Annotated in this window: 48 protein-coding genes (2 of these 48 only partly in view); 28 read left to right on the top strand and 20 right to left on the bottom strand. The window is 61.4% G+C overall.

Going from position 1 to position 57671, the window contains the following annotated elements; all coding sequences use genetic code 11:
* Together CAF87_RS03535 and CAF87_RS03530 are read left to right on the top strand one after the other, a co-directional pair.
* A protein-coding gene (locus tag CAF87_RS03535; RefSeq protein WP_085730660.1) for an SDR family oxidoreductase crosses the window boundary here: on the top strand, positions 1 to 324 show its final stretch. 405 nt of this gene lie to the left of the window's left edge; only the last 324 of its 729 coding nucleotides appear in the window; the start codon falls outside the window, past its left edge; its stop codon occupies positions 322 to 324.
* 33 nt (positions 325 to 357) lie between these two features.
* The gene (locus CAF87_RS03530) at positions 358 to 948 is read left to right on the top strand and encodes a 2-hydroxychromene-2-carboxylate isomerase (protein ID WP_085730659.1); all 591 of its coding nucleotides are present in this window, start codon (positions 358 to 360) and stop codon (positions 946 to 948) included.
* Here the strand turns inward: CAF87_RS03530 and CAF87_RS03525 are convergent.
* Positions 945 to 1943: a zinc-dependent alcohol dehydrogenase family protein gene (locus CAF87_RS03525; RefSeq protein WP_085730658.1), complete on the bottom strand. Its 999-nt coding sequence runs from the start codon at positions 1941 to 1943 to the stop codon at positions 945 to 947. The two genes, CAF87_RS03530 and CAF87_RS03525, sit on opposite strands and share 4 nt — an antisense overlap.
* Before the next feature lie 112 nt (positions 1944 to 2055).
* Between CAF87_RS03525 and CAF87_RS03520 the strand changes: the two genes are divergently transcribed.
* Positions 2056 to 2964 carry a LysR family transcriptional regulator gene (locus tag CAF87_RS03520; protein WP_085730657.1) on the top strand — a complete coding sequence of 303 codons (909 nt, stop codon included), beginning with the start codon at positions 2056 to 2058 and terminating at the stop codon, positions 2962 to 2964.
* On the opposite strand, the gene CAF87_RS03515 is transcribed toward CAF87_RS03520, so the two are convergent.
* From CAF87_RS03515 to CAF87_RS03500, 4 genes are all read right to left on the bottom strand, one after another.
* Positions 2957 to 4765 carry an aminopeptidase P family protein gene (locus tag CAF87_RS03515; RefSeq protein ID WP_085730656.1) on the bottom strand — a complete coding sequence of 603 codons (1809 nt, stop codon included), beginning with the start codon at positions 4763 to 4765 and terminating at the stop codon, positions 2957 to 2959. The two genes, CAF87_RS03520 and CAF87_RS03515, sit on opposite strands and share 8 nt — an antisense overlap.
* A 57-nt stretch (positions 4766 to 4822) precedes the next feature.
* Positions 4823 to 5989, bottom strand: coding sequence for an aminotransferase class V-fold PLP-dependent enzyme (locus tag CAF87_RS03510; RefSeq protein ID WP_085730655.1), 1167 nt, complete (start codon positions 5987 to 5989; stop codon positions 4823 to 4825).
* Positions 5990 to 6195: 206 nt separating this feature from the next.
* Complete coding sequence (locus tag CAF87_RS03505; RefSeq protein ID WP_085710685.1) at positions 6196 to 6810, bottom strand: LysE family translocator; 615 nt, start codon at positions 6808 to 6810, stop codon at positions 6196 to 6198.
* Between the two features lie 101 nt (positions 6811 to 6911).
* On the bottom strand, positions 6912 to 7181 hold the full coding sequence (locus tag CAF87_RS03500) for a hypothetical protein (RefSeq protein WP_085710686.1): 270 nt from the start codon (positions 7179 to 7181) through the stop codon (positions 6912 to 6914).
* Between the two features lie 390 nt (positions 7182 to 7571).
* On the opposite strand from CAF87_RS03500, the gene msuE reads away from it, so the two are divergent.
* The 4 genes from msuE to CAF87_RS03480 are packed head-to-tail and all read left to right on the top strand — an operon-like array spanning position 7572 to position 11616.
* On the top strand, positions 7572 to 8135 hold the full coding sequence (gene msuE / locus CAF87_RS03495; RefSeq protein ID WP_085730679.1) for an FMN reductase: 564 nt from the start codon (positions 7572 to 7574) through the stop codon (positions 8133 to 8135).
* 10 nt (positions 8136 to 8145) lie between these two features.
* Complete coding sequence (gene ssuD / locus CAF87_RS03490; RefSeq protein ID WP_085730654.1) at positions 8146 to 9291, top strand: FMNH2-dependent alkanesulfonate monooxygenase; 1146 nt, start codon at positions 8146 to 8148, stop codon at positions 9289 to 9291.
* Between the two features lie 10 nt (positions 9292 to 9301).
* A complete protein-coding gene (locus CAF87_RS03485) occupies positions 9302 to 10489 on the top strand; it encodes an acyl-CoA dehydrogenase family protein (RefSeq protein ID WP_085730653.1) in 1188 nt (395 codons plus the stop codon).
* Positions 10490 to 10512: 23 nt separating this feature from the next.
* Positions 10513 to 11616, top strand: a complete 1104-nt coding sequence (locus CAF87_RS03480; RefSeq protein WP_085710689.1) for a sigma-54-dependent Fis family transcriptional regulator — start codon at positions 10513 to 10515, stop codon at positions 11614 to 11616.
* Here CAF87_RS03480 and CAF87_RS03475 read toward each other — a convergent pair.
* Positions 11613 to 11978, bottom strand: coding sequence for an antibiotic biosynthesis monooxygenase (locus tag CAF87_RS03475; protein WP_085730652.1), 366 nt, complete (start codon positions 11976 to 11978; stop codon positions 11613 to 11615). The genes CAF87_RS03480 and CAF87_RS03475 overlap by 4 nt on opposite strands.
* A 90-nt stretch (positions 11979 to 12068) precedes the next feature.
* Between CAF87_RS03475 and soxR the strand changes: the two genes are divergently transcribed.
* Positions 12069 to 12527 carry a redox-sensitive transcriptional activator SoxR gene (gene soxR / locus CAF87_RS03470; RefSeq protein ID WP_085730651.1) on the top strand — a complete coding sequence of 153 codons (459 nt, stop codon included), beginning with the start codon at positions 12069 to 12071 and terminating at the stop codon, positions 12525 to 12527.
* A gap of 36 nt (positions 12528 to 12563) precedes the next feature.
* On the opposite strand, the gene CAF87_RS03465 is transcribed toward soxR, so the two are convergent.
* The 3 genes from CAF87_RS03465 to CAF87_RS03455 all read right to left on the bottom strand — a co-directional run bounded on the left by CAF87_RS03465 (position 12564) and on the right by CAF87_RS03455 (position 15290).
* Positions 12564 to 13334 (bottom strand): MetQ/NlpA family ABC transporter substrate-binding protein, encoded by a 771-nt coding sequence (locus CAF87_RS03465; RefSeq protein ID WP_085710692.1) that lies wholly within the window; start codon positions 13332 to 13334, stop codon positions 12564 to 12566.
* 73 nt (positions 13335 to 13407) lie between these two features.
* Positions 13408 to 14073: a methionine ABC transporter permease gene (locus CAF87_RS03460; RefSeq protein ID WP_085730650.1), complete on the bottom strand. Its 666-nt coding sequence runs from the start codon at positions 14071 to 14073 to the stop codon at positions 13408 to 13410.
* 2 nt (positions 14074 to 14075) lie between these two features.
* Positions 14076 to 15290: an SfnB family sulfur acquisition oxidoreductase gene (locus CAF87_RS03455; RefSeq protein ID WP_085730649.1), complete on the bottom strand. Its 1215-nt coding sequence runs from the start codon at positions 15288 to 15290 to the stop codon at positions 14076 to 14078.
* Between the two features lie 259 nt (positions 15291 to 15549).
* Between CAF87_RS03455 and CAF87_RS03450 the strand changes: the two genes are divergently transcribed.
* The 10 genes from CAF87_RS03450 (at position 15550) to CAF87_RS03405 (ending at position 23389) form a co-directional block, all read left to right on the top strand.
* On the top strand, positions 15550 to 16011 hold the full coding sequence (locus CAF87_RS03450) for a VOC family protein (RefSeq protein ID WP_085730648.1): 462 nt from the start codon (positions 15550 to 15552) through the stop codon (positions 16009 to 16011).
* 139 nt (positions 16012 to 16150) lie between these two features.
* The gene (locus CAF87_RS03445; RefSeq protein ID WP_085730647.1) at positions 16151 to 17026 is read left to right on the top strand and encodes an alpha/beta fold hydrolase; all 876 of its coding nucleotides are present in this window, start codon (positions 16151 to 16153) and stop codon (positions 17024 to 17026) included.
* A 222-nt stretch (positions 17027 to 17248) separates the two neighbouring features.
* A complete protein-coding gene (locus CAF87_RS03440; RefSeq protein WP_085730646.1) occupies positions 17249 to 18448 on the top strand; it encodes a PepSY domain-containing protein in 1200 nt (399 codons plus the stop codon).
* A gap of 14 nt (positions 18449 to 18462) precedes the next feature.
* Positions 18463 to 18987 carry a thiamine pyrophosphate-binding protein gene (locus CAF87_RS03435; protein ID WP_371850974.1) on the top strand — a complete coding sequence of 175 codons (525 nt, stop codon included), beginning with the start codon at positions 18463 to 18465 and terminating at the stop codon, positions 18985 to 18987.
* Positions 18984 to 19316 carry a hypothetical protein gene (locus tag CAF87_RS03430; protein WP_085730644.1) on the top strand — a complete coding sequence of 111 codons (333 nt, stop codon included), beginning with the start codon at positions 18984 to 18986 and terminating at the stop codon, positions 19314 to 19316. Before CAF87_RS03435 ends, CAF87_RS03430 begins: the two co-directional genes overlap by 4 nt.
* The gene (locus CAF87_RS03425; protein WP_085730643.1) at positions 19313 to 19879 is read left to right on the top strand and encodes a DUF6162 family protein; all 567 of its coding nucleotides are present in this window, start codon (positions 19313 to 19315) and stop codon (positions 19877 to 19879) included. The genes CAF87_RS03430 and CAF87_RS03425 overlap by 4 nt, the downstream gene beginning before the upstream one ends.
* Before the next feature lie 35 nt (positions 19880 to 19914).
* Positions 19915 to 20844, top strand: a complete 930-nt coding sequence (locus CAF87_RS03420; RefSeq protein WP_085730642.1) for a metal ABC transporter substrate-binding protein — start codon at positions 19915 to 19917, stop codon at positions 20842 to 20844.
* Positions 20841 to 21584 (top strand): metal ABC transporter ATP-binding protein, encoded by a 744-nt coding sequence (locus CAF87_RS03415; RefSeq protein WP_085730641.1) that lies wholly within the window; start codon positions 20841 to 20843, stop codon positions 21582 to 21584. The genes CAF87_RS03420 and CAF87_RS03415 overlap by 4 nt, the downstream gene beginning before the upstream one ends.
* Positions 21584 to 22483, top strand: a complete 900-nt coding sequence (locus tag CAF87_RS03410; RefSeq protein ID WP_085730640.1) for a metal ABC transporter permease — start codon at positions 21584 to 21586, stop codon at positions 22481 to 22483. Before CAF87_RS03415 ends, CAF87_RS03410 begins: the two co-directional genes overlap by 1 nt.
* Positions 22484 to 23389 carry a metal ABC transporter solute-binding protein, Zn/Mn family gene (locus CAF87_RS03405; protein ID WP_085730639.1) on the top strand — a complete coding sequence of 302 codons (906 nt, stop codon included), beginning with the start codon at positions 22484 to 22486 and terminating at the stop codon, positions 23387 to 23389.
* Between the two features lie 113 nt (positions 23390 to 23502).
* Here the strand turns inward: CAF87_RS03405 and CAF87_RS03400 are convergent, their stop codons facing one another.
* From CAF87_RS03400 to CAF87_RS03380, 5 genes are all read right to left on the bottom strand, one after another.
* Positions 23503 to 23727 (bottom strand): MbtH family protein, encoded by a 225-nt coding sequence (locus CAF87_RS03400; RefSeq protein WP_085730638.1) that lies wholly within the window; start codon positions 23725 to 23727, stop codon positions 23503 to 23505.
* 83 nt (positions 23728 to 23810) lie between these two features.
* Positions 23811 to 25223 carry an aspartate aminotransferase family protein gene (locus tag CAF87_RS03395; RefSeq protein ID WP_085730637.1) on the bottom strand — a complete coding sequence of 471 codons (1413 nt, stop codon included), beginning with the start codon at positions 25221 to 25223 and terminating at the stop codon, positions 23811 to 23813.
* Between the two features lie 143 nt (positions 25224 to 25366).
* Positions 25367 to 25852 carry a GNAT family N-acetyltransferase gene (locus CAF87_RS03390; protein ID WP_085730636.1) on the bottom strand — a complete coding sequence of 162 codons (486 nt, stop codon included), beginning with the start codon at positions 25850 to 25852 and terminating at the stop codon, positions 25367 to 25369.
* Between the two features lie 102 nt (positions 25853 to 25954).
* Entirely contained in the window at positions 25955 to 27277 is a 1323-nt protein-coding gene (locus CAF87_RS03385) for an ATP-binding protein (RefSeq protein ID WP_085730635.1), read from the bottom strand.
* Positions 27277 to 27957 carry a response regulator gene (locus CAF87_RS03380; RefSeq protein ID WP_085730634.1) on the bottom strand — a complete coding sequence of 227 codons (681 nt, stop codon included), beginning with the start codon at positions 27955 to 27957 and terminating at the stop codon, positions 27277 to 27279. Before CAF87_RS03380 ends, CAF87_RS03385 begins: the two co-directional genes overlap by 1 nt.
* Positions 27958 to 28278: 321 nt before the next feature.
* On the opposite strand from CAF87_RS03380, the gene CAF87_RS03375 reads away from it, so the two are divergent.
* The 4 genes from CAF87_RS03375 (at position 28279) to dsbG (ending at position 32595) form a co-directional block, all read left to right on the top strand.
* Positions 28279 to 28962: a hypothetical protein gene (locus CAF87_RS03375; protein ID WP_085730633.1), complete on the top strand. Its 684-nt coding sequence runs from the start codon at positions 28279 to 28281 to the stop codon at positions 28960 to 28962.
* 278 nt (positions 28963 to 29240) lie between these two features.
* Positions 29241 to 30974 (top strand): protein-disulfide reductase DsbD, encoded by a 1734-nt coding sequence (dsbD, locus tag CAF87_RS03370; RefSeq protein WP_085730632.1) that lies wholly within the window; start codon positions 29241 to 29243, stop codon positions 30972 to 30974.
* The gene (locus CAF87_RS03365) at positions 30974 to 31849 is read left to right on the top strand and encodes a TlpA disulfide reductase family protein (protein WP_085730631.1); all 876 of its coding nucleotides are present in this window, start codon (positions 30974 to 30976) and stop codon (positions 31847 to 31849) included. The genes dsbD and CAF87_RS03365 overlap by 1 nt, the downstream gene beginning before the upstream one ends.
* Positions 31825 to 32595 (top strand): thiol:disulfide interchange protein DsbG, encoded by a 771-nt coding sequence (gene dsbG / locus CAF87_RS03360; RefSeq protein WP_085730630.1) that lies wholly within the window; start codon positions 31825 to 31827, stop codon positions 32593 to 32595. The genes CAF87_RS03365 and dsbG overlap by 25 nt, the downstream gene beginning before the upstream one ends.
* 82 nt (positions 32596 to 32677) lie before the next feature.
* On the opposite strand, the gene CAF87_RS03355 is transcribed toward dsbG, so the two are convergent.
* Positions 32678 to 33490, bottom strand: coding sequence for an alpha/beta fold hydrolase (locus CAF87_RS03355; protein WP_085730629.1), 813 nt, complete (start codon positions 33488 to 33490; stop codon positions 32678 to 32680).
* Positions 33491 to 33612: 122 nt separating this feature from the next.
* Entirely contained in the window at positions 33613 to 46614 is a 13002-nt protein-coding gene (locus CAF87_RS03350; protein WP_085730628.1) for a non-ribosomal peptide synthetase, read from the bottom strand.
* A gap of 380 nt (positions 46615 to 46994) precedes the next feature.
* Here CAF87_RS03350 and CAF87_RS03345 point away from each other — a divergent pair, with 380 nt between their 5' ends.
* Positions 46995 to 47549, top strand: coding sequence for an RNA polymerase factor sigma-70 (locus CAF87_RS03345; RefSeq protein ID WP_007955779.1), 555 nt, complete (start codon positions 46995 to 46997; stop codon positions 47547 to 47549).
* A gap of 83 nt (positions 47550 to 47632) precedes the next feature.
* Here CAF87_RS03345 and CAF87_RS03340 read toward each other — a convergent pair whose 3' ends face one another.
* The 4 genes from CAF87_RS03340 to CAF87_RS03325 form a co-directional block, all read right to left on the bottom strand.
* The gene (locus tag CAF87_RS03340; protein WP_085730627.1) at positions 47633 to 48646 is read right to left on the bottom strand and encodes a GNAT family N-acetyltransferase; all 1014 of its coding nucleotides are present in this window, start codon (positions 48644 to 48646) and stop codon (positions 47633 to 47635) included.
* Positions 48647 to 48763: 117 nt separating this feature from the next.
* Complete coding sequence (locus CAF87_RS03335) at positions 48764 to 49942, bottom strand: hypothetical protein (protein WP_085730626.1); 1179 nt, start codon at positions 49940 to 49942, stop codon at positions 48764 to 48766.
* A 147-nt stretch (positions 49943 to 50089) separates the two neighbouring features.
* Positions 50090 to 50887 carry an ABC transporter substrate-binding protein gene (locus CAF87_RS03330; RefSeq protein WP_085730625.1) on the bottom strand — a complete coding sequence of 266 codons (798 nt, stop codon included), beginning with the start codon at positions 50885 to 50887 and terminating at the stop codon, positions 50090 to 50092.
* 91 nt (positions 50888 to 50978) lie between these two features.
* Positions 50979 to 51602 (bottom strand): TetR/AcrR family transcriptional regulator, encoded by a 624-nt coding sequence (locus CAF87_RS03325; protein ID WP_085730624.1) that lies wholly within the window; start codon positions 51600 to 51602, stop codon positions 50979 to 50981.
* A 194-nt stretch (positions 51603 to 51796) separates the two neighbouring features.
* On the opposite strand from CAF87_RS03325, the gene CAF87_RS03320 reads away from it, so the two are divergent.
* The 5 genes in view from CAF87_RS03320 to CAF87_RS03300 are tightly spaced (at most 29 nt apart) and all read left to right on the top strand, a layout consistent with a single transcriptional unit that may run on beyond the window.
* Positions 51797 to 53587: an acyclic terpene utilization AtuA family protein gene (locus CAF87_RS03320; protein ID WP_085730623.1), complete on the top strand. Its 1791-nt coding sequence runs from the start codon at positions 51797 to 51799 to the stop codon at positions 53585 to 53587.
* A gap of 12 nt (positions 53588 to 53599) precedes the next feature.
* The gene (locus CAF87_RS03315) at positions 53600 to 54469 is read left to right on the top strand and encodes an SDR family oxidoreductase (protein WP_085730622.1); all 870 of its coding nucleotides are present in this window, start codon (positions 53600 to 53602) and stop codon (positions 54467 to 54469) included.
* A gap of 3 nt (positions 54470 to 54472) precedes the next feature.
* Positions 54473 to 56089, top strand: a complete 1617-nt coding sequence (atuC, locus tag CAF87_RS03310) for a geranyl-CoA carboxylase subunit beta (RefSeq protein ID WP_085730621.1) — start codon at positions 54473 to 54475, stop codon at positions 56087 to 56089.
* A gap of 29 nt (positions 56090 to 56118) precedes the next feature.
* On the top strand, positions 56119 to 57276 hold the full coding sequence (gene atuD, locus CAF87_RS03305) for a citronellyl-CoA dehydrogenase (RefSeq protein WP_085730620.1): 1158 nt from the start codon (positions 56119 to 56121) through the stop codon (positions 57274 to 57276).
* Positions 57273 to 57671 carry the start of an enoyl-CoA hydratase/isomerase family protein gene (locus CAF87_RS03300; protein ID WP_085730619.1) on the top strand. Its footprint extends 399 nt past the window's final position, so 399 of the gene's 798 nt are visible here — the first part of the coding sequence; its start codon is at positions 57273 to 57275; its stop codon lies beyond the right edge, outside the window. Before atuD ends, CAF87_RS03300 begins: the two co-directional genes overlap by 4 nt.

Raw genomic sequence — 57671 nt, 5'->3', positions numbered from 1 at the left:
TTGTTCACTGGTGCTACCGCCGGACTGCGTGGTGCTTCCGGTTTTGCCGCATTCGCCGGCGCCAAGCATGGCATCCGTGCACTGGCGCAGAGCATGGCCCGGGAACTCGGCCCGATGAACATTCACGTCGCCCACATCGTGGTCGACGGCGCCATCGACACCGACTTCATCCGCAGCCATTTCCCCGACAAGTACGCCACCAAGGATCAGGACGGTATTCTCAATCCAGAGCACATCGCCGAGAACTATTGGTACCTGCACAGCCAGCCAAAGGACGCCTGGACCTTCGAACTGGATCTGCGCCCCTGGAACGAACGCTGGTAATCCTTTCCAATAACAACAATGAGTGCAGCGACCATGAGCAAAACCGTGGAGTTCTACTTCGACCTCGGCAGCCCCGCCACCTATCTGGCGTACACCCAGCTGCCAGGAATCTGCGCCAAGACCGGCAGCCAGTTGATCTATATCCCGATGTTGCTGGGCGGCGTGTTCAAAGCCACCGGCAATGCTTCACCAGCGATGATCCCGGCCAAGGGCCGCTACATGTTTCAAGACCTGAACCGCTACGCCAAGCGATACGGCGTGCCCCTGAAATTCAACCCGCATTTCCCGATCAATACCCTGATGCTGATGCGGGCGGTGACCGGCATTCAATTGCACCACCCGGAGCGCTTCCTGGCGTTCATCGATTGTCTGTTCACAGCGCTGTGGGTTGAAGGGCGCAGCCTTGATGAACCGGCAACGGTTGCAGCGGTGCTGACCGAACACGGCTTCAATCCTGAGCAGGTACTGGCACTGACCAATGATGAAGCGGTCAAGAGCGCCCTCAAGGACAACACCGAGACGGCCGTCAAACGGGGCGTCTTCGGTGCGCCGAGCATGTTCATCGACAATCAGTTGTTCTTCGGTCAGGACCGGCTCGACTTCGTTGAAGAAGCCCTGCGCTAGATCTCTACCACCAGACGTCCCCGGGCTGCTTTGGATGAAAGCAGCTCATGGGCTTCACTGGCCGACTCAAGCGTAAACCGACGCGCATCAAGCAACGGCTTGACCTTCCCGGCCTCAATCAACAGCGCGGTATGGCGCAAAATCTCGCCATGGTGCTCTCCGCCCTTCCCGGTCAGCAGAGGCATCAAGGTAAACACACCAGAGTAGGTCGCGCCGCGAAAGGACAGCGGCGCCAGACTATGCTGCCCCCAGCCCAGGCAACTCAAGACATGCCCGTGGTAGATCCGAGCAGCCTTGAAGGACGCATCCAGCGTTTCACCACCTACCGTGTCATAAACAATGTCGAACCCCTCCCCGGCCGTGTACTCACGTACATAGTCGTCAACCGACATTTCTCGGTAATCAATGAACGTTGCGCCATACCCTTCGATGATCCCTCGTTGCCCAGCAGATCCCGTCGCAAAAACCTCGGCACCGAACGCCTGGGCAATTTGCACCGCCACGTGTCCGACCCCACCCGCCCCACCATGAATCAATACCTTTTGCCCGGCACTCACCCGTGCCCGATCAACCAGTCCTTCCCACGCCGTAATCAACACCAGCGGTAAAGCCGCCGCCTCACGCATGCTCAGATTGGTCGGCTTGCACGCCAGAAGTCGCGCATCAACTACTGCAAATTCGGCCAGCGAACCCTGCTCGCCGCCAATGCCGGTCGCCAACGCATAAACCTCATCGCCCGGCACCCAGCCCTGCACCCCCTCACCCACCGCTTCAATCACACCCGCTAGATCCAGCCCCAACACTGCCGGCAACGGCTGTCGAGCATGGGCGGCCTGCCCCGCACGGATTTTCAGATCCAGCGGATTTACACCACTAGCCTTGATCCGTACCAATACCTGTCCGGCACCCGCCACGGGGCGTTCAAGAGAAACCAAGCGTAGCGGCCCTTTGGCGGTGTCCACTATCAGGGCATTCATGTGTTGTGAGTCAGTCATTTCGGTCATTCCTGTGGGAGAAAGTGAAGCCATGTTCTCCCAACCGACTCATGCCGATAAGACGCCTAAAGACTATAGTGATCATGCCAATCCGGCATGAATGAGGCGCTTCGTGGACAAGCTAAACGCAATGGCAATCTTCGTCCGGGTGGTCGAGCGCGGCAGCTTTTCTGCCGTGGCCCGAGAGCTGCAGACCACCCAACCCACCATCAGCAAAGTTCTGCGCGCCCTGGAAATCCAGCTGGGTGGAAAGCTGATTGCCCGCAGTACACGCAAGCTATCGCTGACCGATGAAGGTCAGCGGTACTACAACGAATGCCGGAATATTCTTGCAGCGGTGGATGCCGCCGAACACAGTTTCCAGTCCGGTCGGGAAACTGTCGCCGGGGCATTACGAATCGGCTCATCAGTCAGCTTCGGCCGCCTGCAGATCGCTCCAAGACTCCCCGATTTTCTCCAGCAATACCCACAGGTTCAGGTCGACCTGCACCTCAACGATCAGAATCTGGATCTGGTCAGCGAAGGCCTGGATGTCAGCCTGCGCATCGGCGAGTTGAACGACAGCGGCATGATCGCCCGACGAATCGGCACCACCCACCGCGTCACCGTTGCGGCGCCTGCCTACCTGCAACGCCATGAGCATCCGCAATCGCCGCAGGATCTCGCGCAGCACAACTGCCTGCAATTCAACCTGCTCGAATCGCAAAACCTGTGGACTTACGAAAAGGACGGCCAGCGCCACGAGGTGCGCATCAAAGGCAACGCCCAGAGCAACAACTCCGAAGCGATCCGCGAAATGGTCCTGGGGGGATTGGGGATTTCGCTGTCACCGGTCTGGCTGTTCAGCGAGGATTTGAAGGCCGGTCGAGTGATCGCCCTGTTGCAGGACTACCAGACCCGATCACTGCCGATACATGCCGTGTCCCCGGCGAACCGTCGCCAGTCCGCCAGGGTCAACGCGTTTGTCGAGTACATGACCCGGGCGCTGGCAGCAGCGCCCGAGCTTCAACCCATCAAATAGCGGCAGTGCGCGTATTCAGCCACGCCAATGCCTCACCGCTGAGCAACGGGCTCAAACGCTCGCGCACTTCCGCGTGATAGGCGTTGAACCACTGCTTCTCTTCCTGCGTCAGCAAGGACGGTTCCAGGCAACGGGTATCGATCGGGCACAGGGTCAGGGTTTCGAACTTGAGGAACTCACCGAACTCGCTGCTTCCGGCAACTACGTTCATTGCCAGGTTCTCGATCCGTACACCCCAGCGGCCCGGACGATAAGTACCCGGTTCGATGGAGGTGATCATCCCCGGTTGCATGGCGGTTTGTGGCGCCGGCGCAGCCTGGTAGGCGATCACCTGCGGACCTTCATGCACGTTGAGGAAATAACCTACGCCGTGACCGGTGCCATGGCCATAATCGACGTTTTCGGCCCAGATCGGCGCACGGGCAATCGCATCCAGCAGCGGCGACAGAATGCCTTTCGGGAAATGCGCGCGGGACAATGCGATCACGCCCTTCAACACGCGGGTGCAGTCTCGTTTCTGTTCTGCGCTTGGCGTGCCGACCGCCACCATGCGCGTGATGTCGGTGGTACCGCCCAGGTATTGCCCACCGGAATCGATCAACAGCAAGCCATCACCTTCGATCACCGCGTGCTCTTCCGGGGTGGCGTGGTAGTGCGGCATCGCACCGTTGGCGTTGTACGCGGCGATGGTGTTGAAACTCAGCGACACATAATCCGGGCGACGCTCACGGGCCGCCGTGAGTTTCTCGTCAATGGTCAGCTCGGTAATACGCTCGCGCCCCCAGGCCGATTCCAGCCAGGTGAAGAACTCGCACAGCGCCGCGCCGTCCTGCTCCATCGCCTGACGAATGTGCTCGGCATCCGCCGGGCTTTTTTGTGATTTGGCCAACGTAGTCGGGTTCAGGCCTTCGACCAGTTTCACGCCATTGTCGAGATTGCCCAGCAGCCCGCTGGTCACCCGCGCCGGGTCCACCAGCAGGCTCGCGCCGTTCGGGATGGCACGCAAGGCGTCACCAACTTCGCTGTAGTCGCGCAGTGTCACGCCGTCCTTTTCCAGGACTGCGCGCAGCTCAGCATCAACTTTGCTCAACGCCACAAACAGCGTGGCCTGCTGCTGATTGATCAAAGCGAAGGAAACAAATACCGGGTTGAACGACACATCGCCGCCGCGCAGGTTGAACAGCCAGGCGATGTCGTCGAGGGTGGCAATGAAGTGCCAATCGGCGCCGCGTTCCTGCAGGGTTTCACGCAGCTGGGCGAGTTTCTCGCCACGGCTGACGGTCGCCTGCGGCGGCAAGTGTTGATAGATTGGCGCGTTCGGCAGGCCCGGACGGTCGCTCCAGACTTCATTCAGCAGGTCGAGGTCGGTACGCAGACTGGCGCCCCGAGCTTCAAGCTTGCTGCCCAGCGTACGCGCCGACGCAACGGCCATCACCGCGCCATCGACCGCAACCACGCCACCTTCCGGTGTCTGCTCGGCGAGCCAGTCCAGCGGGCTCGGCTGACCCGGTTGCAGTTTCACCAGTTCGATACCGCTGCCCTTGAGCTCCTTGGTCGCCTGTTCCCAGTAACGACTGTCGGCCCAGACCCCGGCGAAATCGGTGGTAACAATCAACGTGCCGACCGAACCATGGAAACCCGACAGCCACTGCCGCCCCTGCCAGTAACCCGGCAGGTATTCCGACAGGTGCGGGTCGGCGGACGGCACCAGCAGTGCGTGAATGCCTTCGCGACGCATCAGTTCACGGGTGTGCGCCAGGCGCTGGGGAACCGTTCCTTCGGTCAAAGTCTGGGTACTCATCATGTCTCCTGCCAATCACTTCATCGTTATTGTTCGGTGCCGTTCGAAGCCGGCTCGTTAAAGCCCCGTCGCCCAGAATGCCGGAGCACTGGCGCAGGCGGTCTTGATCAGATCTACAGCCTTGTCGATGTCCTCGGCGGTGGTGAAACGACCGAGGCTCAGACGAATGGTACGGCCGGCCAGATGCGCGTCGTGCCCCAGTGCCAGCAGCACGTGGGACGGTGTGTTGCTGGCGGAATTGCAGGCCGAAGTCGCGGAAAACGCGATCGAATGGCTCAGCGCCGCCGCGTTGAACTCGCCTTCACTGAAGGTCAGGCTCAGGGTGTGCGGGATACGTTGGGTAGCGCTGCCGTTGAGGCGCACGCCGGGCAGGCTCAACAGCTGTTCGAGCAGTCGCTCGCGCAACGCGACGATGGTTTTCTTCTCGTCATCGAAAGCCTCGGCGGCCAAGGCAAAGGCCGAGCCCATGGCAGCAATCTGGTGAGTCGCCAACGTCCCGGAACGCAAGCCGCCCTCGTGGCCGCCTCCGTGAATCTGCGCCTGCAAACGCTGTTGCGCACGCGGGCCGACGTACAGCGCGCCGATGCCTTTTGGGCCGTAGAGCTTGTGCGCCGAGAACGACATCAGGTCCACCGGCCATTGCGCCAGATCGATCGCGACCTTGCCGGCGCCCTGGGCCGCATCGACGTGGAACAACGCTCCACGTCCGCGCACCACTTCACCGATGGCCGGGATGTCGTTGACGGTGCCGAGTTCGTTGTTGACCAGCATCAGCGACACCAGAAAGGTGTCATCGCGCATCGCTTCGCTGACCGCTTGCGGAGTGATCAGGCCCTCGGCGTCCGGGACCAGATAGGTCACGGCGACACCGGCGTCCTGCAATTGCCGGGCGGTGTCGAGGATGGCCTTGTGTTCGATTTGACTGGTGATGATGTGGCCGCCGGACACGCCACGTGCCTGGGCCACGCCTTTGAGGGCGAGGTTGTTGGATTCGGTGGCGCCGGAGGTCCAGACGATCTGTTGCGCCTGGGCGCCGATCAGTTCGGCGACTTGCCGGCGAGCGTTCTCGACCGTTTGCCGGGCCTGCTGGCCGAAGGCGTGGGAACTGGAGGCCGGGTTACCGAAGTTACCGTTGAAACCCAGACACTCGATCATCACCTGGATGACCCGCTCGTCCACCGGAGTGGTGGCGGCGTAATCGAAATACAGCGGACGTGTGTTCATAAAAAGACTCGCAGAGCGTGTTCCGGGATCAGGAAGCTCGTGTCTACAAACGGCACGACGCAGCCTTGTGAGCTGCGTCCGGGTTCGAGAGCGTCATCAATACCTGATCGGATGCCGTTAAAGAAGAACAACTTCATTTAAAAGTGCGTAGGAACGCTCCTGAACGCGACTTTAACAGGCATCGGGCCGGCGGTTGTAGCACTGCGTCAGCTAAAGCTTTCAAGGAGCAACGGGTACAGCGAAATCACCAACAGCGCCGCCATGCCCCAGTTGAACACCCGCAACCAGCGGCGATCCTTGAGCACATTGCGCAACAAGGTCCCGCACGCCGCCCAGACGCCTACGCTCGGCAGGTTGATGATGGCGAACACCGCAGCGATCACGATCACATTGGTAAAGTAACCCTGCATCGGCGTGTAGGTGCTGATGGCTCCGATTGCCATGATCCACGCCTTGGGATTGACCCACTGGAAGGCGGCTGCGCCGAGGTAGCTGATCGGTTTCGCCTCGCCGGATTCGCTTTCGCCAACCGGGCCGGAATGGGCGATTTTCCACGCCAGGTACAGCAAGTACGCCGCGCCCACATAACGCAGAACCGTGTAAAGCAGTGGATAAGTCTGGAACACCGCGCCCAGACCAAAACCCACCGCCACCACCAGCACAAAGAAGCCGCAGGTAATGCCGAGCATGTGGGGAATGGTGCGGTTGAAGCCGAAATTCACGCCCGATGCCAGCAACATGGTGTTGTTCGGCCCCGGTGTGATCGAGGTGACAAGGGCAAACAGGGCAAAGCCCAGCAACAGGTCGAGCGAGAGGGTCATGGCAGGCAATCCGTCAGGGTCATTCAGGTGTTGACCCTATCCCAAGGCGCCGCGCAAACCCATGGACAGCTGGGTAAAACTTCGAGCAGTACAGTTGCGAATCAGCTAGGACGTCCGTGCAGCTGTATGGTTCGCTCCGCGCTCATTTCACCCTTGTTATCAAACCCGAAAGGCTTCTGTGGCTGGCCGAGCAATTCGGCTTTTTTCACTTGGTATTCCTCGAAGGACAAGCCGCGACGGTTCAGGCTTTCGAGGGCCAGTTCGCGAGTTTCTTCCGCCGTGTAGGGGCGAAGTTCCGGGGAAACGTGGCTCGCGCAACCGGCGAGAACGGAGACAGCGAGCATCAGGGAAACAGTCAGTAAACGATTCATGGGAGCGTCCTGGCGTGGCGGGTGTTGGTCGATGGAGAAAGGCTACGCCCGGGCTCGTCGTGGCAGAAATCAACGCTCTCAATAGTGGCTATCAGGTTTCCGACAGATCGGTTTCGAATATTCTAAAATAATCTATCAATATCAATTAACAGTCTTTTACGGAATAACAGACAGCCTTTATAAATCCTTCATCGCGTTCGGCACTGTTGCTCCAGCAACTGTTTCCCAGGCAACAGCGGTTCAACAAACCAGCCTGAAAGTCACAGGACCACAGCCACCGACAACGCTCAAAGCGCCGGAATACGGGCCTTACAGGAATTGGTACAGCGCTTGCTCTGCTCCGGTGACTACTCACTGCTCGCCGAGCAACTGTTGAAAAAGGAACTGACCATGTCGCGTCCATTGAAAGTCGTCGCCCTGTCCGGCGGAACCTGGCGTCCATCGCGCACCCTGGTGCTGACCCAGGCTCTGCTGAGCGAATTGTCCGGGCATTTGCCCGTCGAGAGCCATCTGATTGAACTCGGCGACATCGCCCGCCCGCTCGGCGCCGCACTGTCCCGTCAGGAATTGCCGGCAGAAATCGAGACCGAGCTGCAAGCCATCGAACAGGCTGACCTGTTGATCGTTGCCGCGCCGGTGTATCGCGGCTCCTATCCGGGACTGCTCAAGCACCTGTTCGATCTGATCGATCTCAATGCGTTGATCGACACACCTGTGCTACTCGCTGCCACCGGTGGCAGTGAACGCCATGCGCTGGTCCTCGATCACCAGTTGCGCCCCCTGTTCAGCTTCTTCCAGGCCGTGACCCTGCCGATCGGCGTGTACGCCACCGAAGCCGATTTCGCCGATTACCAGATCACCAGCGAGCCGCTCAAGGCACGCATCCGTCTGGCCGCCGAACGCGCCGCGCCGTTGTTCGGTGCACACCTCAAACCGTTGCTGAAAATCGCTTAAGGAGCTGTTCATGGATGTTTTCTGGTTCCTGCCGACTCATGGCGACGGCCACTATCTGGGCACCACCCAAGGCGCGCGTCCGGTCACCCTCAATTACCTGAAACAGGTGGCGCAAGCCGCTGACAGCCTCGGTTACCACGGTGTGCTGATTCCGACCGGGCGTTCCTGCGAAGATTCGTGGGTGATCGCTTCGGCGCTGGTGCCGCTGACCGAACGCCTGCGTTATCTGGTGGCGATCCGTCCGGGGATCATCTCGCCGACGGTCTCGGCGCGTATGGCCGCGACCCTGGATCGACTGTCCAACGGACGCTTGCTGATCAACGTCGTGACCGGCGGCGACCCGGACGAAAATCGTGGCGACGGCAGTTTCCTCAGCCACAGCGAACGCTACGAAGTCACCGATGAATTCCTCAAGATCTGGCGCCGGGTGTTGCAAGGTGAGGCGGTGGATTTCGAAGGCAAACACCTGAAGGTGCAGAACGCCAAAGCCCTGTATCCACCTGTGCAGAAACCCTATCCACCACTGTATTTCGGCGGTTCCTCCGAAGCGGCCCACGATCTGGCTGCCGAGCAAGTCGACGTGTACCTGACCTGGGGCGAACCGCCGGCCGCCGTCGCCGAAAAACTTGCCGACGTACGTGAACGCGCCGCCCGTCACGGCCGCAAAGTGAAGTTCGGCATTCGCCTGCACGTGATCGTGCGCGAGACCGCCGAAGAAGCCTGGAAAGCGGCGGACAAACTGATCGAGCACATCAGCGACGAAACCATTGAGGCCGCACAGAAATCCTTTTCGCGCTTCGATTCCGAAGGCCAGCGACGCATGGCTGCCTTGCACGACGGGCGCCGCGACAACCTGGAAATCGCCCCCAACCTGTGGGCCGGCGTAGGTCTGGTGCGCGGCGGGGCCGGCACTGCATTGGTCGGCGATCCGCAGCAAGTGGCAGCGCGAATCAAGGAATACGCAGACCTTGGCATCGAGAGCTTCATCTTCTCCGGTTACCCGCATCTGGAAGAGGCCTACCGCTTCGCCGAGCTGGTCTTCCCGCTGCTGCCCGAGCCGTATGCAAGCCTGGCCGGACGCGGCATGACCAACCTCACCGGGCCGTTCGGCGAAATGATCGCCAACGATGTTCTGCCCGCCAAAGCCAACGCCTGAGGAAGACCGAGTGACTGCCAAACCGCAAAGCACCCTGCTCTCCCCCTTGCAGACCGCCCGTCAACTGGCTGCCGAATTCGCCCTGACCGCCGTCGAACGCGACGAACGTGGCGGCACGCCGAAAGCCGAACGCGATGCCCTGCGCGACAGCGGTCTGCTGGCCCTGAGCATTCCTGCCCGTTACGGCGGACTCGGCGCGCGCTGGAGCGAAACCCTGGAAGTCGTGCGCGAATTCGCCAAGGTCGATAGCTCGATCGCCCACGTCTTCGGTTTTCATCACTTGATGCTGGCCACCGTGCGCCTGTTTTCCCGCCCGGAACAATGGCAACCGTGGTTCGAACAGACCGCGCGACAGAACTGGTTCTGGGGCAACGCGCTCAATCCGCTGGACACCCGCACCGTGGTCAAGGATCTCGGCGGCTGGCGCGAGTTTTCCGGCAAGAAGAGCTTCTGCTCCGGTGCCAGCGATTCGCAGATGCTGATCGCCTCGGCGGTGGATGAAAGCAACGGCGGCAAACTGCTGATCGCAGCGATCCCCAGCGGCCGTAGCGGCATTACCCTGCACAACGACTGGAACAACATCGGCCAGCGCCAGACCGACAGCGGCAGCGCCACGTTCGAACGGGTGCGGGTCGAGGAATCGGAACTGCTGCTGGATCCGGGCCCTCTGAGCACACCGTTCGCCTGCTTGCGCCCATTGATCGCGCAACTGACGTTCACCCACATGTTTCTCGGCATCGCCGAAGGGGCTTTTGAAGAGGCGCGGCAATACACCCTCAGCGAAACCCGTGTCTGGCACAAATCCTCGGTGCGCGAGGTGCGCGAAGACCCTTATGTGCTGGCCCATTACGGCGAGTTCTGGGTCGCCCTCGAAGGCATCCGTCTGCTGGTGGAACGCGCCGCTGCGTTGCTCGACGAGGCCTGGGCCAAAGGCCCGAATCTGAGCGCCGAAGAGCGCGGTCACCTGGCCACGGCGATTGCCACGGCCAAGGTCGCCGCCAGCCGCCAGGGCCTCGATATTTGCAGCCGACTGTTCGAAGTCACCGGCGCCCGTTCGACCCACGCGTCGCTGCGCCTAGACCGCCACTGGCGCAACCTGCGCACACAAACCCTGCACGACCCGCTGGATTACAAACTCCATGAGCTGGGCGACTGGGCGCTGAACCAGTCCCTGCCGGTGCCGACGTTCTATTCCTGATTTCCTTTCGTGGAGCGAGACCCATGCAACTGCTGACCCTGCCGCCCTCACCCGCCCTGGCCACTTCGATACGCGCCACTGCCCAGGTCTTCGAAGACCCGAAGTCCCAGGCGTTACTCGCGCATCTGCAACAAGTTGCGCCGAGCGAAGCCAGCGTGCTGATCATCGGCGAAACCGGCACCGGCAAAGAGTTGGTGGCGCGGCACATCCACAACCTGAGCAACCGGCGCAACCGGCCATTCATTGCGGTCAACTGCGGGGCGTTTTCCGAATCGCTGGTGGAGGCCGAATTGTTCGGCCATGAAAAAGGCGCCTTCACCGGCGCCCTCAGTGCCAAGGCCGGGTGGTTCGAAGAGGCAGATGGAGGCACCTTGTTCCTTGATGAAATCGGCGATCTGCCGATGGCGATCCAGGTCAAGTTACTGCGGGTGCTGCAGGAACGTGAAGTGGTGCGCCTGGGTTCGCGCAAGAGCATTCCCATTGATGTGCGGGTGCTGGCGGCGACCAACGTGCAACTGGAGAAAGCCATCAACGCCGGGCATTTTCGCGAGGATCTGTATTACCGGCTGAACGTGGTCAATCTGGAACTGAGCCCGTTGCGCGAGCGGCCCGGCGACATCCTGCCGCTGACCCGGCATTTCATCGAGGCCTACAGTCAGCGCCTGGGTTACGGGCGCATAACCATCAGCCCCGGAGCCGAGCACAAACTGCGCGGCTACAGCTGGCCGGGCAATATCCGCGAACTGGAAAACGTCATCCATCACACACTGCTGATCTGCCGCAACGGCGTGATCGAGCGCGACGACCTGCGCCTGTCCAACCTGCGCATCGACCGTCCCGACGATCAGCACGGCAGCGTCGACGATTCACCGGAAGCGCTGCTCGAACGCGCCTTCCAGAAACTCTTCGAACAACAGGCCGGCGCCCTGCATGAAAAGGTCGAGGACGCGTTGCTGCGTTCGGCCTATCGCTTCTGCCACTACAACCAGGTGCACACCGCCGCGCTGCTCGGCCTGAGCCGCAACGTGACCCGCACGCGGCTGATCAAGATCGGCGAACTCGCGGTGAACAAGCGGCGACCCACGGAAAACCTGCAGGGCGAGCGCTTGATCCAGCTGTCGATCTAGCCCACCAACTGGCAGTGCAAGCCGTCGTCGTGACTGCGGGCGATGCTGCTCAGCACCTGGAATGAACCGAAGGTCACGGTTCGCGCCTGATGGGTGCGGATCAATTGCCAGAAATCCTGCTCGCCGGTTTCGAAACTCTGGAACGCCGCCTCCCCCGCCTCGCGAGATTGCCATTGCAGGAAACCCAACACCCGCCGGCCATCATCGCTGGCCTGAACGCTGGCGCTGACGAAACCGGCATAACGCTGGGCCAGACGCTCGGTCTGTACGGTCAGTGCCGAGACCAGCGCCGATTGTTGGCTGGGCTCGATTTCGAATTCGATCAATTGGGTGAAGCTGCGGTTTTTCGCTGGTGCTTGCATGACATCCCCACTCTGTCAGGTGAATCTTGCGATTCGAAGGTCTGCAGGGTAAAACCTCGAGTTAACTAGAGGTCAAGGAACAATTTTCAGATGATCACTGCGGAAAACCTGCACAGGCAACTGACCGTCGGCGAAGTCGCGGCCCGCAGCGGTGTGGCGGTCACCGCGCTGCACTTTTATGAATCCAAAGGCTTGATCAAAAGCCAGCGCAATGCCGGCAATCAGCGCCGTTATCCACGGGAAGTGTTGCGCCGGGTAGCGCTGATCAAGGTAGCGCAACGACTGGGCATTCCGTTGGCGGAAATCGGCGAGGCACTCAAACAGTTGCCGGACAACCGCGCGCCGACGGCAGCGGACTGGAAAGTGTTGTCGGAACAGTGGCGACGGGAGCTGGATGAACGAATCAATCAGCTGATGCTGCTGCGGGATCGGCTGACCGGTTGCATCGGCTGCGGCTGCTTGTCGATGGAAGCCTGTCCGCTGCGCAATCAGGGCGATGTGCTGGGCGAGCAAGGGCCGGGAGCGCACTTTCTCGATGTCCCGGATTGACGGTTCCCTCGGCGTGGGAACCGTCGGTTCGATCAATCAGAAGCCCGGTGCAATCTGCCCTTTGTAGCGGGTCAGAATGAACTGGCGCACTTCATCGGAGTTCAACGCCTTGGCCAGTTTCTGCAGGCCCGGGTCGTTGATGTTGTCAGGACGCGCGACCAGAAACTCGATGTACAGGCTTTTGCCCTTCTCGACGATCAGCGCGCTGTTGGTGTCGATCCCGGCTTCCAGCGCGTAGTTGGCGAACACGAAAGCCAGGTCGACCTGGCTGACGGAGCGGGCCAGCAACGCACCTTCCAGTTCACGGATTTTCAGGTGTTTTGGGTTTTCGACGATGTCACGCTGGGTGGCCAGGGTGTTGCTCGGATCCTTGAGTTTGATCAGCCCCGCCTCATGCAACAGCACCAAGGCGCGACCGGTATTCACCGGGTCGTTGGGGATCGACACACTGGCGCCGTCCTTCAGCTCCGAAATGTTCTTGATCTTGGTCGAGTAGGCGCCGAACGGTTCGATATGCACGCCGACCACCGGCACCAGATTGGTGTGGCGGGTCTTGTTGAAATCATCGAGAAACGGCCGGTACTGGTAGTAGTTGGCGTCGAGGTTTTTCAGCGCCAATTGCTGGTTGGGCTGGATGAAGTCGGTGAAGACCTTGATGTCCAGATCCACGCCTTCCTTGGCCAGGGTCGGTTTGACGAACTCGAGGATTTCCGCGTGTGGTACCGGGGTGGCGCCGACGATCAGTTTTTCGTTGGCGTGAGCGCCGAACGACAGCACGGCAGCCAGAACGGCCAGGGTCTTTTTCATGGTTTGCTCCAAGGCAGATTTGAGTGGCCGTCGTGGGGTGGACGTGGGGCCTTTATGGGATGAACTGTTTTTTTCAGCGGCGGCTGTAATGCGCCACCAGTCGGTCGCCGGTCATTTGCAGGGCCTGCACCAGAAGCAGCAGCAACACCACGGTGACCACCATCACGTCGGTCTGAAAGCGCTGATAGCCGAAGCGAATCGCCAGATCGCCGAGCCCGCCGCCACCGATCACGCCGGCCATCGCCGTGTAATCCACCAGCACGATGGCGGTCACCGTCACCGCCGCCAGCAACCCGCCGCGGGCTTCCGGCAACAGGGTGTGGCGGATGATCTGCCAGGTGTTGGCGCCCATGGCCTGGGTCGCCTCGACCACACCGCGATCGACTTCGCGCAACGCGGTTTCCACCAGCCGCGCAAAGAACGGTGTGCAGCCGACCACCAGCGGCGGAATGGTTCCGGGCACGCCCAGCGAGGTGCCCACCAGCAACGTGGTCAGCGGAATCAGCACGATCAGCAAAATGATGAACGGCAGCGAACGCAGCATGTTCACGATCACCGACAGCACCCGGTACACGCCGACTGTTTCATGCAACTGGCGCCTGCCGGTGAGAAACAGCAACAGCCCCAGCGGCAGGCCCAGCAACACCGTGAACAACAACGCCGCGCCGAGCATGCTCAACGTATCGAGACAGGCCTGGGCGATGTCGGCCCAGTAAATGTGTTTGAACCACTCGGCCATGATCAGGACCAGTCGTGGCGCGGTGGTTTGACGCCGTTGAGCAGCCAGTTGCCGACCACGTGGTATTTCCAGCGCACCGGGTCATGCAGGGTGTGGACCCGGGCATTGCGCCAGTGGCGGTCGAAGTTGTGCTTCTTCAGGGTCGAGCGGGTGCCACCGAGTTCGAACAACTTGTTGCTGGCCTCGATGGCGATTTCGGTGGTCAGCACTTTGGCCTTGGCCACGGCGAGGGACGCCAGCGCGACGTTGTCTTCATCGGGTACAGGGCGCGCGGCGTCGAGCGCCCAACCGGCACGTTCGAGCAGGGCTTCGGCGGCCTCCAGACGGATTTCCAGTGCGCCGATCTGAATGATCGTCAGCGGATCTTCACTGGCCTTGTCCACACCCGCATCGATCCATGGCCGGGCAAACTGACGGACGAATTCAACCGTGTCCCGCAGTGCAGCCCGGGCGATGCCGGCGTCGATTGCGGCGGTGGTCAACTGGGCGAATGGCCCGGCCAGGGTCGGGCTCTCGTAGGAGCGATACGTCGGGAACAGATTGAACGGCGCCACGTGAAGATCTTCCGCCAGCACGGTGCCGCTGGACGTGGTGCGCTGGCCGATGCTGTCCCAGTCGTCGACGATCACCAGCCCTTTCGTGCCGCGCTGGACGAAAGCCAATTGGCCTTTCTGTTCCTCATCCAGCGCCAGCACCGCCAGCCAGTGGGCGTAGAGCGAACCGGTACAGTAACCCTTGCGGCCGTTGATCACAAAGCCATCGCCATAACGACGGATCGTTGTCTGGATGTCCTGCACATTCTTGCCGCCGGTTTCCGACAGTGCATTGGCGAAGCGATGACCTTGCAGCGCCAGTTCAAAAAAATGCGCCTGCTGCGCGGGCGTGCCTTGCAGACGGATGTCTTCGAGCAGGCAGTAGTGATTTTGCGGGATCTGCCCGAGGGACGGATCGGCGGCGGAAATGATCGCGATCACCTGTGCCAGCACCGCACTGGACACCTGCGCGCCGCCGTACTCCTTTGGCACAGTGATGCCCCACAGGCCACTGTTTGAATACAGGTCGACGATTTCGGCGGGCACTTCACGGTGGCGGTCACGCTCGGCGGCGTGTTCCTGCAGGACGGCGGCAACCTGTGCGGCCACGCGCAAGGCTTCGGCGTCGTCGGCGATCCGATGGGCGGCCGGCGGGTTGATCGGATAAACGGCAGATTCAGACATAGATGACTCTCGGTATCGGTGTTGTACCGGGTCATTGCACCTTCTGTGCCTGACTGGCAGCCCTTGTCTGACGCGGCTTTCAATGGCTATCAACAGACTCCGGCAATAAAAACCCGCGCATTCTGTTGCTTCACTGTCCATGGCTGAACACTGCTCGTCGGCTACTCGTTCATGGCAGCGCGACGGATCTATAGTTGAGCGACCGGAAACCCCGGCGAAGGCAAACCTTCAGTCACTCATAAAAAAAGGGAGTACCGCCATGAGCGTCCAACCCATCCCGGAGGGGTACCACAGCGTGACCCCGTATCTCGGCATCCATAAGGCCGCCGAGGCCATCGATTTCTACAAGAAGGCATTCGGTGCCACCGAAGTCATGCGCCTGAGCATGCCTGACGGCCGCGTCGGCCACTGCGAACTGCGCATCGGCGACAGCGCGATCATGCTGGGCACACCGTGCGACCAAGGGCCATTGAGCAATCCGGACAGCGCCGTGTCCGTCGGTTTACATCTGTATGTAACCGATGTCGACAAGTCGTTCCAGCGCGCACTGGATGCCGGGGCGAAGGCAGTGTCCGAGGTCAAGGATCAGTTCTACGGGGATCGCAGCGGTACGTTGAAGGATCCCTATGGGCATCTGTGGTTCCTGGCCACGCGCAAGGAAGACCTGACCCAGGAGCAGATCGAACAGCGGGCGAAGGAAATGTTTCAGCAGTCTCAGTAACGACGATTCTCCATTCCCGCGCAACGCGCGGGATGGACGAACACGATTCATGAACCGTCGAACCACGCTTCACGCCTTGTCATGAACGCCCGGCGATTTCAGGATGCAGGCCAACCGCCTGAATAAAGGATCACCCCCGATGTTTGCCGGATTCGTCAAAGACCAGCGCCACGTCAACGGCGTGGACATCACCTACCGCATCAAAGGCTGCGGGCCGGGCCTGCTGTTGTTGCACGGGCACCCGCAGACTCATGTCATCTGGCACAAGGTCGCCGAGCAGTTGGCCGAGCACTTCACTGTAGTTGCCGCCGACCTGCGCGGTTACGGTGACAGCAGCCGACCGCCGGCCAATGAGCGGCATGCCAGCTATTCCAAACGCGAAATGGCCCGCGACGGTGTGGAATTGATGCAAGCGCTGGGCTTTACGCAATTCTCGATCCTCGCCCATGACCGTGGAGCGCGGGTCGCCCATCGCCTGGCCCTCGATCATCCCGCCGCCGTGCAACGCATGGTGCTGTTGGACATCGCACCGACCCTGGCGATGTACAGCCAGACCAACGAGACCTTCGCCCGGGCCTACTGGCACTGGTTTTTCCTGATCCGCCCGGCGCCGCTGCCGGAAACCCTGATCGAGGCCGATCCCGAAGGCTATCTGCGCAGCGTCATGGGCAGCCGCAGTGCCGGGCTCAAGCCGTTCACTGACGAAGCGTTCGCCGAATACCTGCGTTGCCTGAGCCTGCCCGGCAGCGCCCGTGGGATCTGCGAAGACTACCGGGCCAGCGCCGATATCGACCTGGAACATGACCGCGCCGACCTCAAGGCCGGCCATCATCTGAGCTTGCCGCTGCTGGTGCTGTGGGGCGCCGAAGGTACGGTCGGTCGTTGCTTCGACCCGCTCAGGGAATGGCAACAAGTGGCCACCAACGTACGCGGCAAGTCTCTGCCCGCCGGCCACTACCTCGCCGAAGAAGTCCCAGAACTGTTACTCACCGAAGCGCTGGCGTTCCTGCGCTGAGCCATCCCTCCATCCGCTCATCACGACTCCAACAGGTGTCGTGATGAGATTACGGTCGCGAAACATTTACTTTCACATCCTTCATCGGGATTTGCTTCGGTCATCCGTCTTATAGAGATGCGGGCCAGTCGCGTAGGCAAAAGCCACGACCGGCCCTTTTGGGACTCCCGTGCTGCGAAGCCCGTAGCACCCAGTCCTCTCACCGAACCAAGACTCGTCATCATGTCGAAGAAATCCCGCTCGAAACTATGGTTCCTCATACACAGCTGGTTGGCGTTGCCGATCTGGTTTTTTGTTCTGATTGTCTGCGTCACCGGCACCCTGGCAGTGGTCAGCCAGGAAATCGTCTGGCTGGTAAACCCGCAAATGCGCGCCACCCAACCCTCGGACGATGCCCCGCTGCTGGGCTACGACCAGGTCATCGCCGCGATCAAGACTGCCGAACCGCAGTTGCTGGTTGAACGCATCAGTCGCCCCGACGAATCGCATTTCGCGCTGGAGGTGAACGTCAGTCAGCCTGACGGGCGCTCGGTGACGGTTTACGTCAACCCTTATACCGGTGTGATTCAGGGCACCGCGCCAGCCTTCAATTTCCGTGCCTTCACCCGTGCCTTGCACGGCTGGTGGCTGGTGCCGTTCACCAATGGTTACAGCTGGGGCTGGTATCTGGTGTCCTTCCTGGCGCTGCCGATGCTGGCTTCGCTGGTGACCGGGCTGGTGGTCTACAAACGTTTCTGGAAGGGCTTTTTCAGCCCGACCCTGCGCCTGCGTCACGGTGCGCGGATCTTCTGGGGCGATTTCCACCGCCTCAGCGGCATCTGGTCGATCTGGTTCATCGCAGTGATCTCCGTAACAGCCGTGTGGTTCCTGATCGAAGCCATTCTTTCCGACAACCATATTTCCATCTCCAGCGAGCCGATCATCGCGGCGATGTCCCGTGAAGGCGTGCCGTTGTCCGCCGATGGTTCGCCTCCGCCACGGGTCAGCCTGGACCACGCCATCGAAATTGCTCAGCAACGAATTCCGGGGTTCGAAGCCAGCACCATCAATCTGCCCGGCAACGCCTACAGCCACCTCGATATCCGAGGACGAGGCTGGTATCCGTTGATGTTCCAGTCCGCCACGCTCAACCCCTACAGCGGTGAAGTGGCCGCCTCGCGCCTGCTCTCCGATCGGACCTCCCTGGAGTTCGTCACCGAATCCATGCGTCCGCTGCACACCGGCGACTTCGGTGGACTGTGGATCAAGCTGATCTGGTTCTTCTTCGGGCTGGTGCTGAGCATGATGGTCCTCAGCGGGCTGTTGATCTGGACCAAGCGCACCGCGCTGGCGACCGCCAACGCGCTCAAGCGGGAGAACAAGAAACAACGCGTTCAGGCACAACCAGCCCTGCACCGTGAACCGTCGGAGGCCAATCTGTGAGCAAGTCCCCCCCCATGGCTCAGCCTTCGCGGCTGAGCGTGATCTGGCATAAATGGCGCTTCCACATCAACGTGTTGCTATTGCTGATTCCGCTGGGTTTCATGCCCAGGTATTTCGCCGATCAGGCGTTGTTTCGCGGCGACAGCGGACTGGGTGAACGCGAGATCGGCGAAGTCCAGGTGGGCCCGTGGAGCCTGCGTCTGGCCGAATTTCGCAATGAGGCACCGCTTCCCGATGGCGCAGCCGGCTATCTGAAAGGGTTTAGCGCCGCGCTGTGCGAGGCCTGTGTCGAACAGGTCAAGGCCACTTACCTGCGCATCGGCAAGCCACGCAGTCTGCGCGCCGCCGGTTCGATCTTCTTCGGCACGCCTTACAGCATGGGCACGCAGATGCCTGTCCCGGACAAAACCAAAGCCGACGCCGAACTCTGGATCACCATGGAAGGCTGGGACGGCAGCATGCACCAAGCCTCGATTCCGCTGAGCCAGGCCTCCCCCGCCACCGTTGCCTGGCTGAACAAACAAGGAGCCAAACCATGAGCCGCCCTTCCCGCCTGAACATGAGCGCTGCATTACTGGTGCTCAGTGCCGGTTTCAGCGCCAGTGCCCTGGCCCACAACCCGATGTGTGAGTGCAAGGCCATCGATGCCGAGCAGATCAAATGCACCGGTGGTTTCTCCGACGGCAGCGGCGCGCCGGGGGTGACCCTCGACGTGATCGGCTACGACGAAACCATTCTGGTGCCGGGCAAGCTCGGCGCCGATTCGACCCTGACCTTCAAGAAACCCGGCGCCGAGTTTTACGTCCTGTTCGACGCCGGCCCCGGCCATGTCGTCGAAATCGACCAAGCGGATATCGAAACCCCATGACCACACCGACCACCCAAGTTGTTCGCCCCGCCGGTGCCGGCCATGAAACACTCAATGTGCTGCTGATGTGCCTGCTGATCGTCGCGGTCGCCGGCTCCGTTGTGGCGTGGCGCGGGGTGTCCCACGAACCCGAGCCGGTTTCCAGCCATCAGCTCGACGCCCGTCGTGACCTCAGCGCCAGTGAGCAAGGCATCTACGCCGACCTGCGGGTGACCCTCGACGAAATCCACCTGTTGCGTGAGGAACAGCAAGCGTTGCCAACTCCGCAGAACCTGGCGGATGAAGGTTTCGCGCCGTTCGCCCAGGACTCCAGTTCCGTGAGCCGTGGCGGCCACGCCTGGCAATTGCTGGCCGACAACGCTTACTTCGGCCACAGCCAGGCACCGGCCGTGGCCGGTTCATTTCTGATGCGCCTGAACGACGACGCGCCGGACATCTGGCTCAACCGCGCCACCGATCTGCAAGCGCCGACAGACCTGTCCGACGCGGCACTGACCGCTGGCGGATGGAAACAGATCGTCGCGCAATTCGATGCCGGGGTGACCCGAGAACATCGTCATTGAACCCTCGCCTTCATCCGAGAGAAGACCGCTTGCCCATGCCTAGTTCATCTCAACGCCGTCCTTTCCTGCGCCTGCTACTGATCGGCCTGTGCGCCTGCCTGCTGAGCCCGCTGGCCAGCGCCGATCCGGCCAAGCGCCTGCGCATCGGCATCACCCTGCATCCTTATTACAGCTATGTGGCGAACATCGTCGGCGACAAGGCCGATGTCGTGCCGCTGATTCCTGCCGGCTTCAACCCGCACGCCTACGAGCCGCGCGCCGAAGACATCAAACGCATCAGCGGGCTGGACGTGATCGTACTCAACGGCGTCGGCCATGACGACTTCGCCGACCGCATGATCGCCGCCAGCGAAACGCCGAACATCAAGACCATCGAAGCCAACGAAAACGTGCCCCTGCTGGCCGCCACCGGGGTCGCCGCGCGCGGTGCCGGTAAAGTGGTGAACCCGCACACTTTCCTGTCGATCAGTGCCTCGATTGCTCAGGTCAACAACATTGCGCGGGAACTGGGCAAGCTCGACCCGGACAACGCCAGGACCTACACCCAGAACGCCCGCGCCTACGGCAAACGCCTGCGGCAGATGCGCGCCGACGCCCTGGCCAAACTGACCCAGGCACCGAACGCCGAGTTGCGCGTCGCCACCGTTCACGCCGCTTACGACTACCTGCTGCGCGAGTTCGGCCTGGAAGTGACGGCGGTGGTCGAGCCGGCCCACGGCATCGAGCCGAGCCCAAGCCAGTTGAAGAAAACCATCGATCAACTGCGCGAACTGGATGTGAAGGTGATCTTCTCCGAGATGGACTTCCCGTCCACTTACGTCGAAACCATTCAGCGCGAATCCGGTGTGAAGCTGTACCCGCTGTCGCACATTTCCTACGGCGAATACACCGCCGACAAGTACGAAAAGGAAATGACCGGCAACCTCAACACCGTGGTTCGGGCGATTCAGGAGTCCGGCGCATGACGGCTCAGGAAAACCTCTCGAACATCAGCAGTGGCCCGACCCTGGAATTTTCCGAGGTCAGCCTGACGCTGGGTCGCACGACGATTCTGGACAAGGTGACCTTCCAGGTGCAGCCCGGCAGCGTGCACGCATTGGTGGGCCCCAACGGCGGCGGCAAGAGCTCGCTGATCAAGACCCTGCTCGGACAGATGCCGCATCAGGGCCGGCTCAGCCTGCAATGGCCCGGCGAGCCCGGCACCATCGGCTATGTGCCGCAGGCGCTGGAATTCGATCGCGGCTTACCGATGACCGTCGACGACTTCATGGCTGCCATGTGCCAGCGCCGGCCGGCGTTTCTCGGTCTGAGCAAACGCTATACCGGCGCCATCGGTGATGCGTTGGAACGGGTCGGCATGCAGGACAAGCGCAAGCGCCGGATGGGCGCGCTGTCCGGCGGTGAACGCCAGCGAGTGCTGCTTGCTCAAGGCCTGATTCCCGCTCCGCAATTGCTGGTGCTGGATGAACCGATGTCGGCCCTCGATGAAGCCGGGATCCAGGTGTTCGAACGCCTGCTCGGCGACTGGCGCGCTGCGGGCATCACCGTGCTGTGGATCGAGCACGATCTGGAAGCCGTCGGGCGTCTGGCCAATCGCGTCACCGGCCTCAATCGCCGGGTGCTGTTCGACGCCACGCCGCAGCAGGCGCTGACCCCGGAACGCCTGCTGACCCTGTTCTCGACCCATCCACGGAGCGCTGCCTGATGAGTTACGAAGCCTTTCGTTTGATGGTTCAGGGCTGGGCGTCTTCCGGTTACCTGCCGGAAGCGCTGGCCTATGGTTTTGTGGTCAACGCGCTGCTCGCCGGCCTGTTGATCGGCCCGGTGCTGGGCGGCCTCGGTACGCTGGTAGTGGTCAAGCGCTTCGCGTTTTTCTCCGAAGCCGTCGGCCACGCGGCACTGACCGGCGTGGCCATCGGCATTCTGCTCGGCGAACCCTACACCGGGCCGTATGGCAGCCTGTTCGGCTACTGCCTGTTGTTCGGCATTCTGCTCAACTATTTGCGCAACCGCACCGGCCTGGCCCCGGACACGCTGATCGGCGTGTTCCTCTCGGTATCTCTGGCGCTGGGTGCCAGCCTGCTGCTGATCCTGGCGGGCAAGATCAACGTGCACATTCTGGAAAACGTACTGTTCGGCTCAGTGCTGACAGTCAACGGCAATGATCTGGCGGTGCTGGCGATCGTCGGCTCGCTGGTGATGGCTCTGGCCCTGCCGCTGTACAACCGCATCATGCTCGCCAGTTTCAACCCGCAACTGGCAGCGGTGCGCGGCGTCGCCGTGAAGACCCTGGATTACCTGTTCGTGATTCTGGTGACCCTGATCAGCGTCGCGGCAGTAAAAGTCATTGGCGCGATTCTGGTGGGTGCCCTGCTGGTGATTCCGGCAGCGGCGGCACGCCTGCTCAGCCAGTCGCTCAAGGGCTTTTTCTGGTGTTCAGTACTGATCGCCACGGTCAGCACACTGTGCGGGATTCTCGTGCCCATTGTGTTCGACCTGCCGATTCCGTCCGGCGCCGCGATCATCCTCGTCGCCGGTATCGGCTTCGCCCTCGCCGCCATTGCCCGGGGCGTCGTCCCGAGTCTGAAAGGGAACCTTGGATAAATGACTTTCTTACTGCGACAACTGACCCTGGCCATCGCCCTGTGCAGCGTGACTTCGACGACTGTGCTGGCCGCAGAAAGCGCCAAACCGCTACGGGTGCTGGCCTCGTTGCCCATCACCTACGGCCTGGGCGAAGTGCTACTCAAAGGCACCGACATCAGCCTCGAACGGGCAGCACCGGCAAATCTGCCGGGCAGCCGCCAGACCGCGTACTTCACCGGGCGCGGTGCTCCGGAGCTGAGCAAACTGGCAACCGGCGCCGATGCGGTGATCGGCGTGCGCTCGCTGTGGGCCGATGATCCGCTGTACCCGATTGCCCGACGCAGCAACATCCGCATCGTCGAAGTCGACGCCGCCCGACCGGTGGACGGCGCCCTGCCCGGCATCGCGGTGCAGTCGGGGCTGAACGTCGATGGCCTGAACAGCCAGCCGTGGCTGGCCAGCAACAACATGGGCCGCATGGCCGACGTGATGGCAGCGGACCTTGTGCGTTTGGCACCCAAGGACAAACCGAAGATCGAAGCCAACCTGGCCGCTCTGAAACAGCGCCTGCTGAAACTCAGTGCCGACAGCGAAGCGCGCCTGGCCAATGCCGACAATCTGAGCGTGATGAGCCTGAGCGATCACTTCGGCTATCTGATCGGCAGCCTGAACCTGGAGTTGATCGGACAGGACCCGCGACCGGATGCAGAATGGACACCGGAAGACCTGAAGAAATTGACCACAACGCTCAAGGACAACAACGTGGCGGTGGTGCTGCACCATCGCCAGCCATCGGACGCGGTAAAAGCGGCGATTGCCGAATCTGGCAGTCATCTGCTGGTGCTGAGCACCGATGCGGCGGATCCAGTGGCTGAACTGGAAGGGAATGTGGATGCGCTGCTCAAGGGCTTGAGCGGCGCCTAAGGAGAAGTGATCGTTCCCACGCGCTGCGTGGGAACGATCAACCCCTGATCCTCCAGACATGAAAAAACCCGCTGACCGTTTCCAGTCCAGCGGGTTTCTTTTGGGCCGAAAACTTACTGTGCAGCCGCTTGCGCTTCCATCTTCTGGCGCAGGCTCAGCGGACGCATGTCGGTCCACGTTTCTTCGATGTAGGCCAGGCATTCCTTTTTCAGGCCGCTCTTGCCCACGGTGCGCCAGCCTTCCGGGATGGCCTTGTAATCCGGCCAGATCGAGTACTGCTCTTCGTGGTTGACCACGACCTGAAAGAGGATGTCCTCGCGGTCGAATACTGACGTCATGCTGTGTCTCCATCGTTGTAGGGGTAGGCTGCACGGTGGGTGCAGCCGGGTATGTAGAAGGAACGTTCGGCGCGGCGAAAAATTTACAGTGCGGCAGTCGCGACGCTCAACGCACGGCCGAATATCTCGGCGACGCGGTCGATTTCAGCGGCGGTGATCACCAGCGGCGGCAGGAAACGCACCACTGCGCCATGGCGCCCGCCCAACTCCAGAATCAGGCCACGCTTGAGGCATTCGCGCTGCACCAGCGGCGCCAGACGGGCGAAGGCCGGTGGATGGCCCAGCGCGTCCGACTCACCGTTCGGATCGACCAGCTCGACGCCCAGCATCAGACCACGACCACGAATGTCGCCCAGTTGCGGGAAGTCGCGCTGCAGGATGTACAGGTGCTCGCTCAGGCGTTCGCCCATGGCGGCGGCGTGCTCGCAGACCTTGTGCTCGACCAGGTAGCGCATCACCGCAGAACCGGCGGCCATCGCCATCTGGTTGCCACGGAACGTACCGGCGTGGGCGCCTGGTTGCCAGGTGTCTAGCCAGTCGCGGTAAACCACCACCGCCAGCGGCAGGCTGCCGCCGATGGCTTTGGACAGCACCACTACATCCGGCGTGATGCCGGCGTGTTCGAAGGCAAACATCTTGCCGGTGCGGGCGAAACCGCTCTGGATTTCGTCGACGATCAGCGCAACACCCGCCTTTTCGGTGATGCGACGCAGACCGCGCAGCCACTCGATGTCCGCCGGAATCACACCGCCCTCGCCCTGCACCGCCTCGACAATCACCGCCGCCGGCAATTGCACACCGGCCTCCGGGTCGTTGAGCAGGTTTTCCAGGTAACTGAGGTTGGCCTTCACACCTGCCGCGCCACCGATGCCGAACGGGCATCGGTAGTCATACGGGAACGGCATGAACTGCACGCCATTGCTGAGCAGCGCACCCAGCGGCTTTTTCGGCCCCAGACTGCCCATCAGGCTCAGCGCGCCCTGGCTCATGCCATGGTAACCGCCGGAGAACGACAGCACAGTGCTGCGCCCGGTGGCGGTGCGTACCAGTTTCAGCGCGGCTTCCACCGCGTCGGTGCCGGTCGGGCCGCAGAACTGGATTTTCGCTTCCTTGGCCAATGCTGACGGCAGCAACCCGAACAGATCCTGAACAAACTGATCCTTCACCGGCGTGGTCAGGTCGAGGGTGTGCAGCGGCAACTCATCGGCCAGCACCTGCCGGATAGCCTCGATCACCACCGGGTGGTTATGCCCCAACGCCAGGGTACCGGCACCGGCCAGGCAATCGATGAAGATGCGGCCTTCAACGTCCTCGACATACAGACCCTTGGCACGCTTCAGCGCAAGGGGAATGCGTCGCGGATAGCTGCGGGCATTGGATTCCTGCTGGCTCTGGCGGGCCAGCAACGGCGATTCATTGAACTGATACAGCGTTTCCGCCGGCGCGGAGGCGATCCGGCCCGACGACTCTTCGATAAGGCTGGTGGCGACTGACATCTCTCGACCCCTCAATTCGCTATGGATAGTGACCAAAACTGCACACCGCACAGGTGCGCGTTCCGGTCCCGGGGCGCACATGCAGGTTTTCCTGTTCTGGAAACGCACCAGCCCCTCAAGGATTTACACCCTAGAGCGAGTTGTCATACCGACAGCGGTAGCGACTTGTGCATCGGCAGGCTGCGCATGCCGTGGCGAATGAGCGGCGGCGCCGATTCGCGATACCCCAGACACCGATAAAAGGCTTCACCGGTGCGGGTGCTGGTGAGCACGGAACGGGCGCTGCCGCGCGTCAGCAGCCAGCCTTCAAGGTCTGTCATCAGCGCCCGGCCAACGCCCCGGCGAAACCATTCCGGCTGCACATGACAAAGGGTGACATCGCCGTCGGCCAGCGCCATGCCGACGCCAATGGGTCGACCCTGCATCAAGGCAATATTCAGATAGCGCTGCGGATCGGCGAGCCAGGCACTGATGTGTTCCGGCGATTGCTGGCGAATCCAGGCATCGACGAGGCGGGGGTCGTTACGATGATCAAGCGCGCAACCGACGCGGATCGAACGCTCGATAATGCGGCTGATGATGCCGGCATCGGCCGGGGTAGCCGGGCAAATGTAGATGGATGCATCCATGGCGCTGTTTCCCTCAATCCATTGAGTCAAATGGCTGGGGCGACAATAGCGTCGTGGCCGGCGGATGACCAATGGAGAGAGGTTACATTTGATGTGCCGGGCTCAGGCTGGTTGCAGCGGCATGGTCAGCTCGACCCGCAAGCCATCCGGGCGGCTGTCGAAATGCAGGGTGCAGGCGCAACGCTGGACAATCGCCTGGACAATCGCCAGCCCGAGCCCGCAGCCGGTGCTCTGGCCGTTGCGCCAGAAGCGTTGGGTCAGGTGTTGCAAATCGTCCGGTGCAATGCCCGGCCCGTGATCGCGAACGACGAAACGCACACGATTGCCGATGGTTTCCATACTCAGTTCCACGGCCCCTTCCGACGGGGTATGACGCAGCGCGTTATCCAGCAGATTGCGCAGTGCGGCGATGGACAACACCGAGGGCATTTGCAGTGGCGCGTTGGACAGGTGCTCCGGCAGATGCAGCCTGATCCGCTGCCGCTCGCCGCTGGCGGAGTCCTGAATCGCCAGTCTTGCCACTTGCTCGGCGCTGCACTGCACGCCGTCGTCGAACGACAGACTGCCCTCGACCCTGGCCAGCAACAGCAATTGCTCCAGAGTCCGATGCAGGCGGTCGGCACCCTCCTCGGCCCGGGCCAGGGACTGATCACGGGCACTGCCTTCGGTCATGCGTGCCACTTGCAGGTGGGTCTTGATCGCCGTCAGCGGGCTGCGCAGTTCATGGGCGGCGTCACCGGTCAGGCGACGTTCGCGCTCGATGGTCTTGCCGATACGCTGGAACAGCTGATTCTGGGTCTCGAGCAAAGGTTTCAGTTCGCTGGGAAATGATTGCAACTGCAAAGGTTCGAGGGAGTCGGCATTGCGGCGCATCAGGGCTTCGCGCAAGCGATTGAGCGGCGCCAGGCCCTGACCGATCCCCAACCACAGCAGGCACAGACAGCCGAGCAGCGCCACACCCACCGGCACCGACGCCGCCAGCAGGATCGACATGTTCAAGGCTTCACGCTCAATCACCCGGTCGGCGGTGGTGATCCGCACATCGCCCCGGGCCAGGGTGAAGGTGCGCCACGGTGCGCCGTCGATCATCTGGTCGTGGAAGCCCATTTTCTGTGCTTCCAGTGCCTGTTCCGGGTTGTTGTGGCTGCGGGCAAGGATCTCGCCACGCAACGAGCTGACCTGACAGGCCATGCCGCCGGGGATGTTCAGTTGTTCGGCGCTGAAGTGAGTGCCGTCGCCTTTGCTCGGTATCGCCGGCAATTGCTCCAGCAACCCGGCGACCATCCGCGCCGAAGCCACCAGCCGCTGGTCGAGGGAAAACATCATCTGGTTGCGCAGGTCGCTGAGCATCCAGGCGGCAGCCAGGGCCCAGATCAGCGCGAACGCGGCGCCGAGGGTCAGGCTCAGGCGCAGGCGCAGACTCATCACTTGTCAGGTTCTCCACCATCCGCCGGGCCCAGGCGATAGCCCAGACCGCGCACGGTTTCGACGATACCTTTACCGAGTTTGCTGCGCAGGTGATGGATGTGCACGTTGAGGGCGTTGCTCTCCAGCTCATCGCTGAAGCCGTAGACGCTGTCCTTCAATTGCTCGGTGGACAGCACCCGGCCACGGTTATGCAGCAAGGCTTGCAGCAGGGATTGTTCGCGACGGGACAGGTCCACCGAACGGCCGGCCAAGGTGGTTTCGCGGCTGCTCGGGTCGTAGGTCAGCGCGCCGTGCTCGATCAGGTTGACGCTGCGCCCGGCCACCCGGCGCAGCAGGGTTTGCAGACGGGCAAACAATTCACGCAGGTCGAACGGTTTGAGCAGGTAATCGTCGGCACCGGACTGCAAACCGTCGACCCGGTCAGTCACCGAGTCCCGCGCGGTGAGGATCAGCACCGGAATTTCCAGGCCCTGCTGGCGAAGTTGCTGCAATAGTTTGAGGCCATCTTCGTCCGGTAAGCCGAGGTCGAGCACCATCACGTCGAATTCGGCAACCTTGAGGATCGCCCGCGCCTTGGAGGCGGTGTTGACGTGTTCGACCGTCAAGCCCTGGGCCGTCAGCCCGGCGACGATGCCACTGGCAATCAGGTCATCGTCTTCGCAGACAAGCACATGCATGGGGAGCTCCCTGAGCAAAAACATGAGTCAAACAGGTGAGGATTAAGCTCAAATTATGACAAGTGATTCAACGCACGAGAAGTGTATTCGTCCCAGCCCCTCCCCTGCAAAACTTTCGACAATATGGATATACCTGAAAAATTAAATAACTAACAAAGCCAACACACTTCAGTCTCAACCCGAAACATACACACCACCCGTACCACTTCAAAATTTAAATATCACACGCTAATCTTAATTCACCAAACAACAAACAAGCCATTAAAACCCTATTACTTGCTTTAATCCTTTTCACCAGCCAGAACAAAAGAGAGCCATACCATGAAAAATTTCGTAACCACCGACTGGCGCCATGGAGCCGATCGTATCTTCTTTTTCTTCAAGGACACTAATACTTACACACGCTTTAACCTGGGTGACAACCATATCGAAAAAACCCACCCTACTTCTGTTTACGGTCACTGGGACGACTTCGAGCAACACGTGAAAGACCTGAAGTTCGGTTTCAACACTAGAAGCCCTGATTGGCACCAAAACGGCGGCGGAGACATTTCCTGGTTCTTCTACTATGAGCAACAAACACCGATGGCCTGCAAATATTCCCAAATCAATGACAAAGTCTTGTTCAAAAAGAAACTGTCAGATACTGATTGGTGGCCCCTGGGAAATTACTTCGACAAAATCGTCGGCGTCATGCTGGACACTACGGCAAGTTCCGCCCACGATTATTGGGTTCTACTGAACGACGGACGTTATTTCATATACACCCCCCGAGTGCCGAGACCGCCTAAAGTCAAGCCACTCGCAAACTCCGCATGGAGCGAACTGGAACAATACAAAGGCCGCATGATCACCGCCGCCTCGAATGATTACCCAATCCTCAGCACTTACTTCTATATCTTTTTATCCAACAACGAATATCTAAGGTTTGATATTAAAAAAAGAACACTCACTGCCCCTCGCCCGGTCGATGATGGAACATGGCCAGGATTGATTACAGAATAAACACGCCATGCACAGATGAGCGGGGGGGGGGGGACGTCTTGATGTGAGGATCAATTGAGGAAGCGATATCCGATCCAGCTTTCTCGGCAACCACGTTTGAGGCAGACGCAAACCGGAACGTACAGGGTGAGTCCCGTAGAAAAAAGCCGATTAGGCGGTTGGCCGTTTAAGCTGACATTATGCCCCGAACACCACAGCGACAAGGGTGCCGCGGTTAATCATCGGTTAATCGCCGCCGCCCATTGTGCTCATCACTTGCACAGGGACAAGGCTCCACCATGCGTCATATTTTTTTATTGTTTGCACTGTTGATTTCGGGTCTGGCCCAGGCAGGGAACGATCCTTTTGCGACAAAACCGGAATTTCTCCCGGTCGACAAGGCCTTCGTCCTGACGTCCGAACGTCTGGACTCCGGCGAAACCCAACTGTTCTGGCAGATCACCGACGGTTACTACCTGTATCAGAAACGCCTGAAATTCGACGGGCTGCCGGCGGAAAACGCCCCTGCCCTGCCCGAAGGCGAATCCCATAGTGACGAGTATTTCGGCGAACAGCCGGTCTACCGTCAGGGTCTCGAGCTGAAAATCCCGGCAGCAGCCAAAGGCCAGATCAAGGTCAGTTATCAGGGCTGCGCCGATGCCGGCCTGTGCTACCCGCCACAGACCCGCGTGATCGACCTCGGTGGCAAAGCGGCCGCTGCAGCGACGGATGAGGCGCAGGATCAAGCGTTGGCCAGCGGCTTGCAACAGCACTCGCTGGGCTGGAGCCTGCTGGTATTCTTCGGGCTCGGCCTATTACTGGCCTTTGCGCCATGTTCGTTGCCAATGCTGCCGATTCTGGCGGGCATGGTGGTCGGCAGCGGTGCCACGCCACGTCGTGGTTTCGCGCTGGCCAGCAGTTATGTGATTTGCATGGCGCTGGTTTATGCAGCGATGGGCGTCATTGCATCCCTGTTGGGCGCGAACCTTCAGGCGTGGTTGCAAAACCCATGGCTGCTGGGCACTTTCGCAATCGTATTTGTGATCCTCGCACTGCCGATGTTCGGCTTCTTTGAACTGCAACTGCCAGTAGCCGTGCGTGATCGGCTGGAGCACGCCTCGCGCAGTCGCAGCGGCGGCAGCCTGGTCGGCGCGGGTGTGTTGGGCGCGTTGTCCGGTCTGCTGGTCGGGCCATGCATGACCGCGCCGCTGGCCGGTGCCCTGCTCTACATCGCGCAAAGCGGCAATGCGCTGCATGGTGGCTTGATCCTGTTCGCCCTCGGTATCGGTATCGGCATCCCGCTGTTGGTGTTGGTGACGGTCGGCAATCGCTTCCTGCCGAAACCCGGCGCGTGGATGAACCTGCTCAAGGGTGTGTTCGGTTTCCTGTTCCTCGGCACGGCGGTGTTGATGTTGCGTCCGGTACTGGACTCGTCACTGTGGCTCGCGCTGTGCGGCGCGCTGTTGCTGATCGCCGCCTACAGCGCCTGGAAACAGTCCGAAGGCTTCGGCAGGGTCGCCCAGTTGTTCGGTGCCAGCTCGCTGTTGTTGGGGCTGTGGGGCAGTTTGCTGATGGTGGGTGCAGCGGGCGGCAGCGATGATCCGTTCCAACCGTTGCAGGTGTATAGCGCCGGTCGCACCGGCACGGCGGCACCGAACGGTCACGAAGCGTTCATTACGATCAAGGATCCAGCGGCCCTGCAACGCGAACTCGACATCGCCAAGGCTCAAGGCCAGTGGGTGCTGCTCGATTACTACGCCGACTGGTGCACGTCGTGCAAAGTCATGGAGAAAAAGGTGTTTGGCCAGGCGCGGGTGATGCAGGCCCTGAGTGATGTGCGCTTGCTGCGCCTCGACGTCACTGATGACAATGCTGCCAGCCGCGAACTGCTCGGCCGCTACAAAGTGCCAGGGCCACCGAGTTTTGTGTGGATCGGTGCCGACGGTGAAGAGCGCCGCAGCCAGCGCATCACAGGCGAGGTCGATGCCGACACCTTCCTGCAACACTGGACCACCACCCGAGACGCCCGTTAATGCTGACCTTCACCCTGGGCACTTTTGCCATTGCGCTTAACCACCTGTTGCTGATCAGCGCTCTGGCGCTGGCGACCTTCGTCGGCTGGCGGGTGGCCAAGCGCGGTGGCGATAACCCTGAGTCGGCGCTGTTCAGTCTGTTCCTGCTCGGGATGCTCACGGCGCGCGTTGCGTTTGTTGCCGTGTACTGGGGACATTACCGCAACGATCCGTGGCAGATCATCGACCTGCGCGACGGCGGTTTTCTCGCCTGGCCGGGGGTGATCGTGCTGTTGCTGGCGGCGCTGTATCGCGGCTGGCGCCGGCCGGGTTTGCGCCGACCGCTGGGTTTCAGCGTGGTCAGCGGTGTGGCGTTCTGGGTGCTGGCGACGCTGTCGCTGAACATTTACGAGCAAGGCACGCGCCTGCCGGACATCACCCTGCGCAACGCCGCCGGGGAAACCGTGAAACTCGCCGACTATCAGGGCGGGCCACTGGTAATCAATCTGTGGGCCACCTGGTGCCCGCCCTGCCGCCGGGAAATGCCGGTGCTGGAAAACGCCCAGCAGCAACGCCCGGACCTGACATTCCTGTTCGTCAACCAGGCCGAAAGCATGCAAAGCGTCGCTACCTTCCTCGAAACCCAGGGCCTGAGCCTGAGCAACGTGCTGTTCGACCGCAGCGGTCGTCTGGGTCAGGCCGTGGGCTCCATGGCATTGCCGACTACGCTGTTCTATAGCCCTGACGGTCAATTGCTGGCCAGCCATCTGGGCGAGTTGTCGAACGCCAGTCTGGCCCGGGCCCTGGAAAACTTCGACGTATCGAATCCAAATACGAACGCCGCACCGGCCACCTCTGCAAGGAAACTGCCATGCCCCGCCTCCGCCACCTGCTGACGCTGACTCTGGGCGCCGCCCTGCTGCACTTGCCGTCGGTACAGGCTGCTGAAGAATTGCCTGACGCGATCAAGAAGATCGAAGCCAAGGGCGCAAAAATCGTCGGCCAGTTCGACGCGCCCGACGGCCTGCGTGGCTACGCCGCGCAATACCAGAACCGTGGCATGGCGCTGTACCTGACGCCGGACGGCAAGCACGTGCTGCTGGGCAACCTGTACGACGCCGATGGCAATGACCTGAGCAGCGCACCGCTGCAAAAACTGGTCTACGCGCCACTGGCCAAGGAAGTCTGGGCCAAGTTCGAAGCGAGCAACTGGATTCAGGACGGCAACAAGGATGCACCGCGCACGGTGTACCTCTTCAGCGACCCGAACTGCCCGTACTGCAACATGTTCTGGGAACAGGCCCGCCCATGGGTCAAGGCCGGCAAAGTACAGTTGCGACACATCATGGTCGGCATCATCCGCGAAGACAGCCCGGCCAAATCCGCTGCGCTGCTGGCCGCCAAAGACCCGGCCAAGGCCCTGGAAGAACACGAGAAGGCCGGCAAGGCCAGCACGCTCAAGGCCATGAAGGACATTCCGGCCGCCGTACAGACCAAACTCGCAGCGAACATGCAGTTGATGGAAGACCTGGAATTACAGGCCACCCCGGCGATCTTCTACATGGACGACAAGGGTGAACTGCAACAACAGCAAGGCGCGCCGACGCCGGACAAGCTGGCGAAGATTCTCGGGCCGAAATAAGCAGGATCAAAAGATCGCCGCGCGTCGCAGCGCCTGCAGGAAACACATCCCCCTGTAGAAGTTGCGGCACGCGGCGATCTTGTTAATGGCGCTCCGCCAGGAAGCTGAACAACACCTCCGTCACAAACTCCGGATTCTCCAGATTGGAGATATGCCCAGCCTCGGGCACCAGCACACATGGACAGCCAATCAGCTCAGCCATTTCCCGAGCTTCCGACGGCGGACGTGGTTTATCCTGATCACCGCAAACAACCAGCGTGGTGGCCGCATTCAGCTCGCCCAGACGCGGCAACAGATCGTCACGGCCAAAGGTGATGCGCCCCATCGGCACGATGCTTTGACGCAAGCGTTCGGCGGAATAACCGGCGAGTTTTGCGCGGAAATCCTGATACAGCGCCGACTCTCGATCGATGCCCGGACGGAAGAAGATCGGCACCACGATATCCAGCAGTTGCTCGGAGATCCCACCGCTCTCCTCGATCTGTTTGAACAGCGAGAAATAGTACTGGCGAGTCGGCTCCGGCTCGACACCGACGTAAGTGTCCATCAGCACCAGACCGTTGAGCCGCTGCGGTGCCGACAGAGCGAGGCGCACACCCCACATGCCGCCGACCGACAGCCCGACCAGTGTCACCCGGTCAATCTCCAGATGATCGAGCAAGGCCAGTGCCTGGCGTGCGATGTCATTCAGAGACGTGGTGCCATCAGGCAGACGCCCGGACTCACCGTGGCCCCACAGATCCAGTGCAATTACCCGATAGTGAGGCGACAACGCGGCGATCTGCGGCGCCCACATGGCCTGATCCCACAGGTAACTGCCGGCCAGCAACACCGCTGGGCCTGTGCCTTGATCAATGTAATGAAGCGCTTGTCCGTCCACCGTGAAGAAAGGCATCGACTACCCCCCGCGACAAAAAAAGAGAACCGGCAGACTGAGCTGCCGGTTCTCGATCGTCAACCCTGGAAATGTACGCGAATGTACCGGTTGAATTGTGTTGAACGCACAGGCACTGAAGACTACAAACCTTCCAGCTCCGCCATCAGATCATTCAACCGGTCCACCTTCTCCTCGGTAATATCACTGGCCGCCAGCCCTTCGATATATTCGGCCAGTTGCTCCACCGTGCTGCATTCGAACATGGCCCGCAGCGGCACATCCCGTTGCAGGGCTTTCTGCACCCGCGAGGCGATCTGCGTGGCCAGTAGCGAGTGACCGCCCAGTTCGAAGAAGTTATCGCACACCCCGACCTTCTCGACCTTCAGCACCTCGGCCCAGATATCGGCCAGGGTCTGCTCCAGTTCGCTGCGCGGTGCCAGGTAATCCTGGCTCTGCAACTGGCCGATCTCCAGCGCCGGCAACGCCTTGCGGTCGAGTTTGCCGTTGGCGTTGAGCGGCAATCGGTCGAGCCACAACCAGTGCAGCGGCACCATGTATTCCGGCAGTTCGGCGCGCAGGCGTTGCTTGATCCGCTCCAGGCGTTCGCTTTGATTCAGTGCGGAATCTGCGGCGACCAGATAGCCGACCAGATGCTTGCCGTTGACGCCTTCCTGCACGCCGACCGCGCCATCGCGAACTTCCGGTTGCTCATGCAGACGCGCCTCGATTTCACCCAGCTCGATCCGGTAACCGCGAATCTTCACCTGATGGTCGACCCGGCCGACGTATTCCAGCACGCCATCACTGCGGCGGCGCGCCAGGTCACCGGTGCGATACAGACGCTCGCCCGGCGCACCGAAGGGGTTCGGTACAAACACCGGTGCGGTGCGCAGCGGATCGCTGACATAACCACGACCGACCCCGGTGCCCGCCACACACAACTCACCCACTGCACCCAGCGGCACCAGATCCAGCGCACCATCGAGCAGGTACAGCAAGTTGTTGTCGGTCGGGGTACCGATCGGCAGGTAACTGCCGCGAGTCGAGGCCAGGTCGACGCGGAAGAACGCCACATCGTCCGAGCATTCCGCCGGGCCATAGGCGTTGACCAGACCAATCTCCGGATACCGCAGCAGCCATTGATGCGCCAGTTCCGGCGGCATCGCTTCACCGGTCGGCAACATCCAGCGCAAGCCATCGAGGCTCAGGCGATCCGAAGCGAGCATGCCCTGAATCAGCGACGGCACGCTCTCCAGCACGGTGATGCCCTGCTGCTGCACATGCACCAGCAAACCTTGCGGATCGTGGGCGATGGTGTTCGGCACGATGTCCACCCGCGCCCCGAACAACGGTGCAGCGAGGAACTGCCAGACCGAAATGTCGAAGCTTTGCGAAGCGGTTTGAGCGATCACATCGGCGTCGCTCAAGTTCAGATACGGCACCTTGCTCAACTGGTTGTTGAGCATGCCGCGCTGCTCGACCATTACGCCTTTCGGCAACCCTGTGGAACCCGAGGTGTAGATTACGTAGGCCAGGTTGTCCGGACCGCTGAAGATGCCCGGATTCGCCGAAGACACCGCACCGGTCTGAACCTCTTCCCACACCAGCAGGCGTGGGCGGTTGGCGCAGCTGAATTCATCCAGCAAGGTCGTCGCCTGTTCACGGCAAGCCTCGGAGCATACCAGTAACGGCGTGCGACTGAGCTCGATGATCCGTTGCAGACGCTGGCTCGGCAGGCCCGGATCCAGCGGCAGGTAACCGGCACCGGCCTTGAAGCTGCCGATGATCATGCCCAGCAGATCCAGATTGCGCTCGCCCAGCAGCGCTACCGGTTGATCCATCTGCACACCCGCAGCAACCAGCGCATGGCCGAGACGGTTGGCGTTCTGGTTCAGTTGCTCGTAGCTCAACTGCTGATCGAGGCAACTGGCGGCAATGCGTTGCGGATGTTGCGCGACCTGCGCTTCAAACAGTTCGACGTAGCTCTGTTCCAGCGGATACTCGTGCTCACTCTGGTTGCAACCGTGGAGCAGGAAATCCTGTTCCTCATGGCTCAGCAGCGGCAGGTCGGCCATGTCGCCATGGAAGCCGTCGACCAGCGCCAGCAACAGACGCTTGAACTCACCGAGCATTCGCTCGATGGTCGATTCGTCGAAATAACGCTGGTCGTAGGACAGGTGCAGGCCGAGGTCGTCGCCCGGATAGCAAACCGCCGTCAACGGGAAGTTGGTGTGGGTACGGCCCGAGTCCGAGGTCGCATTAAGGCTCTGCGCACGGTCCAGCACCGAGACTTCCACCGGGGCGTTTTCGAACACGAACAGGCTATCGAACAGCGGCTGGCCTTTCGGCAGTTCGCTTTGCTCCTGGATGTTCACCAGCGGCAGGTATTCGTACTCGCGCAGTTGCATGTTGCTGTCGAGCAGACCGCTCAGCCACTGACGCACGCTGGCGCGCTGATCGTCCGCCGGAATCTGCACCCGCAGCGCGATGCTATTGATGAACAGGCCGACGGTGCGTTGCATCTCCGGCATCTCCACCGGACGCCCGGCAACAGTCACACCGAACAGCACGTCGCGATCACCGCTCAGGCGTCGCAGCACCAGTGCCCACGCCGCCTGGGCAAAGGTGTTGATGGTCAGTTGATGGGCCTGGGCCAGCTCACGCAGACGGGCGCCGTCCTCGACATCCAGTCGGGTGTAGCGGTCGCCGACGATCATGCCGCCGCTTTCACCGGCGTGTTCACGCAGGAACGGACGGTCGCTCGGGATCGGCGTGGTGCGCTCGAAACCTTGCAGGTTCTGCTGCCACCACTGACGCGCTTCGGCCAGGCTCTGGCGTTGCAGCCATCCGATGTAATCGCGGTATCGCGGCGGCACCGCCAATTGCGCTTCGCGACCTTCGCCAAGGGCGGTGTAGATCTCGAAGAAATCGTTCATCAGCAGCGAACGGCACCAGGCATCGATCAGGATGTGGTGGTTGCTCATCATGAACCAGTAACGCGCGGCGCCGACCTTGATCAGGCGCAGGTGGAACGGCGCCTGATTGAGCAGATCGAACCCGGCTTCGCGTTCACTTTTCAGCAACGCTTGCAGTTTCGGCTCCTGCTCGGCGTCAGCGATCGCGCTCCAGTCCAGATACTCGATCGGCGTGCGACCCGGTGTATGAATGACTTGCAGCACGTCTTCGCCGACATTCCAGCAGAACGACGCACGCAGCGCTTCGTGACGGGCGACCACCGCTTGCCACGCCTGGGCGAAACGCTCGGGGTCGAGCTCGCTGTTGATGCGGTAGCGATCCTGCATGTAGTACAGACCGGTGCCCGGTTCGAGCAAGGTGTGCAGCAGCATGCCTTCCTGCATCGGCGTCAACGGGTACACATCTTCGATGTGCGCCGCCGGCACCGGCAGCGCATCGAGTTGCGCCTGGGTCAGTTTCGCCAGCGGGAAGTCCGACGGCGTCAGACCGCCGGCCTCGTCTTGCAGGCAGTGTTCGATCAGGCTCAGCAACTCACCGACGTAGGCATCCGCCAGCTCGTTGATGGTCTGCGCGTCGTAACGTTCGGCGCTGAAAGTCCAGCGCAGCAGCAGTTCCCCGCCGTACACCTGACTGTCGACGCTCAACTCGTTCGGCAGCGGTGCGTGCGGATCGTGGGCCGCGCCGACCGGCTCGTCCAGCGGACGGAACAGCGCATCGCTGCCGAAGCTCTGGTCGAACTGGCCGAGGTAGTTGAAGGTGATCGGCGCGTTCGGCAATGCCGCCATGCTTTCACGACTGGCGTCATCGGCCAGATAACGCAGCACGCCATAACCAAGGCCTTTGTGCGGCACGGCCCGCAGCTGTTCCTTGATCGCCTTGATCGAAGCGCCCTGCCCGGCGGCCTCTTCGATGTTGTGCGGGGTCAGGCGCAGCGGATAGGCGCTGGTGAACCAGCCGACGGTGCGGGTCAGGTCGATCTCGTCAAACAGGGTTTCGCGGCCGTGGCCTTCCAGTTGAATCAGCGCCGACGGCTGCCCGCTCCAGCGGCACAGCACGCGGGCCAGTGCGGTCAGCAACAAGTCGTTGACCTGCGTGCGATAGGCGCTCGGTGCCTGTTGCAGCAGTTGTTTGGTGCGCTCGGCATCCAGACGCACGCTGACCGTTTGTGCATGACGATTCTCGCGACCGCCCTCAGGACGTTCGCACGGCAAGTCGGCATTCGGGCCAGCCAGTTGCGCTTGCCACCAGCTCAGTTCTTCACGCAGGGATTCGCTGCCGGCGTAGGCCTGCAAGCGCGCTGACCAGTCCTTGAAGGCGCTGGTTTTCGCCGGCAGTTTCACCGACTGATCGGCGTCGAGTTGGCGATACACGGTTTGCAGATCGTCGAGCAGCACCCGCCACGACACACCGTCGACCACCAGATGATGAATCGCGATGAACAGCCGTTGCTGAGCGTCCGGCCCATCGATCAGCACGGCGCGCAGCAGCGGGCCTTGCGCGAGATCGAGACTGCGCTGGGCATCGGCGAACAGTGCGGCGCATTTGTCCATCGACGGCACGCGAACTTGCCAAAGCACCGCTGCATCGGTCACCGGTTGATGGGTTGCTTTCCATGTGCCGTTGGCCTCGATGAAGCGCAGGCGCAAGGCGTCATGCTGCTCGACCACCGCCAGCAACGCTTGCTCCAATCGGTGCGGTTCAAGCGCCACAGTCGGCTCCAGCAGCAACGCCTGGTTCCAGTGCTGACGCTCGGCAATCTCGGTATCGAAGAACCAGTGCTGGATCGGCGTCAGACGCGATTCGCCAGTCACCAGACCTTGCTCGGCGGTCACGGTTTCACTGCGGCTGGCGACAGCGGCCAGGGTCTGCACGGTCTGGTGCTGGAACAGATCGCGCGGGCTGAAGTGAATGCCCTGCTGGCGCGCGCGGCTGACCACTTGAATCGACAGGATCGAGTCGCCGCCCAGTTCGAAGAAGTTGTCGTTGAGACCAACCTGCTCGACGTTGAGTACCTCGCACCAGATCTGCGCCAGGGTCTGCTCAAGCTCGTTGCTTGGCGCCACGTAATCCTGACGATTGAGGTCCAGATCCGGTGCCGGCAACGCGCGGCGGTCGAGCTTGCCGTTGGCGGTCAGCGGCATGCTCGCCAGCAGGATCAGATGGGTCGGCACCATGTAGTCCGGCAGTTGCGTCTTCAGGTGCGCCTTCAGCGCTTCGCGCAGTTCGACCTGCTCAGCTTCGCTTCGCGAAGCGACCTCGGTCACCAGATAGCCAACCAGTTGCTTGCCGCTCGGCGCATCCAGCGCCAACACCACCGCTTCACGGATCGAATCGTGATCGAGCAGGCGGGTTTCGATCTCGCCCAGTTCGATACGGAAGCCACGGATCTTCACCTGATGGTCGATCCGCCCGAGGTATTCCACCAGACCATCGGCACGCTGGCGCACCAGGTCGCCGGTGCGGTACATGCGCCCGCCATCGGCAGCAAACGGGTCGGCGACGAAACGTTCGGCGGTGATGCCGGCGCGGTCGTGATACCCCAGCGCCAGACCGGCGCCACCGACGAACAATTCACCGGTCGCACCTTGCGGCACCAGCGCCAGATCGGCGTCGAGAATGTAGGCCACGCGATCACCGATCACGCTGCCGATCGGCACGCTGCCAGCGCCCTCTTCCAGAACATCCGGCGCGAGACTGGCCAGCGGCATGACCACGGTTTCGGTCGGGCCGTAGGCATTGAAGAACAGGCTCGGCTTGAACGCCGCGCGAATCCGTTGCAGATGTTCGCCGGTCAGCGCTTCGCCGCCGGTGATGATCATGCGCACCGGCAGGATGTCGTTTTGCGTGGCGAGGAACTGCGCCAACTGGCTGCCGTAACTCGGGGTGAAACCGAGGATATTGATGCGATGTTCGCGGATCAGGCCGCAGATTTCTTCCGCGTCCCACTGTCCTTGTGCACGCAATACAACTTGCGCACCGCTGAGCAGCGGCACCAGCAGGCGCTCGGTGGCGGCGTCGAAATTGATCGAATAGAAGTGCAGCTCGCAGTCGTCCGCACGCATGCCGAAACGCTCGATCACAGCCTGGCAGTGCATGGCGATTTCACCGTGGGACACCACCACGCCTTTCGGCTTGCCGGTGGATCCTGAGGTGTAAATCAGGTACGCCTGATGCTGCGGCAGGCTGATAAATGGCAGCTCTGTGGACGGGTAATTGGCCAGCGCGGCGCTGTCGTCCTCCAGGCACCAGCGCGCCACGTGCGGCGGCAGTTCGCCGAGGGCTTTGAACATCGCGCGGTCGCTGAGCAGCAGGCCGACGCCGCTGTCTTCGATCATGTAATGCAAACGGTCGAGCGGGTATTCCGGGTCCAGCGGCACATAGGCGCCGCCGGCCTTGAGGATCGCCAGCAGGCCGACGACCATTTCCAGCGAACGCTCCAGCGCCAGACCGACCCGCACTTGCGGGCCGACACCGCGCTCGCGCAGGGCCCAGGCCAGGCGATTGGCGCGGGCGTCGAGTTCGGCGTAGCTCAGGGTCTGCCCGGCGAAGGTCAGGGCTGGCGCATCCTTGCGCGCCAGTGCCTGTTCGGCGAACAGGTGATGAATGCACTGGTCGAGACGACGCTCGCCCGGTTCGACGCCGAGGCTGTCGAGCAATTGTTGTTGCTCGGGCGCATCGAGCAGCGGCAGTTCGCTGAGGCGTTGTTGCGGGTCGGCGATCAGCGCTTCCAGCAGGTTGCGCCAATGTTTGGCCATGCGCGCAATGGTCGGCTCGTCGAACAAGTCAGTGCTGTACGTCAGGCAGCAACCGAGGCGATGGTCGAGGTCGGTGACTTCCAGGTTGAGGTCGAACTTGGTCGCCCGCGCATCGTTGGCCAGGTACTCGACGGTCATGCCGGCAAGCATGCGGCTTTGCTGGAACTCCCAGCGCTGCACGTTGCACATCACCTGGAACAGCGGGTTGTACGCGGCGCTGCGCGGTGGCTGCAACGCTTCAACCAGATGATCGAACGGCAGGTCCTGATGGGACTGACCTTCGATCACGGTGTGGCGCACTTGCTCGAACAACTCGCCGACCGACATCTGGCCGTCGAGCTGGCAACGCAACACTTGAGTGTTGAGGAACGCGCCGATCAGGCCTTCGCTTTCCGGGCGGATACGGTTGGCCACCGGCGCTCCGATGCGCAGATCGGTCTGGCCGCTGTAGCGGTAAAGCAGGGTCGCGAGTGCGGCAGTCATGGTCATGAACAGGGTCAGACCGTTCTGCGCATTGAACGCCCGGACGCGCGCGGCGAGATCGTCGCTCAGGTCGAAACGGAACAGTTCACCCTGATGACTCTGTACCGGCGGACGCGGACGGTCGCCCGGCAATTCCAGCAGCGGATGTTCGCGGCCCAGTTGCGCAGTCCAGTAGTCGAGCTGACGCTGACGCTCGCCGGATTCCAGCCAGTTGCGCTGCCACACGCTGTAGTCGAGGTACTGCACCGGCAGCGGCTCCAGCGGCGATTCGCGATCATCGACGAACGCTTCATACAGCGCGCTGAGTTCGCGGGCAAAGATGTCCATCGCCCAGCCTTCGGTGACGATGTGGTGCAGCGTCAGGACGAAGTAATGCTCCTGCTCAGCGGTCTTGACCAGGCAGGCGCGCAGCAGTGGGCCGGTTTCCAGATCGAACGGCAGGTGCGCTTCGTCGTCGGCCAGTTGCTGGACTTTCCGCTCGCGCACGTCGGCGGCGAATTTCGAAAAATCCTTCCAGTCCATGCGCACGCCGGTCTCGGCATGCACGTGCTGACGGGCCACGCCGTCGACGCTCGGGAACGTAGTGCGCAGCGTTTCGTGACGCAGGATCAGCGCTTGCAACGCTGCTTCGAAACGCCCGACATCCAGCACGCCACGCAGACGCGCCATGCCGCCGACGTTGTACGCCGGGCTGTCCGGTTCCATCTGCCAGAGGAACCACATGCGCTGCTGGGAATAGGACAGCGGCACCGGTTTACTGCGATCAACCTTGTCGATCGGCGGCTGTTTGTTGGTGCGGCCGCTGGCCTGGATCTGGCGGATCAGCTCGGCGAAATCTCCCAGTTCGCTGTGTTCAAACAAGGCACGCAGCGGCAGCTCGACGTCGCAGGCCTGACGGGTGCGGGAGATGATTTGCGTGGCCAGTAGCGAGTGACCGCCGAGGGCGAAGAAGTCGTCGCGCAGGCCGACCTGTTTCAGGCCCAGCACTTCGCGCCAGATCGCGGCGATCTGCTGCTCCAGCTCGGTGACCGGCTCGACGTGTTCGCGCACCTGCCATTGCGGTTCGGGCAAGGCGCGGCGGTCGAGTTTGCCGCTCGGGCTCAGGGGCATTGCGTCCAGACGCACCAGTTGCGCCGGGACCATGTACTCCGGCAGCTCGGCGGCCAGTGCGGCTTTCAGGCGAGCGGATTGCGCGTCCTGATCTTCGCTGGTATCGGTTGCAGTGAAGTAGCCGATCAATTGCGGGCCGGCGACGGTTTCACGCACCAGCACGGCGGCCTGAGCCACGCCGTCCTGAGCCAGCAGACGCGCTTCGATTTCTTCCGGCTCGACGCGGAAGCCGCGCAGTTTGACCTGCTGATCGAGACGGCCGAGGTATTCGATCACGCCATCGTGGTTCCAGCGCGCGCGGTCACCGGTGCGGTACAGGCGCGCGCCCTGCTCGCCCAGCGGATCGACCACGAAACGTTCGGCGGTCAGCGCCGGACGGCCGAGATAACCACGGGCCAGGCCGATGCCGCTGATGCACAGTTCACCCGGCACACCGGCCGGCACTGGATTCAGATCGCTGTCGAGCACGCGGCAAACCACGTTGCCCAGCGGACGGCCAATCGGCGAACGCTCGCCATCGTTCACGGTGCAATGCCAGTGGGTGACGTTGATCGCGGTTTCGGTCGGGCCGTAGCGGTTGTGCAGTTGCACCGTCGGCAGTTGCGCCAGCACGCGGTTGCGCAGCTCCGCCGGCAGCGCTTCACCGCCGGAGAACACGCGACGCAGGCTGGTGCAGCCGGTGCTCAAAGGCTCATCGATGAACAGCGAAAGCAGCGGCGGCACGAAGTGCAGCGTGGTTACGCCGTACTGCTGAACCAACTGCGCAATGCGATGCGGATCGCGATGTTCACCGGGGCCGGCGATCAACAGGCGCGCACCGGTGATCAGCGGCCAGAAGCACTCCCACACCGACACGTCAAAACTGATCGGCGCCTTCTGCATCAGCACATCGGTTTCATTCAGGCGATAGGTGGTCTGCATCCATTGCAGACGCTCGGCCAGCGCCGCGTGAGTGTTGCCCACGCCTTTCGGCTGGCCGGTGGAGCCGGAGGTGTAAATCACGTAGGCGAGGTTGTCGCCGTGCAGGTGCAGGCCCGGTGCCTGGCTCGGCCAGTTCTCAAGGTGCAGCGTGTCCATGGCGATCACGCTGACGCCTGCGCTGGCCGGCAAGCGGTCGAGCAATGCGGTCTGGGTCAGCAGCAGTTCGACGCCGCTGTCGCTGAGCATGTAGGCCAGACGCTCGGCCGGGTAATCCGGATCAAGTGGTACGTAGGCGCCGCCGGCCTTGATGATCGCCAGCAGGCCGATCAACAGTTGCGGCGAACGCTCGGCGGCAATGGCCACGCAGACGTCCGGGCCGACACCCTTGTCGCGCAGGTAATGGGCGAGACGGTTGGCCTGGGCGTGCAGTTCAGCGAAGTCGAGGCTGCCGCCGTCCCATACCAGCGCGGTGCGATCAGGCGTCTGGCGTGCTTGTTCATTCAGCAATTCCGGCAGCCATTGTTGCGCCGGGGTGCACGGGGCAACGCTCCACGCATTTTGCTGAGTGTGTTCGGTGGCGGTCAGCAGCGGCAGGTCGCCGATGGTTTGTTCCGGACGCTCGCAGACAGCACGCAGCAGGTTGCTGAAATGCTCGGCGAGACGCTCGATGGTCGCAGCGTCGAACAGCTCATCGGCATAGTCGAAGGACAGCGTCAGGCGACCGTTGCGGTCTTCTTCGCTGTGCAGTTGCAGATCGAACTTGGCTTCGCGGCTGTGCCACGGCAGTTCTTCGGCGAGCAGACCCGGCAGACGTTTGAGCGCGCCCAAGTCGCGTTGCTGATGGTTGAACATGACCTGGAACAGCCCTTGTTCGCGGGCCTGCGGGAAGGCTTCGAGCAGTTGTTCGAACGGCAGATCCTGATTGGCCAGGGCACCGAGCGCAGCCTGTCGGGTTTGCGCCAGCAGTTCGGTGAACGGCAGACGCGAATCGACGTCGGCGCGCAGCACCTGGGTATTGATGAAGAAGCCGATCAGGCCCTGGGTTTCCAGACGCGGACGGTTGGCGTTGGGCACCCCGACGCGGATGTCACGCTGGCCGCTGTAGCGATGCAACAGACTCTGGAAGGCCGAGAGCAGCAGCATGAATGGTGTGGATTGGTAGGCCTGGGCAGTCTGGCGGATGGCGTCGCTGAGGCTGATCCCCAGACGAACGCTGTGGCGTGCGGCGCTGTGCTTTTGCTTGGCGGAACGCGGATGGTCGGTCGCCAGTTCAAGCGTCGGATGCTCATCACCCAACTGCGCTTTCCAGTACGCCAGTTGCCGCTCACCCTCGCCTTGCGCCAGCCATTGGCGCTGCCAGCTGCCGTAGTCGGCGTATTGGGTTGGCAGCGGCGCAAGTTCCGCGCGCTGGCCGTGGGAAGCGGCGGCGTACAGGCGCGAGAACTCGTCGATCAGCACGTTCAGCGACCAGCCGTCGGAAATGATGTGGTGCAGGGTCACCAGCAACTGGTGATCCTCGTCATCGAGGCGAACCAGCGTTACCCACAGCAGCGGGCCTTTCTCCAGATCGAACTGGGTGCGGGCTTCGTCTTCGCGGATCTGTTGTGCGCGGGCTTCACGCTCGCTGGCCGGCAGGTCGCTGATGTCGATCAGTTGCAGGTTGAACTCGCCCGCCGCTTCGACCTGTTGCAGGGCCACGCCGTCGCACTCGAAGAAACGTGTACGCAGGGATTCGTGGCGTTCGATCAGTTGCTGGAAACTGGCGCGCAGAGCGTCTTCGTCCAGTTCGCCGCGCAGGCGCAGGGCACCGGGAATGTTGTAGGCGCTGCTGTGCGGATCGAGCTGCCAGGTGATCCACAGACGGTTTTGCGCCAGCGATTGCGGCAAGGCTTCGTTGCGCGAAAGCGCGGTGATTTCACCCTGGGCGCGGCCGCCATCCTGTTGCTGTTGCGCCACGGCGGCGGCGAATGCGGACAGGGTCGGGGCTTCGAACAGCAGGCGCAGGTTCAGCTCCAGGCTCAGCTCTTCGCGAACCTTGGCGATCACTTGGGCGGCTGCGATCGAGTTGCCGCCGAGCAGGAAGAAGTGATCGTCGGCGTTGACCTGTTTGACGTTGAGTTGCTCAGCCCAGATTTTGCCGATCAACGCTTCCAGTTCGGAGGTGGACGCGGTCGACTCATGAGCGGTTTCAGCGGTGGCCGACGGGAACACCGCGTAGCTGTCGAGGCTGCCGTCGGCCAGACGATTGCGGCAGGCCGAACGTTGCAGCTTGCCGCTGGAGGTCTTCGGCAACGCACCCGGGTTGAGCAGCACCACCACGCTCGGTGCTTCCTGATAAGTCTCGGCCACCGCCTGACGGATGGCTTTGATCAACGCTTCGGGCGGAAGGATTTTCTGCACGCTGCGGCTGATTTCCGCCGCGATGCCGATGCCTTCCTCACCATTCCGATTGACCGCGAACGCGGCGACGCGGCCCTTGCGCACCACCTCCACTTCGTTCTCGACCGTCTTCTCGATGTCCTGCGGATAAAGGTTGTGGCCGCGCACGATCAGCATATCTTTCAGGCGACCGGTGATGAACAATTCGCCGTCGCGGATGAAGCCCAGGTCACCGGTGCGCAACCAGGTCTGGCCGGCGTACTGGACGAAAGTCTTGGCGGTTGCCTCGGGGTTGCGCCAGTAGCCGTGGGCGATGCTCGGGCCGGCTGCCCAGACTTCGCCGACGGTGTTGTCGGTCAGTTCTTCGAGACTGCTCGGCTCGACGATCAGCACCGCATGTTCCGGCTGGCTGATGCCGCAACTCATGATCGGGCTGCCCTCGCCCGGTTTGGCACGGTTCTGGGCCAGGGCTTGATCATCCACACGTAGCGCCGGAATGCCGGTGCCGCGCGGTGTGCCGGCGACAAACAGGGTCGCTTCCGCCAGACCGTAGGACGCCATGAAACTGCTTTCACTGAAACCGCATGCGCTGAATTTATCGGCAAAGCGCTCAAGGGTGTCGAGACGGATCGGCTCGGAGCCGGAATAGGCGACGCGCCAGCGGCTCAGATCAAGACGATCCAGCGCCGATTCGCTGACGCGTTCACTGCACAGTCGATAGGCAAAGTCCGGCCCGCCGCTGATGGTGCCGCCGTATTGGCTGATCGCTTCGAGCCAGCGCAATGGCCGGCCGAGGAAGTACGCCGGCGACATCAGGATGCACGGCACGCCGCTGAAGATCGGCTGCAGCAGGCCACCGATCAGGCCCATGTCGTGGTACAGCGGCAGCCAGCTGACGATTACGTCGTCGGGGTTCACGTCGATGCCGAAGCCGTGACGGATCAACAGTTCATTGGCCACCAGGTTGCCGTGGCTGACCTGCACGCCTTTGGGCAGCGCCGTCGAACCGGAGGTGTATTGCAGGAAGGCGATGTGGTCTTGCGGCAAGGTCGGTTCGACCCAGCGTTCGGCCAGCGCGTTGTCGAGGGTGTCGACGCACAGCAGCGGTGGTGCGCCTTCGATTTGCTGCAGGGCGTCGCGCAGGTCGGCGCTGGTCAGCAGCAGGCGCGGTTCGGCGTCGGCGATGATCGACAGCAGGCGTTCCTGATGGTGACGCTTGGCCGATTCCGGCGGATAGGCCGGCACCGCGATCACGCCCGCGTACAGGCAACCGAAAAACGCCGCGACGTAATCCGGGCCACTCGGAAACAGCAACACGGCGCGATCACCGAAGCAGGCCTCGGCCTGCAACGCCGCCGCGATGGTGCGCGCGCGCTGATCGAGTTCGCGATAACTGAGCGCCACAGCCTGCTCCTCGGTTTCAGCGAGAAAGCGCAAGGCCAGCCGGTCCGGCGTCAGAGCCGCGCGGCGCTGGAGGGCTTGGACCAGGGTGCTGGGGAGTTCGAACGCGTCGGTCATGAGGTTTCCTGCCTGAATTCGGCTTGCTGGTGGAATCGGGTTGGCTGCGGCATGCCCGTGCAAGGCATGCGGGACACGGTCTTTGCCGACCGTGCAAGGCATTGGAATGCGGTAGGTCCGGGGCTGCGAACCCGGATCCATTCACCAATGAGAACGGATGACGTCTTGAAATAATTAGTCGGCAGGCTGGATCGCCAACGGGGCTGCGCGCTTGGGCGAGTGCGGCGGCGTGTCGCAGTTCACGGATCGCACCGTTATGGATCATTAGTTCTCTTTCTCAATTGACAATCATTATCATTCAACATAATTTGTCGCTCGATGTGTAGGACGGCCCCGCCCCCCAGGCGTCCCACTAACCTATTGGCAGCAAGGTGATTTCCATGACGGAACAAGTATCCACAAGCAGGTGCGATTCACCGCTACTTCAGGCATTCGTCGACAATCGACTGATTCTGGTCAAGATTGCAGCCCGGATTACCGGCTGCCGGTCACGCGCCGAAGATGTGGTGCAGGATGCGTTCTTCCGACTGCAATCGGCGCCGCCGATCACGTCGTCGATCAAGGCCCAGCTGAGTTATCTGTTCCAGATCGTGCGCAATCTGGCCATCGATCACTACCGCAAACAGGCGCTGGAGCAAAAGTACGCCGGCCCCGAGGAGGAAGGGTTGAACGTGGTCATTCAGGGCGCCTCGCCGGAAACCTCGCACATCAACTTCTCGACCCTGGAACACATCGCCGACGCGCTGACCGAGCTGCCGGTCCGCACCCGCTATGCGTTCGAGATGTACCGTCTGCACGGCGTGCCGCAGAAGGACATCGCCAAGGAACTCGGTGTTTCGCCGACGCTGGTCAACTTCATGATTCGTGATGCGCTGGTGCACTGCCGCAAGGTATCCGGCAGTCGCGCCGATGCAGTGTCCGCGAACCGTCGCTGAACCAAAACAGGGCTTAAGCAGAGCCAAAAAAAAGATCGCAGCCTTCGTTGAAGGGCTGCGATCTTTTTTGTTTCAGCGAGAAATCACACCAGTTTGCAGCGATCAAAAAACCGCTCGCGCCCAAGGATCATCAACGCCGCACGCTTGTGCGGGAAGTCGAATTCCTTCTCGCAGTGGAAGCACTGATTGTGCATATGGCCGATCATCTTCGCGTTGTCGGCACGCGGTTCGGCCACCACTCGCTGGGTGCGCGGATCATCCAGGAACAGGTAGTGCACCAGCGCCGACAGCCAGCTCGCCACTTTGTGCGGGCCGCGATGGTCTTCTTCCCCGACCAGCATGTGGATGCCGCGATCGTAATTGTCGGCATCGTAGAACGGCGCGATGCGGTCTTCCTTGGCCCAGTAAGCTTCGAAATAGGCAAACGGCTGATCATCGAAACAACCGATCAGGGTCAGGGTGTGCGGATCGGCGTCAAGCTTGCTCAGGTACTCGCGATGCTGTTCGAGGCTGCCCTCCTCCTGCCAGAAACTGGCGACTCGCGGACTGTTCTGCCAGCGATTGAAACGCGCAAGATCCTGCTCGATCTCCACCGTTCGCAGGGAAATCCAGGCACCGAGATGCGCATCGAAACGCCGATACACCTCACCGCGCGGCTTCACCGGCCGTAGCGGATGGCGCTTGCCGTTGCTGATGACCATCTGCTGCGGATAACTGCCCGTCAGCGAATTGCCCAGCCACGGTTGCGGCAGTTGCCAGAACAACGTGCGCTCGCAGCGATATTCACCCGCCACTTCAGTGCCCACCAGCAAACCGCTGCGCAAGGCTTCGGTCGGCGCCTGATCCAGTTGCCAGATCAATCGCTGACGCGCCGGATCCCGGGCAAACAGCCAATAGCAGGCTGCCCACAGCGCCTGGCCTGGTGGCAATGCGTAGCGTTCATCGATCTGGATCGGCCCCTGGCCTTTACGATCAAGACGCAGGCGAATCAGCGGTTGCCCGTCCAGGCTCAGGCTCAGACGGCTTTCGGTTGCATCGGCTACCAGCTGGCTGCCCGAAGGCAGGGCCAGGGCAGTCAGGTCATTCAGATTGGACATGGGTCGGGCTCACGATAATCGTCGACAGTTCAACGATGGGACGTGAGCCATCGGTAGAAATTTAGCGTTTCAGCGAAATTTCCACCTTTTTCCCGGGACTCTTTACGCCAACCTGCTTCAAAGCTCTCTGAGTCGCATCCGAGTTGCATCCGAGTCATTTCCAGCGACCGAATTCATATGGCTCACAAGCCTGAGTTTTACATTGCTGGCATTTGCAACGAAGTTGCCACTGACCGTAACCCATGTTCGAGACACTAAGTCCGATGGTTGAACAATGATTGACTGGTCTGTTTCAATCGAATATCTGGGAACCGGGTTAGCGCTGGAGTTTCTTCTAAGCTCCAGACTGAACTCATATTGAGTACCGGGTTTCAGATAGTCGTAATCTTTGAATAGATGCAATCCGTTGTTGGGTGACGTATATCCCCAATTGAAAAGATAAGGCCCCGTGGCATCGGTCTTAAGGACAAGATCCAAAGGACTTGCCGCAGCAGGCCCCTTCTTCCATCCATTCCAGTAGCCATATTCAAAGTCTGTGTAATCATTGAATTTTTCAGGCTTACCCTGACGAAGATTACAGGTGGTGTGCGGTAGCTCATGGGCAGTATTGAAGTTGGGATCACCGTCAAACGAAACGTAGCAGCGGATCATCATCGCTGAATAGTTGTCCAGAGACTGAATCCATGGGCGGGGGATTTTCAAGCGGGGGCCATTTTTAACGTCATCTTCGTTAATCTTGTATGCGTCGAGCAACAAAAGCACCGTTTCCGATGGATAGTTCCTTTGACCAATCGCCACCATCCACAGTAGCTGACCTGCGTTTATAAACGGCCACGGCGACAGAGTAACTTCCGGATCATGGTCGAATGTATCAAGGTCCAGCACCCTATCCCCATCGTCGTTTTCCGTTTGATCAGGAAGGTCGGCTGCAGGCAGGTCAGAAGGTTCAAAGAACTGAACTTCGAGCTCAAGTGCGAGCGAAGGTGTTGTTTCACTATCTTCTACAACTTCATATTCAACATGAATCGTTTTTCCGATGCAGGCACCGATAGTTTCTGCACGAACAAAAAACTCCACAATTCCGGTTTCACTCCCTGACAATACGTCAAAGACCGGACTGCCCACTCCTGCTGCTCCCTTCCATCTGAGATGAATTTTCTGCGCGCTATTCATTCCAGGGAATTTCACGAATACCCGAGTGCCTTCCAGAGCATGCATTGGGTAAAGCGTATTGTTGGCTAACGCCCCTTCAACGATCGGCGGTGGATAATCCTGCTTTTCGGTGCTTGCCATCATGAAAACTCCTCAATCATCCGACTGATGATTCAGTCAGTTACTGTGGAGACCAGTGAAGCATCGGAAATCCACGAGCGAACCTGTCAGATCTGACAGGTGAGAAGTGATTCAGACGAACGGTGATCGTGCTTTGGCCGCCTGGCGGGGTCAGTTTGCGGACACCGGCACCACGGCAATCTTGTACGGATCGAATATCTTCAGCATCTGCCCGCTGTCGCGCAGCCCTTGTAGCAGCTTGCCAAACGCCTCGCCGGTGATCGGCGCTTTCGGACTTAGAATCGCGTAGTGGTGGTAGATCTGGTCGATGCGCTGGGACACCAGTAACTCGTCGCGCACCTTGTCGTTGCGCAGCAGGTAATCGAACAGATACGAGCGAGTGACCAGCGCAATGTCCGCCCGCCCGCGCAGCACCATCAACAGGTTGCTGTCGTGGGAATAGGTCAGCGTGGCATTGTAGGTTTCTGCGAGGTATTTGGGGTCGGCATTGAAGTTGGCGAATTCGTAGTGATAGCCGCTGTACAACGCCAGGCGTTTACCCTTGAGGTCAGCGAAGTAATTCTGCTGGCGACCAGGCTCGTTTTCCGCGACGAAAATCTCCGCGTCCTCCAGCCCCATGTCGACCGTGGTATGGGGAATGTCTTTCCAGCCCCAGTCCGGATTCTCGAAGATCGCCATGTCCGTACGGCCTTCCTTGAAATCGCCGAACCGTCGCGGAATCGAGGTGGGGACAAGCTCGAAACGGTATTCGCTCTGCGAGCTGTTCAATGCAGCGACCAGTTCCGGCAGCAGCCCGGTGTCGGCACCGTTTTCCGGGCGAATGGTGTAAGGCGGAAAATGCGCTGCCCCCACCCGAACCACTTGCACCGCCTGAGCAGGCAAAACCCAGGATGCAGCCAGCGCTGCGAGCATCAGCCCGGCGGCCATCCGATTTGACGAAGACTTCAAAACACCCCACTCCCCGAAAAAGTACCGTTCCATGCATTCAAGCTAGGCGGTTTCGCCCAGTTAGCCAGTTTCCCGGGCCGATAGAAAGTGATCAGCGTTCTTCGAGCACCAGGATCAGCGCTTCTTCTGCCAGTTGATCGAGGCTCAGGCTGCCGCCGGCGCGGAACCAGGTGGTGGTCCAGGACAATGCGCCCGTGAGAAAACGTCGAGTAATGAACACGTCACCACGGATGAAACCTGCCTCTTTGGCCTCGCCCAGCACTTGCAGCCAGAGGTCTTCGTAGATGTCCCGCAGCGCCAGCACCCTGGCCTGACCGTCTTCGGACAGCGAGCGCCATTCATACACCAGCACCGCCATCGCTTCGCCGCTGCCGCCCATGATCGACTGCAATTCGCAGCGGATCAGCGCCAGCACCCGCCCGCGCACATCGGCGGCGTCAGCCAGGGCTGCGCGCATCAGCGCAGTGTTGTAGCGGATGGTTTCTTCCATCACCGCTCGCAGGATTTCATCCTTGCTCTTGAAGTGATGAAAGATGCTGCCGGACTGAATCCCCACGGCACCGGCCAGATCGCGCACCGTGGTGCGCTCATAGCCTTTGTTGCGGAACAGGTGGGCCGCCACTTGCAGCAGCTTGCCGCGAGCGCTGTCCGGATCGGTCAGCTGGCCGGCATCGACCAGTTCACGCATGACCCTCAGGGCTTTTTGCTCGTCCACCCGTTCTCTCCTACAGTCGATCAGTCAAATGCGTCGTACCCCGCAGAAACGGCGGGGTTGCGCGGGCAATTTAAGCCGCCGGCGGTGACCAAGCAAGCGCTTGGGCAGAAGATAATTTCGCTTGTTTACAAACCAAGCGCTTGCTTGGTAGCCTCGATGCACTTCTGTCACAGGTTCCTGAGTCGGAGATCAAAATGCCCACCACGGTTCGCATCGGATGCGCCAGCGCATTCTGGGGAGACACCTCGACCGCCGCCGCACAGCTTGTGGCCGGAGGACAGCTGGATTATCTGGTCTTCGACTATCTGGCCGAAATAACCATGTCGATCATGGCTGGCGCGCGCATGAAAGATCCGCAGGCGGGATTTGCCGGCGATTTCATCGAAGTCCTCGCGCCTCTGTTGCCGCAACTGGCCGAGCAGAAAATTCGCGTCATCAGCAATGCCGGCGGGGTCAATCCAAAGGCCTGCGCCGCCGCGCTGCAAGCGGCCTGCGACAAGGCCGGCGTGGCGCTAAAAATCGCCGTGCTGTCGGGCGATGACCTGCAACCCCACCTCAAACAACTCGCCACCCAACGCATCACGGAAATGTTCAGCGGCGCCCCGCTGCCGCCGATGTGCGTGTCGACCAACGCCTACCTCGGCGCGCCTGGCATCGTCGAAGCACTGCGTTTGGGCGCCAACATCGTCATCACCGGCCGGGTGGTCGACAGCGCAGTGGTCAGCGCCGCGCTGGTGCACGAATTTGGCTGGTCATGGCACGACTACGACAAACTCGCGCAAGCCGCCCTGGCCGGGCACATCATCGAATGCGGCGCGCAGTGCACCGGCGGTAACTTCACCGACTGGCGCGACGTACCGGATTACGAGCACATCGGTTTCCCGATCGTCGAAGTCAGCGCCGACGGCCAGTTCATCGTCAGCAAACCCGAAGGCTCCGGCGGACTGGTTACGCCGCTGACGGTCGGCGAGCAGATGTTCTACGAAATCGGTGACCCTCAGGCCTATCTGTTGCCCGATGTGGTCTGCGATTTCAGCCAGGTCAAACTTCAGCAACAAGGCAAAAACGCCGTCCGGGTCCACGGCGCCAAAGGCTTGCCACCCACCGGCCAATACAAGGTCAGCGCAACGTATCCGGACGGTTTCCGTTGCACCGCCAGTTGCCTGATCGCCGGCATCGATGCCGTGGAAAAAGCCCGACGCGTCAGCCAGGCGATCCTCGACAAAACCTCGGAAATGCTCGACCACAAAGGCCTCGGGCCATACACCGAAACCCACGTCGAACTGCTTGGCAGCGAAGCCACCTACGGCCCTCACGGCCAGCGCCGGGACAGTCGCGAAGTGGTGATCAAACTCGCCGTGCGCCACCCCAACAAACAAGCGCTGATCCTGTTCTCCCGAGAAATCGCCCAGGCCGCGACCGGCATGGCGCCGGGGCTGACCGGCATCGTCGGCGGACGGCCGACGGTGTATCCGCTGATCCGTCTGTTCTCCTTCCTCATCGACAAAAGCGCCTGCACATTGCAGATCGACATCGCCGGCGAATCTCACCCGTTCGCCCTGCCCGCCCCCGCCACCCTCGACAGCCAGGATCTGCCACTGCCCCACGAAACGCCCAAACCCCAGGGCCGCGCCGATGCGAGCGTGCCGTTGGTCAAACTGGCGGTCGCGCGCTCCGGCGACAAGGGCAATCACAGCAACATTGGCGTCATGCCACGTCGTCCCGAATACCTGCCGTGGATCGCCGAAGCACTGACCCCGGCGGTGGTCGTCGACTGGATGAGCCATGTCCTCGACCCGATTCACGGTCGGGTCGAACGCTGGTATCTGCCCGGCACCCACAGCCTCAACTTCCTGCTGGAAAATGCCCTTGGTGGCGGCGGCGTGGCGAGTTTGCGCATCGACCCGCAAGGCAAGGCCTTCGCCCAACAACTACTGGAAATCCAGATCCCGGTGCCGCAGAGCATCGCCGAACAGTTCGACTAGAGGATTGGCACCATGGCGTATGAATCGATTTTCAGGGCCGATCTGTTCAGCGGCCAGACCGTCATCGTCACCGGGGGCGGCAGTGGCATCGGGCGTTGTACCGCCCACGAACTGGCAGCGCTCGGGGCCAACGTGGTGCTGGTCGGACGCAAGCCGGAAAAGCTGCAAACCGTCGCCGCTGAAATTGCCGAGAATGGCGGGCGCGCACACTGGAAGGTCTGCGATATCCGTGACGAAGAGGCGGTAAAGGCGCTGGTCAGCGAGCTGATCCGCGAGCACGGTCCGATCCACGGACTTGTCAACAATGCCGGGGGCCAGTACCCGTCGCCCTTGGCCTCGATCAATCAGAAAGGTTTCGAAACCGTGCTGCGGACCAACCTGGTTGGCGGTTTCCTGATGGCCCGGGAAGTGTTCAACCAGTCGATGAGCAAACACGGCGGCAGCATCGTCAACATGCTCGCCGACATGTGGGGTGGCATGCCCGGCATGGGTCACTCCGGCGCTGCCCGTTCGGGCATGGACAACTTCACCAAGACCGCGGCATTCGAATGGGGTTACGCCGGCGTTCGGGTTAACGCAGTGGCGCCGGGCTGGATCGCTTCCAGCGGCATGGACACTTACGAAGGTGCGTTCAAAGCCGTGATTCCGACCTTGCGCGAACACGTGCCGCTCAAGCGCATCGGCACCGAATCCGAGGTCAGCGCGGCGATCGTGTTTCTGCTCAGCCCGGCAGCCGCGTTCATCAGCGGCAGCACCTTGCGCATCGACGGCGCGGCCAGCCTGGGCAGTCGCGCCTGGCCGCTGCACAAGGCGACCCACAGCGAATCCTTCAACGGCTTCCACCGGGCCTATATGCCGGACGTCTTGAAGGACAAGGAGTAAGCCATGCCGGTCATTCAATCCCAGCTCGATTCGCACAGCGAAGCCTTCGCCCGCAACCGCGCAGCCATGCTCGCCGCTATCGAGCAAGTTCAGCAACTTGAGCAGAACCTGCTGAACAAGGCCGCCGAAGCCAAACCGAAATTCGACAAGCGCGGACAACTGCTGCCCCGCGAACGCCTGAACCTGCTGCTCGACCCTGGCGCACCATTCCTCGAACTGGCGAGCCTGGCCGGCTACAGACTGCACGACGACAAGGACGGCAGTTCGGCAGGAGGCGGCTTGATCGCCGGCATTGGTTACGTGTCCGGTGTGCGCGCCTTGATCGTGGCGAACAACAGCGCGATCAAGGGCGGGACGATTTCCCCGTCGGGTCTGAAAAAATCCCTGCGCCTGCAACAGATTGCCCAGGAAAACAAACTGCCGGTCATCACCCTCGCCGAAAGCGGCGGTGCCAACCTCAATTACGCGGCGGAGATTTTCGTCGAAGGCGCACGCAGCTTTGCCAATCAGGCGCGCATGTCGGCCATGGGTTTGCCGCAGATCACCGTGGTTCACGGCTCGGCCACGGCCGGTGGCGCGTATCAGCCGGGGCTGTCGGATTACGTGGTGGTGGTGCGCGGCAAGGCCAAGCTGTTTCTTGCCGGCCCGCCGTTGCTTAGAGCAGCGACCGGTGAAGTCGCCACCGACGAAGAACTGGGTGGCGCCGAGATGCACGCGCAAGTCGCCGGCACCGCCGAATACCTGGCCGAAAACGATGCCGATGGCGTGCGTCAGGTGCGGGAAATCGTCAGCCTGTTGAACTGGAATGAACAACTGCCGTGGCTGCCCGAACCGCAATTCAAAGAACCGTTGTACCCCATAGACGAACTGCTCGGGCTGATCCCGGACGACCCGAAAAAACCCTACGACGTGCGCGAAATCATCGCGCGGATCGCCGACGAATCACGCTTTCTGGAGTTCAAGGGTGAATTCGATCAGCAGACCGTTTGTGGCCACCTGAAAATTCAGGGCCGCGCCTGCGGCTTCATCGGCAATAACGGCCCGATCACGCCCAACGGCGCGAGCAAGGCAGCGCAGTTCATTCAACTGTGTGACCAGAGCCAGACACCGCTGCTGTTTTTCCATAACACCACCGGATTCATGGTCGGCACCGAATCGGAACAGCACGGCGTGATCAAGCACGGCTCGAAACTGATCCAGGCCGTGGCCAATGCGCGGGTGCCGAAACTGACCATCGTGGTCGGCGGTTCCTACGGCGCGGGCAACTACGCGATGTGCGGGCGCGGCCTCGATCCGCGCTTTATCTTCGCCTGGCCCAACAGCCGCACTGCGGTGATGGGTGGCGCCCAGGCCGGCAAGGTGCTGCGCATCGTCACCGAAGCCAAACAGCTCAAGGACGGCCTGGTGCCCGACCCGAAAATGCTCGACATGCTGGAGCAGGTCACCGCGCAGAAACTCGACAGCCAGTCCACCGCCCTCTACGGCAGCGCCAACCTGTGGGACGACGGGCTGATCGATCCGCGCGACACCCGAACCCTGCTCGGTTACCTGCTGGACATCTGCCACGAAGCCGACATCCGCACGCTGGCCCCCAACAGCTTCGGCGTCAGCCGGTTCTGATTGCCACGGACTCAAGGAGAACAATAAAAATGATCTTCACCCCGGAACACGAAGCCCTACGCCGCACCGTCCGCCAATTCGTCGAGCACGAGATCAACCCGCACGTCGATGAATGGGAAAAGGCCGGGCGCTTTCCGATCCACGAGATTTTCCGCAAGGCCGGAGAACTCGGTCTGCTGGGGATTTCCAAGCCGGAAAAATTCGGCGGCATGGGCCTGGATTACAGCTATTCGATCGTCGCCGCCGAAGAGTTCGGCACCATCCACTGTGGCGGCATTCCAATGTCGATCGGCGTGCAGACCGACATGTGTACTCCCGCCCTCGCCCGCTTCGGTTCCGATGAATTGCGCGAAGAGTTTCTGCGCCCGGCGATCACCGGCGAGCAGGTCGGCTGCATCGGCGTCTCGGAAGTCGGTGCCGGCTCCGATGTCGCCGGGCTCAAGACCTCCGCGCGCAAGGACGGCGACGACTATGTGATCAACGGCAGCAAGATGTGGATCACCAACTCGCCGAGCGCCGACTTCATCTGCCTGCTGGCCAACACCTCGGACGACAAGCCGCACGTCAACAAGTCGCTGATCATGGTACCGATGAACACACCGGGCATCAGCCTCAGTTCGCACCTGGACAAGCTCGGCATGCGCAGCTCGGAAACCGCCCAAGTGTTTTTCGACAACGTACGCGTGCCCCAGCGCAATCGCATCGGCCATGAAGGCGCCGGGTTCATGATGCAGATGCTGCAATTCCAGGAGGAACGCCTGTTCGGCGCGGCCAACATGATCAAGGGCCTGGAATACTGCGTCGACAGCACCATCGAGTACTGCAAGGAGCGCAAGACCTTCGGCAGCGCGCTGATCGACAATCAGGTGATCCATTTCCGCCTCGCCGAATTGCAGACCGAAATCGAATGCCTGCGAGCGCTGGTCTATCAGGCCACCGAGCAATACGTGAAAGGCCAGGACGTCACCCGACTGGCCTCGATGGCCAAACTCAAGGCCGGGCGTCTCGGCCGCGAAGTCAGTGACAGTTGCCTGCAGTACTGGGGCGGCATGGGCTTCATGTGGGACAACCCGGTGGCCCGTGCCTATCGCGATGTGCGACTGGTGTCGATTGGCGGCGGCGCCGACGAAATCATGCTGGGCATCATCTGCAAACTGATGGGCATCCTGCCGGGGAAAAAGAAATGAGCGCCCTGCCCGATTGTCAGACGCTGCTGCTGGAACGGCACAACGGCGTGTTGCACATCACCCTCAATCGCCCGGAATGCCGCAACGCCATGAGCCTGCAAATGGTCGCCGAGTTACGCGCAATTCTGGCCACTGTGCGCGATGACCGCAGCGTGCGCGCCTTGGTGCTCAGCGGTGCCGGCGGGCATTTCTGCGCCGGTGGCGACATCAAGGACATGGCCAACGCCCGCGCCCAGGGCAGCGAAGCCTATCGCGAGTTGAACCGAGCCTTCGGGTCACTGCTGGAAGAAGCACAGCACGCGCCGCAAGTGCTGATCACCGTGTTGCAGGGCGCTGTGCTCGGGGGCGGCTTCGGGCTGGCCTGTGTCAGCGATATCGCCATCGCCGATCATCAG

The sequence above is a fragment of the Pseudomonas sp. R38(2017) genome (assembly GCF_002112395.1).
Lineage (GTDB): Bacteria > Pseudomonadota > Gammaproteobacteria > Pseudomonadales > Pseudomonadaceae > Aquipseudomonas.
The sequence above is the reverse complement of the archived record's forward strand: the minus strand, read 5'-3'. Positions and strand labels throughout refer to the sequence as shown.

Bases quoted from the DNA above. Each gene is read 5' to 3' on its own strand.
- soxR (WP_085730651.1), top strand. From the start codon at position 12,069: ATGATCACTGCGGAAAACCTGCACAGGCAACTGACCGTCGGCGAAGTC.
- CAF87_RS03465 (WP_085710692.1), bottom strand. From the start codon at position 13,334: ATGAAAAAGACCCTGGCCGTTCTGGCTGCCGTGCTGTCGTTCGGCGCT.
- CAF87_RS03345 (WP_007955779.1), top strand. From the start codon at position 46,995: ATGACGGAACAAGTATCCACAAGCAGGTGCGATTCACCGCTACTTCAG.
- CAF87_RS03480 (WP_085710689.1), top strand. From the start codon at position 10,513: ATGCAACTGCTGACCCTGCCGCCCTCACCCGCCCTGGCCACTTCGATA.
- CAF87_RS03460 (WP_085730650.1), bottom strand. From the start codon at position 14,073: ATGGCCGAGTGGTTCAAACACATTTACTGGGCCGACATCGCCCAGGCC.
- CAF87_RS03455 (WP_085730649.1), bottom strand. From the start codon at position 15,290: ATGTCTGAATCTGCCGTTTATCCGATCAACCCGCCGGCCGCCCATCGG.
- CAF87_RS03355 (WP_085730629.1), bottom strand. From the start codon at position 33,490: ATGCCTTTCTTCACGGTGGACGGACAAGCGCTTCATTACATTGATCAA.
- CAF87_RS03385 (WP_085730635.1), bottom strand. From the start codon at position 27,277: ATGAGTCTGCGCCTGCGCCTGAGCCTGACCCTCGGCGCCGCGTTCGCG.
- CAF87_RS03435 (WP_371850974.1), top strand. From the start codon at position 18,463: ATGGCTCAGCCTTCGCGGCTGAGCGTGATCTGGCATAAATGGCGCTTC.
- dsbD (WP_085730632.1), top strand. From the start codon at position 29,241: ATGCGTCATATTTTTTTATTGTTTGCACTGTTGATTTCGGGTCTGGCC.
- atuD (WP_085730620.1), top strand. From the start codon at position 56,119: ATGATCTTCACCCCGGAACACGAAGCCCTACGCCGCACCGTCCGCCAA.
- CAF87_RS03445 (WP_085730647.1), top strand. From the start codon at position 16,151: ATGTTTGCCGGATTCGTCAAAGACCAGCGCCACGTCAACGGCGTGGAC.
- dsbG (WP_085730630.1), top strand. From the start codon at position 31,825: ATGCCCCGCCTCCGCCACCTGCTGACGCTGACTCTGGGCGCCGCCCTG.
- CAF87_RS03420 (WP_085730642.1), top strand. From the start codon at position 19,915: ATGCCTAGTTCATCTCAACGCCGTCCTTTCCTGCGCCTGCTACTGATC.
- CAF87_RS03375 (WP_085730633.1), top strand. From the start codon at position 28,279: ATGAAAAATTTCGTAACCACCGACTGGCGCCATGGAGCCGATCGTATC.
- CAF87_RS03475 (WP_085730652.1), bottom strand. From the start codon at position 11,978: ATGCAAGCACCAGCGAAAAACCGCAGCTTCACCCAATTGATCGAATTC.
- CAF87_RS03315 (WP_085730622.1), top strand. From the start codon at position 53,600: ATGGCGTATGAATCGATTTTCAGGGCCGATCTGTTCAGCGGCCAGACC.
- CAF87_RS03430 (WP_085730644.1), top strand. From the start codon at position 18,984: ATGAGCCGCCCTTCCCGCCTGAACATGAGCGCTGCATTACTGGTGCTC.
- CAF87_RS03320 (WP_085730623.1), top strand. From the start codon at position 51,797: ATGCCCACCACGGTTCGCATCGGATGCGCCAGCGCATTCTGGGGAGAC.
- ssuD (WP_085730654.1), top strand. From the start codon at position 8,146: ATGGATGTTTTCTGGTTCCTGCCGACTCATGGCGACGGCCACTATCTG.
- atuC (WP_085730621.1), top strand. From the start codon at position 54,473: ATGCCGGTCATTCAATCCCAGCTCGATTCGCACAGCGAAGCCTTCGCC.
- CAF87_RS03350 (WP_085730628.1), bottom strand. From the start codon at position 46,614: ATGACCGACGCGTTCGAACTCCCCAGCACCCTGGTCCAAGCCCTCCAG.
- CAF87_RS03425 (WP_085730643.1), top strand. From the start codon at position 19,313: ATGACCACACCGACCACCCAAGTTGTTCGCCCCGCCGGTGCCGGCCAT.
- CAF87_RS03525 (WP_085730658.1), bottom strand. From the start codon at position 1,943: ATGACTGACTCACAACACATGAATGCCCTGATAGTGGACACCGCCAAA.
- CAF87_RS03510 (WP_085730655.1), bottom strand. From the start codon at position 5,989: ATGAACACACGTCCGCTGTATTTCGATTACGCCGCCACCACTCCGGTG.
- CAF87_RS03340 (WP_085730627.1), bottom strand. From the start codon at position 48,646: ATGTCCAATCTGAATGACCTGACTGCCCTGGCCCTGCCTTCGGGCAGC.
- CAF87_RS03395 (WP_085730637.1), bottom strand. From the start codon at position 25,223: ATGTCAGTCGCCACCAGCCTTATCGAAGAGTCGTCGGGCCGGATCGCC.
- CAF87_RS03380 (WP_085730634.1), bottom strand. From the start codon at position 27,957: ATGCATGTGCTTGTCTGCGAAGACGATGACCTGATTGCCAGTGGCATC.
- CAF87_RS03515 (WP_085730656.1), bottom strand. From the start codon at position 4,765: ATGAGTACCCAGACTTTGACCGAAGGAACGGTTCCCCAGCGCCTGGCG.
- CAF87_RS03415 (WP_085730641.1), top strand. From the start codon at position 20,841: ATGACGGCTCAGGAAAACCTCTCGAACATCAGCAGTGGCCCGACCCTG.
- CAF87_RS03440 (WP_085730646.1), top strand. From the start codon at position 17,249: ATGTCGAAGAAATCCCGCTCGAAACTATGGTTCCTCATACACAGCTGG.
- CAF87_RS03410 (WP_085730640.1), top strand. From the start codon at position 21,584: ATGAGTTACGAAGCCTTTCGTTTGATGGTTCAGGGCTGGGCGTCTTCC.
- CAF87_RS03450 (WP_085730648.1), top strand. From the start codon at position 15,550: ATGAGCGTCCAACCCATCCCGGAGGGGTACCACAGCGTGACCCCGTAT.
- CAF87_RS03365 (WP_085730631.1), top strand. From the start codon at position 30,974: ATGCTGACCTTCACCCTGGGCACTTTTGCCATTGCGCTTAACCACCTG.
- CAF87_RS03500 (WP_085710686.1), bottom strand. From the start codon at position 7,181: ATGAATCGTTTACTGACTGTTTCCCTGATGCTCGCTGTCTCCGTTCTC.
- CAF87_RS03400 (WP_085730638.1), bottom strand. From the start codon at position 23,727: ATGACGTCAGTATTCGACCGCGAGGACATCCTCTTTCAGGTCGTGGTC.
- CAF87_RS03405 (WP_085730639.1), top strand. From the start codon at position 22,484: ATGACTTTCTTACTGCGACAACTGACCCTGGCCATCGCCCTGTGCAGC.
- CAF87_RS03390 (WP_085730636.1), bottom strand. From the start codon at position 25,852: ATGGATGCATCCATCTACATTTGCCCGGCTACCCCGGCCGATGCCGGC.
- CAF87_RS03505 (WP_085710685.1), bottom strand. From the start codon at position 6,810: ATGACCCTCTCGCTCGACCTGTTGCTGGGCTTTGCCCTGTTTGCCCTT.
- CAF87_RS03335 (WP_085730626.1), bottom strand. From the start codon at position 49,942: ATGATGGCAAGCACCGAAAAGCAGGATTATCCACCGCCGATCGTTGAA.
- msuE (WP_085730679.1), top strand. From the start codon at position 7,572: ATGTCGCGTCCATTGAAAGTCGTCGCCCTGTCCGGCGGAACCTGGCGT.
- CAF87_RS03530 (WP_085730659.1), top strand. From the start codon at position 358: ATGAGCAAAACCGTGGAGTTCTACTTCGACCTCGGCAGCCCCGCCACC.